Source organism: Euryhalocaulis caribicus (genome assembly GCF_000412185.1).
GTDB lineage: Bacteria > Pseudomonadota > Alphaproteobacteria > Caulobacterales > Maricaulaceae > Euryhalocaulis > Euryhalocaulis caribicus.
In genome coordinates, this window is the sequence record NZ_ASJA01000013.1 from 1 (window position 1) to 52495 (window position 52495).

The 52495-nt window shown below is 65.4% G+C and carries 65 protein-coding genes; 39 read left to right on the forward strand and 26 right to left on the reverse strand.

Annotated features, from left to right (window positions below):
* Nucleotides 1-69 precede the first annotated feature (69 nt).
* The 4 genes from L338_RS11010 to L338_RS11025 form a co-directional block, all read right to left on the reverse strand.
* Nucleotides 70-1815: a heparinase II/III family protein gene (locus tag L338_RS11010; protein ID WP_022698439.1), complete on the reverse strand. Its 1746-nt coding sequence runs from the start codon at nucleotides 1813-1815 to the stop codon at nucleotides 70-72.
* A 21-nt stretch (nucleotides 1816-1836) separates the two neighbouring features.
* Entirely contained in the window at nucleotides 1837-2499 is a 663-nt protein-coding gene (gene rpe / locus L338_RS11015; protein ID WP_027068475.1) for a ribulose-phosphate 3-epimerase, read from the reverse strand.
* 107 nt (nucleotides 2500-2606) lie between these two features.
* Nucleotides 2607-3107: a glycine zipper 2TM domain-containing protein gene (locus tag L338_RS16615; RefSeq protein WP_022698441.1), complete on the reverse strand. Its 501-nt coding sequence runs from the start codon at nucleotides 3105-3107 to the stop codon at nucleotides 2607-2609.
* A 74-nt stretch (nucleotides 3108-3181) separates the two neighbouring features.
* Nucleotides 3182-4513 carry an RsmB/NOP family class I SAM-dependent RNA methyltransferase gene (locus L338_RS11025; protein ID WP_022698442.1) on the reverse strand — a complete coding sequence of 444 codons (1332 nt, stop codon included), beginning with the start codon at nucleotides 4511-4513 and terminating at the stop codon, nucleotides 3182-3184.
* A gap of 65 nt (nucleotides 4514-4578) precedes the next feature.
* Here L338_RS11025 and L338_RS11030 point away from each other — a divergent pair, with 65 nt between their 5' ends.
* The 3 genes from L338_RS11030 to L338_RS11035 all read left to right on the forward strand — a co-directional run bounded on the left by L338_RS11030 (nucleotide 4579) and on the right by L338_RS11035 (nucleotide 7050).
* Nucleotides 4579-4770, forward strand: a complete 192-nt coding sequence (locus tag L338_RS11030; RefSeq protein ID WP_022698443.1) for a DUF1674 domain-containing protein — start codon at nucleotides 4579-4581, stop codon at nucleotides 4768-4770.
* 49 nt (nucleotides 4771-4819) lie between these two features.
* Complete coding sequence (locus L338_RS17410; RefSeq protein ID WP_152485879.1) at nucleotides 4820-5839, forward strand: hypothetical protein; 1020 nt, start codon at nucleotides 4820-4822, stop codon at nucleotides 5837-5839.
* A 137-nt stretch (nucleotides 5840-5976) separates the two neighbouring features.
* On the forward strand, nucleotides 5977-7050 hold the full coding sequence (locus tag L338_RS11035) for a hypothetical protein (protein WP_022698445.1): 1074 nt from the start codon (nucleotides 5977-5979) through the stop codon (nucleotides 7048-7050).
* Nucleotides 7051-7052: 2 nt separating this feature from the next.
* Here the strand turns inward: L338_RS11035 and pyrF are convergent, their stop codons facing one another.
* Nucleotides 7053-7745, reverse strand: coding sequence for an orotidine-5'-phosphate decarboxylase (gene pyrF / locus L338_RS11040; RefSeq protein ID WP_022698446.1), 693 nt, complete (start codon nucleotides 7743-7745; stop codon nucleotides 7053-7055).
* On the reverse strand, nucleotides 7742-8536 hold the full coding sequence (locus L338_RS11045; RefSeq protein WP_022698447.1) for an SDR family NAD(P)-dependent oxidoreductase: 795 nt from the start codon (nucleotides 8534-8536) through the stop codon (nucleotides 7742-7744). The genes pyrF and L338_RS11045 overlap by 4 nt, the downstream gene beginning before the upstream one ends.
* Nucleotides 8537-8759: 223 nt before the next feature.
* Between L338_RS11045 and L338_RS11050 the strand changes: the two genes are divergently transcribed.
* Nucleotides 8760-9035 (forward strand): usg protein, encoded by a 276-nt coding sequence (locus L338_RS11050; protein ID WP_022698448.1) that lies wholly within the window; start codon nucleotides 8760-8762, stop codon nucleotides 9033-9035.
* Between the two features lie 6 nt (nucleotides 9036-9041).
* Here L338_RS11050 and L338_RS11055 read toward each other — a convergent pair whose 3' ends face one another.
* Entirely contained in the window at nucleotides 9042-9386 is a 345-nt protein-coding gene (locus L338_RS11055) for a hypothetical protein (RefSeq protein ID WP_022698449.1), read from the reverse strand.
* Nucleotides 9387-9496: 110 nt separating this feature from the next.
* Here L338_RS11055 and L338_RS11060 point away from each other — a divergent pair, with 110 nt between their 5' ends.
* Nucleotides 9497-10015 carry a CC0125/CC1285 family lipoprotein gene (locus L338_RS11060; RefSeq protein WP_022698450.1) on the forward strand — a complete coding sequence of 173 codons (519 nt, stop codon included), beginning with the start codon at nucleotides 9497-9499 and terminating at the stop codon, nucleotides 10013-10015.
* 30 nt (nucleotides 10016-10045) lie between these two features.
* Here the strand turns inward: L338_RS11060 and L338_RS11065 are convergent, their stop codons facing one another.
* Nucleotides 10046-10825: an SDR family NAD(P)-dependent oxidoreductase gene (locus tag L338_RS11065; RefSeq protein WP_022698451.1), complete on the reverse strand. Its 780-nt coding sequence runs from the start codon at nucleotides 10823-10825 to the stop codon at nucleotides 10046-10048.
* A gap of 99 nt (nucleotides 10826-10924) precedes the next feature.
* Between L338_RS11065 and L338_RS11070 the strand changes: the two genes are divergently transcribed.
* The 3 genes from L338_RS11070 to L338_RS11080 are packed head-to-tail and all read left to right on the forward strand — an operon-like array spanning nucleotide 10925 to nucleotide 12001.
* On the forward strand, nucleotides 10925-11323 hold the full coding sequence (locus L338_RS11070; RefSeq protein WP_022698452.1) for a YkvA family protein: 399 nt from the start codon (nucleotides 10925-10927) through the stop codon (nucleotides 11321-11323).
* A 1-nt stretch (nucleotide 11324) separates the two neighbouring features.
* Nucleotides 11325-11696: a hypothetical protein gene (locus tag L338_RS11075; protein WP_022698453.1), complete on the forward strand. Its 372-nt coding sequence runs from the start codon at nucleotides 11325-11327 to the stop codon at nucleotides 11694-11696.
* Between the two features lie 41 nt (nucleotides 11697-11737).
* On the forward strand, nucleotides 11738-12001 hold the full coding sequence (locus tag L338_RS11080) for a hypothetical protein (protein WP_022698454.1): 264 nt from the start codon (nucleotides 11738-11740) through the stop codon (nucleotides 11999-12001).
* Nucleotides 12002-12044: 43 nt separating this feature from the next.
* On the opposite strand, the gene L338_RS11085 is transcribed toward L338_RS11080, so the two are convergent.
* Nucleotides 12045-13043: an NADPH:quinone oxidoreductase family protein gene (locus L338_RS11085; RefSeq protein ID WP_022698455.1), complete on the reverse strand. Its 999-nt coding sequence runs from the start codon at nucleotides 13041-13043 to the stop codon at nucleotides 12045-12047.
* A 70-nt stretch (nucleotides 13044-13113) separates the two neighbouring features.
* Here L338_RS11085 and L338_RS11090 point away from each other — a divergent pair, with 70 nt between their 5' ends.
* Nucleotides 13114-13986 (forward strand): isoaspartyl peptidase/L-asparaginase family protein, encoded by an 873-nt coding sequence (locus L338_RS11090; protein ID WP_022698456.1) that lies wholly within the window; start codon nucleotides 13114-13116, stop codon nucleotides 13984-13986.
* Nucleotides 13987-13995: 9 nt separating this feature from the next.
* Entirely contained in the window at nucleotides 13996-14550 is a 555-nt protein-coding gene (locus L338_RS11095) for an RNA methyltransferase (protein ID WP_022698457.1), read from the forward strand.
* Here the strand turns inward: L338_RS11095 and L338_RS16620 are convergent.
* Together L338_RS16620 and L338_RS11105 are read right to left on the reverse strand one after the other, a co-directional pair.
* Nucleotides 14547-15197 (reverse strand): cupin domain-containing protein, encoded by a 651-nt coding sequence (locus L338_RS16620; RefSeq protein WP_022698458.1) that lies wholly within the window; start codon nucleotides 15195-15197, stop codon nucleotides 14547-14549. The genes L338_RS11095 and L338_RS16620 overlap by 4 nt on opposite strands.
* A 109-nt stretch (nucleotides 15198-15306) precedes the next feature.
* Nucleotides 15307-15879: a sigma-70 family RNA polymerase sigma factor gene (locus L338_RS11105; protein ID WP_022698459.1), complete on the reverse strand. Its 573-nt coding sequence runs from the start codon at nucleotides 15877-15879 to the stop codon at nucleotides 15307-15309.
* Between the two features lie 116 nt (nucleotides 15880-15995).
* On the opposite strand from L338_RS11105, the gene L338_RS11110 reads away from it, so the two are divergent.
* From L338_RS11110 to L338_RS17700, 5 genes are all read left to right on the forward strand, one after another.
* Nucleotides 15996-16487 (forward strand): invasion associated locus B family protein, encoded by a 492-nt coding sequence (locus tag L338_RS11110; protein ID WP_022698460.1) that lies wholly within the window; start codon nucleotides 15996-15998, stop codon nucleotides 16485-16487.
* Between the two features lie 76 nt (nucleotides 16488-16563).
* On the forward strand, nucleotides 16564-17310 hold the full coding sequence (locus L338_RS16625) for a hypothetical protein (RefSeq protein WP_022698461.1): 747 nt from the start codon (nucleotides 16564-16566) through the stop codon (nucleotides 17308-17310).
* Nucleotides 17311-17364: 54 nt separating this feature from the next.
* A complete protein-coding gene (locus tag L338_RS11120) occupies nucleotides 17365-17814 on the forward strand; it encodes a VOC family protein (protein ID WP_022698462.1) in 450 nt (149 codons plus the stop codon).
* Between the two features lie 47 nt (nucleotides 17815-17861).
* Nucleotides 17862-19025 carry a dual-specificity RNA methyltransferase RlmN gene (gene rlmN / locus L338_RS11125; protein ID WP_022698463.1) on the forward strand — a complete coding sequence of 388 codons (1164 nt, stop codon included), beginning with the start codon at nucleotides 17862-17864 and terminating at the stop codon, nucleotides 19023-19025.
* A gap of 68 nt (nucleotides 19026-19093) precedes the next feature.
* Nucleotides 19094-19429: a hypothetical protein gene (locus L338_RS17700; RefSeq protein ID WP_022698464.1), complete on the forward strand. Its 336-nt coding sequence runs from the start codon at nucleotides 19094-19096 to the stop codon at nucleotides 19427-19429.
* On the opposite strand, the gene ligD (L338_RS11135) is transcribed toward L338_RS17700, so the two are convergent.
* From ligD (L338_RS11135) to L338_RS11145, 3 genes are all read right to left on the reverse strand, one after another.
* Entirely contained in the window at nucleotides 19426-20322 is an 897-nt protein-coding gene (gene ligD / locus L338_RS11135) for a non-homologous end-joining DNA ligase (RefSeq protein ID WP_022698465.1), read from the reverse strand. The genes L338_RS17700 and ligD (L338_RS11135) overlap by 4 nt on opposite strands.
* A complete protein-coding gene (ligD, locus tag L338_RS11140) occupies nucleotides 20319-21314 on the reverse strand; it encodes a non-homologous end-joining DNA ligase (protein ID WP_022698466.1) in 996 nt (331 codons plus the stop codon). The genes ligD (L338_RS11135) and ligD (L338_RS11140) overlap by 4 nt, the downstream gene beginning before the upstream one ends.
* Nucleotides 21315-21378: 64 nt before the next feature.
* A complete protein-coding gene (locus L338_RS11145) occupies nucleotides 21379-21987 on the reverse strand; it encodes a DNA polymerase ligase N-terminal domain-containing protein (RefSeq protein ID WP_206740830.1) in 609 nt (202 codons plus the stop codon).
* Here L338_RS11145 and L338_RS11150 point away from each other — a divergent pair.
* Entirely contained in the window at nucleotides 21986-22513 is a 528-nt protein-coding gene (locus tag L338_RS11150) for a GNAT family N-acetyltransferase (RefSeq protein WP_022698467.1), read from the forward strand. The two genes, L338_RS11145 and L338_RS11150, sit on opposite strands and share 2 nt — an antisense overlap.
* Nucleotides 22514-22573: 60 nt before the next feature.
* On the opposite strand, the gene L338_RS16630 is transcribed toward L338_RS11150, so the two are convergent.
* The 3 genes from L338_RS16630 to L338_RS11165 all read right to left on the reverse strand — a co-directional run bounded on the left by L338_RS16630 (nucleotide 22574) and on the right by L338_RS11165 (nucleotide 24156).
* Nucleotides 22574-22882: an EF-hand domain-containing protein gene (locus L338_RS16630; protein WP_022698468.1), complete on the reverse strand. Its 309-nt coding sequence runs from the start codon at nucleotides 22880-22882 to the stop codon at nucleotides 22574-22576.
* A gap of 236 nt (nucleotides 22883-23118) precedes the next feature.
* Nucleotides 23119-23412: a calcium-binding protein gene (locus tag L338_RS11160; RefSeq protein WP_022698469.1), complete on the reverse strand. Its 294-nt coding sequence runs from the start codon at nucleotides 23410-23412 to the stop codon at nucleotides 23119-23121.
* Between the two features lie 144 nt (nucleotides 23413-23556).
* Entirely contained in the window at nucleotides 23557-24156 is a 600-nt protein-coding gene (locus L338_RS11165) for a DNA-3-methyladenine glycosylase I (RefSeq protein WP_022698470.1), read from the reverse strand.
* A 48-nt stretch (nucleotides 24157-24204) separates the two neighbouring features.
* On the opposite strand from L338_RS11165, the gene L338_RS11170 reads away from it, so the two are divergent.
* A complete protein-coding gene (locus L338_RS11170; protein ID WP_022698471.1) occupies nucleotides 24205-24513 on the forward strand; it encodes a putative quinol monooxygenase in 309 nt (102 codons plus the stop codon).
* Complete coding sequence (locus L338_RS11175; protein WP_022698472.1) at nucleotides 24510-24917, forward strand: HIT domain-containing protein; 408 nt, start codon at nucleotides 24510-24512, stop codon at nucleotides 24915-24917. Before L338_RS11170 ends, L338_RS11175 begins: the two co-directional genes overlap by 4 nt.
* Here the strand turns inward: L338_RS11175 and L338_RS11180 are convergent.
* Nucleotides 24914-25294 carry an ArsR/SmtB family transcription factor gene (locus tag L338_RS11180; protein WP_206740831.1) on the reverse strand — a complete coding sequence of 127 codons (381 nt, stop codon included), beginning with the start codon at nucleotides 25292-25294 and terminating at the stop codon, nucleotides 24914-24916. The genes L338_RS11175 and L338_RS11180 overlap by 4 nt on opposite strands.
* 67 nt (nucleotides 25295-25361) lie before the next feature.
* Between L338_RS11180 and L338_RS11185 the strand changes: the two genes are divergently transcribed.
* Nucleotides 25362-26105 (forward strand): 3-oxoacyl-ACP reductase family protein, encoded by a 744-nt coding sequence (locus L338_RS11185; RefSeq protein ID WP_022698474.1) that lies wholly within the window; start codon nucleotides 25362-25364, stop codon nucleotides 26103-26105.
* 110 nt (nucleotides 26106-26215) lie between these two features.
* On the forward strand, nucleotides 26216-27007 hold the full coding sequence (locus L338_RS11190) for an SDR family NAD(P)-dependent oxidoreductase (protein WP_022698475.1): 792 nt from the start codon (nucleotides 26216-26218) through the stop codon (nucleotides 27005-27007).
* Between the two features lie 4 nt (nucleotides 27008-27011).
* Here L338_RS11190 and L338_RS11195 read toward each other — a convergent pair whose 3' ends face one another.
* Nucleotides 27012-28790, reverse strand: a complete 1779-nt coding sequence (locus L338_RS11195) for a DUF885 domain-containing protein (protein ID WP_022698476.1) — start codon at nucleotides 28788-28790, stop codon at nucleotides 27012-27014.
* Between the two features lie 47 nt (nucleotides 28791-28837).
* Nucleotides 28838-29716: an SDR family oxidoreductase gene (locus L338_RS11200; RefSeq protein ID WP_022698477.1), complete on the reverse strand. Its 879-nt coding sequence runs from the start codon at nucleotides 29714-29716 to the stop codon at nucleotides 28838-28840.
* Nucleotides 29717-30016: 300 nt separating this feature from the next.
* Here L338_RS11200 and sdhC point away from each other — a divergent pair, with 300 nt between their 5' ends.
* The 5 genes from sdhC to L338_RS16635 are packed head-to-tail and all read left to right on the forward strand — an operon-like array spanning nucleotide 30017 to nucleotide 34009.
* Nucleotides 30017-30355: a succinate dehydrogenase, cytochrome b556 subunit gene (gene sdhC / locus L338_RS11205; protein WP_241762261.1), complete on the forward strand. Its 339-nt coding sequence runs from the start codon at nucleotides 30017-30019 to the stop codon at nucleotides 30353-30355.
* Between the two features lie 4 nt (nucleotides 30356-30359).
* Complete coding sequence (sdhD, locus tag L338_RS11210; protein ID WP_022698479.1) at nucleotides 30360-30746, forward strand: succinate dehydrogenase, hydrophobic membrane anchor protein; 387 nt, start codon at nucleotides 30360-30362, stop codon at nucleotides 30744-30746.
* A gap of 7 nt (nucleotides 30747-30753) precedes the next feature.
* On the forward strand, nucleotides 30754-32541 hold the full coding sequence (sdhA, locus tag L338_RS11215; RefSeq protein ID WP_022698480.1) for a succinate dehydrogenase flavoprotein subunit: 1788 nt from the start codon (nucleotides 30754-30756) through the stop codon (nucleotides 32539-32541).
* Nucleotides 32541-33323 carry a succinate dehydrogenase iron-sulfur subunit gene (locus L338_RS11220; protein ID WP_022698481.1) on the forward strand — a complete coding sequence of 261 codons (783 nt, stop codon included), beginning with the start codon at nucleotides 32541-32543 and terminating at the stop codon, nucleotides 33321-33323. Before sdhA ends, L338_RS11220 begins: the two co-directional genes overlap by 1 nt.
* A 38-nt stretch (nucleotides 33324-33361) precedes the next feature.
* Entirely contained in the window at nucleotides 33362-34009 is a 648-nt protein-coding gene (locus tag L338_RS16635; protein ID WP_022698482.1) for an RDD family protein, read from the forward strand.
* Here the strand turns inward: L338_RS16635 and L338_RS11230 are convergent.
* Nucleotides 34006-34200 (reverse strand): hypothetical protein, encoded by a 195-nt coding sequence (locus L338_RS11230; RefSeq protein ID WP_022698483.1) that lies wholly within the window; start codon nucleotides 34198-34200, stop codon nucleotides 34006-34008. The genes L338_RS16635 and L338_RS11230 overlap by 4 nt on opposite strands.
* A gap of 93 nt (nucleotides 34201-34293) precedes the next feature.
* Nucleotides 34294-35274, reverse strand: a complete 981-nt coding sequence (locus tag L338_RS11235) for a glycerophosphodiester phosphodiesterase family protein (protein ID WP_081639598.1) — start codon at nucleotides 35272-35274, stop codon at nucleotides 34294-34296.
* Between the two features lie 109 nt (nucleotides 35275-35383).
* Here L338_RS11235 and L338_RS11240 point away from each other — a divergent pair, with 109 nt between their 5' ends.
* The 3 genes from L338_RS11240 to L338_RS11250 all read left to right on the forward strand — a co-directional run bounded on the left by L338_RS11240 (nucleotide 35384) and on the right by L338_RS11250 (nucleotide 38935).
* Nucleotides 35384-35974 (forward strand): hypothetical protein, encoded by a 591-nt coding sequence (locus L338_RS11240; protein WP_152485881.1) that lies wholly within the window; start codon nucleotides 35384-35386, stop codon nucleotides 35972-35974.
* A 73-nt stretch (nucleotides 35975-36047) separates the two neighbouring features.
* On the forward strand, nucleotides 36048-37898 hold the full coding sequence (locus L338_RS11245; protein WP_022698486.1) for a cation:proton antiporter: 1851 nt from the start codon (nucleotides 36048-36050) through the stop codon (nucleotides 37896-37898).
* A 44-nt stretch (nucleotides 37899-37942) separates the two neighbouring features.
* Nucleotides 37943-38935 (forward strand): complex I NDUFA9 subunit family protein, encoded by a 993-nt coding sequence (locus L338_RS11250; RefSeq protein ID WP_022698487.1) that lies wholly within the window; start codon nucleotides 37943-37945, stop codon nucleotides 38933-38935.
* Here L338_RS11250 and L338_RS11255 read toward each other — a convergent pair.
* Nucleotides 38930-39814, reverse strand: coding sequence for a CPBP family intramembrane glutamic endopeptidase (locus L338_RS11255; protein WP_022698488.1), 885 nt, complete (start codon nucleotides 39812-39814; stop codon nucleotides 38930-38932). The two genes, L338_RS11250 and L338_RS11255, sit on opposite strands and share 6 nt — an antisense overlap.
* Nucleotides 39815-39862: 48 nt before the next feature.
* On the reverse strand, nucleotides 39863-40660 hold the full coding sequence (locus L338_RS11260) for an undecaprenyl-diphosphate phosphatase (RefSeq protein WP_022698489.1): 798 nt from the start codon (nucleotides 40658-40660) through the stop codon (nucleotides 39863-39865).
* An 87-nt stretch (nucleotides 40661-40747) separates the two neighbouring features.
* Between L338_RS11260 and L338_RS11265 the strand changes: the two genes are divergently transcribed.
* On the forward strand, nucleotides 40748-41722 hold the full coding sequence (locus L338_RS11265; RefSeq protein WP_022698490.1) for a cation diffusion facilitator family transporter: 975 nt from the start codon (nucleotides 40748-40750) through the stop codon (nucleotides 41720-41722).
* 33 nt (nucleotides 41723-41755) lie between these two features.
* Nucleotides 41756-42424 (forward strand): FtsZ-binding protein FzlA, encoded by a 669-nt coding sequence (gene fzlA, locus L338_RS11270; RefSeq protein ID WP_022698491.1) that lies wholly within the window; start codon nucleotides 41756-41758, stop codon nucleotides 42422-42424.
* Between the two features lie 7 nt (nucleotides 42425-42431).
* Here the strand turns inward: fzlA and L338_RS11275 are convergent, their stop codons facing one another.
* Nucleotides 42432-43796: a cytochrome P450 gene (locus tag L338_RS11275; RefSeq protein ID WP_022698492.1), complete on the reverse strand. Its 1365-nt coding sequence runs from the start codon at nucleotides 43794-43796 to the stop codon at nucleotides 42432-42434.
* A gap of 62 nt (nucleotides 43797-43858) precedes the next feature.
* On the opposite strand from L338_RS11275, the gene queG reads away from it, so the two are divergent.
* The 9 genes from queG to L338_RS11320 all read left to right on the forward strand — a co-directional run bounded on the left by queG (nucleotide 43859) and on the right by L338_RS11320 (nucleotide 51491).
* The gene (gene queG / locus L338_RS11280; protein ID WP_022698493.1) at nucleotides 43859-45001 is read left to right on the forward strand and encodes a tRNA epoxyqueuosine(34) reductase QueG; all 1143 of its coding nucleotides are present in this window, start codon (nucleotides 43859-43861) and stop codon (nucleotides 44999-45001) included.
* On the forward strand, nucleotides 45001-45714 hold the full coding sequence (gene mtgA / locus L338_RS11285; protein WP_022698494.1) for a monofunctional biosynthetic peptidoglycan transglycosylase: 714 nt from the start codon (nucleotides 45001-45003) through the stop codon (nucleotides 45712-45714). The genes queG and mtgA overlap by 1 nt, the downstream gene beginning before the upstream one ends.
* Before the next feature lie 117 nt (nucleotides 45715-45831).
* A complete protein-coding gene (locus L338_RS11290; protein ID WP_022698495.1) occupies nucleotides 45832-46077 on the forward strand; it encodes an aa3-type cytochrome c oxidase subunit IV in 246 nt (81 codons plus the stop codon).
* 42 nt (nucleotides 46078-46119) lie between these two features.
* Nucleotides 46120-47247, forward strand: coding sequence for a Re/Si-specific NAD(P)(+) transhydrogenase subunit alpha (locus L338_RS11295; RefSeq protein WP_022698496.1), 1128 nt, complete (start codon nucleotides 46120-46122; stop codon nucleotides 47245-47247).
* 8 nt (nucleotides 47248-47255) lie between these two features.
* The gene (locus L338_RS11300) at nucleotides 47256-47564 is read left to right on the forward strand and encodes a proton-translocating transhydrogenase family protein (protein ID WP_022698497.1); all 309 of its coding nucleotides are present in this window, start codon (nucleotides 47256-47258) and stop codon (nucleotides 47562-47564) included.
* Between the two features lie 19 nt (nucleotides 47565-47583).
* On the forward strand, nucleotides 47584-48513 hold the full coding sequence (locus tag L338_RS11305) for a sulfotransferase domain-containing protein (protein ID WP_022698498.1): 930 nt from the start codon (nucleotides 47584-47586) through the stop codon (nucleotides 48511-48513).
* Between the two features lie 4 nt (nucleotides 48514-48517).
* Complete coding sequence (locus tag L338_RS11310) at nucleotides 48518-49414, forward strand: sulfotransferase domain-containing protein (RefSeq protein WP_022698499.1); 897 nt, start codon at nucleotides 48518-48520, stop codon at nucleotides 49412-49414.
* Nucleotides 49415-49450: 36 nt separating this feature from the next.
* Nucleotides 49451-50860, forward strand: a complete 1410-nt coding sequence (locus L338_RS11315; RefSeq protein WP_022698500.1) for an NAD(P)(+) transhydrogenase (Re/Si-specific) subunit beta — start codon at nucleotides 49451-49453, stop codon at nucleotides 50858-50860.
* Between the two features lie 10 nt (nucleotides 50861-50870).
* Nucleotides 50871-51491: a class I SAM-dependent methyltransferase gene (locus L338_RS11320; RefSeq protein ID WP_022698501.1), complete on the forward strand. Its 621-nt coding sequence runs from the start codon at nucleotides 50871-50873 to the stop codon at nucleotides 51489-51491.
* A gap of 4 nt (nucleotides 51492-51495) precedes the next feature.
* Here L338_RS11320 and L338_RS11325 read toward each other — a convergent pair whose 3' ends face one another.
* Complete coding sequence (locus tag L338_RS11325) at nucleotides 51496-52470, reverse strand: zinc transporter ZntB (protein WP_027068479.1); 975 nt, start codon at nucleotides 52468-52470, stop codon at nucleotides 51496-51498.
* Nucleotides 52471-52495: the final 25 nt, after the last annotated feature.

The window sequence follows — 52495 nt, forward strand, 5'->3', positions numbered from 1 at the left end:
GTTTGACGTTCGCGCCGCCCCCTCAGTCAGCTTTGCTGACAGCTCCCCCGTAAACAGGGGAGCAATTCCTTACTCCTCCGCCCCCTGTCGTTGCAGCGCCCATCTTACGCAGACCAGCGATTGGCCCTTTTCGGCCTTGCGGGGGATGACGCCGTAGATGACGAGCTGTTCGCTACGCGCGGGCGGGGCGCCGGCGGCGAGGAAGGCGGAGCGTTCGATGCGGATCGGCGGGTGGTCGGTGCGGAAGCGCCAGCCATCGCCCCGCGCGGTGGCGAGGATCGCGCTGGCCCCGTCGCGAGAGATCGAGGCCTTCACGCCCGGCGGCAGGTGGAAACGTATGGCGAAGCTGAGCGTCTCTGTGCGGGTCTTGGTCTGTGAGCCCGGCGCGGGCACATCCAGCGTATCCTCGCCCCGCAAATCATTGCCGTCGGCGCTCAAGTAAAGCCGCCGCCGGTGGATCAGCCCGAAATCCTTGAGATAGCCGTCATGGGCGCCGTCCAGCCACGCCCCGGCCTCTTCCTCCCGCGCCTTGGCGGAGAGGGAATTGGAGCCGATCTTCAGCTTCGGCCCGGCAATGGCCCGGCCCGGTCCCGGCGGGACGAGGCGGGAGGACGAGGTCTCCGCCACGGTTAGCGTCGAGTGCGCGGCGGTGGAGCGCACCGGCTCCCGCCAGGCGGCGGGCTGATCCGGCGACCAGCCGCAATTGACGATCAGGCGCTGGCCCTGCGCCGAAAACTCGAATGACAGCGCCCCGCCATGCGCCTGATCGGAGAAGGCTGCGGGCGGCGAGGCCCCGCCATCCATGATGACGATGGCGTCATGGGCGCGGGCGCGCAGGTACTTGGCGTGCGGGGCGACGGCGAAAATGCGCTTGGGCGGTTCGTCGCGGGCCAGCGCGTCCTCGATGGTCGCGCGGTCGCCCGCCCCGCCGCCATTGAAGGCGGCCAGACCGCCATCGGCGTGGCGGAAGAAATGCAGGGCCGGGCCCAGCCGCGCCAGCGCGCGGGCCACGCCCTCCGGCGGGTCCATGTCGCGCTGGAACAGCGCGTCCTCCAGCAGCGACAGCTCGATCATCGCCTCCAGCGTCGCCTCGGGCGAGCGGGAGGCGTGGACGCCGTCTTCCAGGATCTGGTTGTCCAGCTCCTCGCCCAGCAGGTCGAACAGGCGTGTCTGGCGGCGCTGCGGCCAGTCGAGACAGACCGAGGCCAGAGCGGCGGAGGCGCGGGCGATCAGGCGCGGCAGGCCGTCCGCCGTCTCGCCGCCCGAACGCGCCACGTGACGGGCCTGCGAGGCCAGCGTGTAGAAACGGCGGGAGCGGCGCACGGAGTCCTCGTCCGCGAACAGGTCCCGCGCGGCGACCAGCCAGTTGCGCAGGCGTTCGGCGGACAGGCCCGGCGACCAGGCGAACACATTGAAGCCGCGGCCGAATTCGTCGATCCACAGATCGGTCAGGCGGCGCGCTTCCTTGCGGGCGGCAGGGTCCTGCACCGCCAGAAGGTCGCGCATCCATTCAAAGGCGTGCAGGCGCTCGGCAAAGCGGCGGGACGGGGTGGAAACCGCCCACGGGTCGCCGCCCTCCCCGACATTCAGCTCAAGGCCCGCCAGCTGGAAACGCCCTTCCAGAATCGCTTGCCCGGCTTCCGGGTCGGCGGGGCGCAGATGGCGCGGGCGGGCTTTCAGGGTGTCGGGGACCGTGCCGCGCAGCACCAGACGCTGATAAAGCGGCAGGGCGCGCCATTCCTCCATCACCAGACGCGCCACGCCACGCGAAATGGCGTTGAGATAGGCGCGCGGTCCGGTCAGGCGCGCTGGCATGGGCGGTCCCCCTAAGGCGCTTCAGGAATCACCGCGAAGCGCGGCAATATTCTCAGCGTAACGCGATGAACCGCCCGAAAATACGGCAGTGCCCGCCACAAGCGCAGTGGCCCCGGCGGAAAGGGCGCGCGGCGCGGTTTCCGCGTTTACCCCGCCATCGACTTCCAGCTCGATATCCGCGCCGGCGCGGTCGATCATGCCGCGCAGGGTCTCGATCTTCTTCAGCTGGCTGTCGATGAAGCTCTGGCCGCCAAAGCCCGGATTGACGCTCATCACCAGCACCAGGTCGATATCGCCCAGCACGGTTTCCACCACGCTGGCCGGGGTGGCGGGGTTCAGCACAACCCCGGCCTTCTTGCCCAGCCCGCGAATGGTCTGGAGCGAGCGGTGCAAATGCGGGCCGGATTCGGGATGTACGCTGATGATGTCGGCCCCGGCTTCGGCGAAAGCCTCCAGATAGGGGTCGGCCGGTTCGATCATCAAATGAACGTCGAACGGCTTGTCCGTCACCTTGCGGATCGCCTTCACGACGCCCGGCCCGATCGTGATGTTCGGAACGAAATGCCCGTCCATCACATCGACATGGATCCAGTCGGCGCCGGCGGCGTCGATCGCGGCGACCTCCTCGCCCAGGCGGGCGAAGTCGGCCGAAAGGATGGATGGGGAGATTTTGACTGAGGACATTATGTGAAAGCGCATAGCAATACGCCCGCCCCCTTAGCAAGCGGGAGCGGGCGTGATCGCAGCCCCTCAGCCGCGCGGGCTGGAGGTTATGTCAGCGGGCGATGCGCCTAGTAGCGATAGCCCGCGCCGCCGGTCTGCGGATAGACCCGCGCGTTCGCGCCGGTTTCCACGAAGACCCGCGTGCCGACCGGGATCGGCTGCTGGCCGCCCTGGGCGACGGTGACCAGATCGCGGTTATCCAGTTCGACGGTGTAGGCGAAGCCGGTGCCGGAATAGGCCTGCTTCTGCACTTCGCGGCCGATCAGCGCGCCGGCGACAGCGCCGAGCACGCCGCCCGCGATGCGGCCTTCAGTATCGCCGCCAAGGGCCGCGCCGCCCACGGCGCCGACAGCGGCGCCGGCGGCCGTGCCGCCTTTAAGCTCGCCCTGTTCGAAACGGACCGGGCGATAGCCTACCACGGTGCCGGATTCGGTATAGGCGGCGACGCCCGCTTCAGCCTGGCCGTACGTGGTCGGGCCATAGGTCGTGCCGCAGGCCGTCAGGCCCAGCGTGCTGGCGGTCGCCAGAACCGCGATAGCGGCTTTCGTCCGGGTGTTGAATTTGATCATGTCTGAAGCCTCCTCAAGGCTAAATCTCCGCCACGGTCTGCGGGCGGTTCGGGCGTTTTGATAACAGGACTGACTTAAACGCCGGCTGAACGGGATTTGTTCATTCGGGCCGCGAAAAAACCGTCCATGCCGCCGCGCTCAGCCCAGAAATCTGGCCGCGTGCGCACCCAGCCGTCCAGCGTCACCGCCTCATCCGGCAGGCCCAGCCCGGACGCATCCGCGGCGGCGGTCTGGAATTCCGGGTGTTCGGCCAGGAAGGCGCGGACAATCGCCTCGCCCTCGTCGGGCTGAAGGGAACAGGTGCAATAGACCAGCGACCCGCCGGGCGCGACCAGCGACGCCGCGTGGCGGATCATGGCGGTCTGGGTCCGCGCCAACGCCGCCACGTCCTCCGGCGATTTTGCCCAGGCGACATCGGGCGACCGGCGCAGCGTGCCGGTCGCCGTGCAGGGCGCGTCCAGCAGCACCGCATCGAACAGCGCGCCGTCGGGCGGCGTCCATTTCGCGGCGTCCGCCTTGACCATCGCCGCCGACAGGCCTGTCCGGGCAAGGTTTTCCTCCACCCGCTTCAGCCGGCTTTCGGACCGGTCCAGCGCCGTGACCTCCGCCCCGGCGGCGGCCAGCTGCATGGTCTTGCCGCCCGGCGCGGCGCAGAGGTCCAGCGCGCGCTTGCCCGTCAGATCGCCCAACAGGCGCGCCGGGATGGCCGCGGCGGCGTCCTGCACCCACCAGGCGCCGTCGGCAAAACCCTCAAGCCGCGTCAGGTCGCGCGGCGCGCGGGCAAGGCGCAGCGAGCCGGTGGGCAGGCATTCGGCGTCCAGCGCGGTGGCGCGTTGCGCCGCCTCGGCCGGGTCTTTCAGGGTCAGGTCCAGCGGCGGCTCGCCCATCCAGCTTTCGGCCAGGCCCGGCATCGCCTCTTCGCCATAGGCGTCGGTCCATCCGACCATCAGCCAGACCGGCAGGTTCGTTTCCACCGGCGCCAGATGGCTCAAGGAGTCCGCGTTCTGGCCCACCTTGCGCAGCACCGCATTGGCCAGGCTCTTGTAACGCTCCGTCTCCTTGCGCTCGCCCATCAGGGTCACGGTCGCGCCGACGGCGGCGTGGGGCGGGGTCTCCAGAAAGATCATCTGGGCGGCGGCGGTCTCCAGCAGCGCCATGGCGTGGATGGCGTTGTCGGGCAGCGGGCGCTCCAGAAATTCCGAAAGCGCGGCGCCGATCTGGCCCTTGCGGCGCAGCGCGGTGGCGCCGATCAGCCGGGCGAAGGCGCGGTCGCGCGGGTCCAGCCGCTTGAAGTCGGGCTGGCTGGCCAGAGTCTGGTCCAGCGGACGTCCGCGCTGCAGCGTTTCGGCATAGGCGCGCGCGGCGGCGCGGCGGGCGGGAAGGCCGGTTTCCGGGCTGTCTTGCATGATTTGACGCGCTAGCACGGCGCGCGGCGCTTTGACAGAGGCGTGAGATGCGCCATTTAGGGTGCATGAGTAATGCGCCAGACCGTCAGGCCCGGATCGAGGACGCCGCGAAACGCGCGCTTGCCGAGGCCAAAGCCCGCCGCGCCGAGTATGACCGCCGCGCCAATGAGCGCCCCGCCGAGCTGGGCGGGCCCAAGGGCGAAGAACCCACGCGCTACGGCGACTGGGAAAAGGACGGCGTCGCCAGCGATTTTTAGGGCGGCATTTGAGGTTGTGCAGGTCGTTGACCTCGCGCTCTAATGCCTCATGGCTGACGCTATAAAGCCAGCGCCACGCGAGCAGTCTGTCGAGATGCCGCCTTTGCCCGAGGGCTGGCACGTACAGAGTTATGATGTGCTTTCAGACGGATGCCTCGCCATCCTTGGGGCCGACATCGACATCTGGGCGGAATTTGCGAAATTGCGGGATTCCGGGTTGGGGGGAATCCCTAGCTCAGCTGCAAAAGCCACAGCGAAGATATGGACCTTCGACGGTTCGTCTCTGGCGGCTGGACCAATTTTCCCATTGCACAAGCCTGGCTTAATCGTGGCCCGATTCCCCGACGGTCGTTGGTTGGTTTGCAACTCTACTTGCGTAGAACGCCCCAGCGGTCGAATCCTTTCTTCTGACGGAGATTGGATTGGGTCAATCGAGCTGGGTTACTGCGTCAACAACGTTAAAATCGATAACGCCAGCCGTATCTGGGTGAACTGGATTGATCAGGGCATTTTCGGAAATGATAGCTGGACTGTTTCTAATCTGGAGTGGTCTCCAGCCTCATACGGACTGGTTTGCTTCGATGAATTCGGCGAGGTCGTGAGGCATGCGCGATCCTGCCCCCACGCGGTGGGGATCGCGGATTGTTTTGCCCTCAATGTGATCGGCTGCACGGCCTGGGCCAGCACGGATCCGGACTCGTTCTTGGTAGCCTTGCGCGACAAACAAGAAGAACAATGGTGGGCAACAGGTCTCAAAGCATCGCGCGCGATTGCGGTGGACGAGCCATATATTCTTGCGGCAGGCGGATACGATTTTGCTAGTCGTGCAGAGAAGGAAAGTGCGCCCGCGTCGCGCATTGCTGGACTTGATTTATCAGATAATGGCCGGCGCGTTTCGCTACTTCGCCTTGCCGACGGCCAAGCAGAACTGTACGGCCAATGGGAAATGCCAATACAGGTGGGATTCCCCAACAGCCTTGATCTGATCGATGGCCAAGGCGATACGCTACATATCGTTGATGAAGACGTGTGGCGCCGCTGGCGGGTTCGCGATTTTCTGAATGAATAGCATCCCTCCAATCCGGCTTTCCGCTCTAGTGCCCGGCGAGCAGGAATTCGCGTGATGCGCTAGATCGCTTTTCCGGCATGCTTAATCACTGTTAACCTTTTGCGTCGCCGCCTGTTTTGCAGAAGGTTCAATTTGAGATGCTGCGCGCGCTCCTGATCGCCGGTTCCGCCGGCGCCGCTCTTTTCGCCGTTCCCGCCAACGCCCAACAGGTCTGCCTCAGCGGTGGTCCGGACGGATCGCGGTCCGTGGCGTGCGGGCCGGCTTTCTCCGGGCTGGATGCGCGCGGGCGGACCGAGCTGGATTCCCGGTATGTCCGCAGCACGACCGCCGCCGCGCCGGCCGGGCGCATCACGTCCAGCGCCTATGCGGACGCGCCGCGGCGGAATATCCGTTCCTATTCGGACGGGCCGGACGCGCGCTTTGTCAGCTCGACCTCTTATGGCGGAGGCTATGGCCGCGCGGACGCCGAACTTCTGGGCGGCCCGGCGCGCTATGACGTCGGGGTTTCCTATGGATACCGCGATCAGCGCCAAGGCGGTTATTACGATTATAATGACCGTTATGCCGAGCCGGCGCGCTTCACCGCCGCCTATCGCCATGACGCCGATCCCTATTACGGGCAGGGCTATTATGGCCGCGACTATTATGAACCGGAATTCCGCGCCAGCGGGCGCGCCGGGTATTACGGGTCTGACTACCGGTATGACCAGCGCCGCATCTATGGCGGCGCGTATGTGAATACGAATACGTATTCACAATACAGGACATATGATGATTATCGCCGGGTTTCTCCGGGCCGCTCCTACCAGTACGGACATGAATATCGCGGGGGCGATGTCCGGTATGGCGGCCAAGCGGCGGGCTGCGCCGCCCATCACTACAGCGCCCAATATGTCGATCCCTGCCAGATCGCCCGGGATCACCGGTCGGTCGAGGTGGTCCGCGCGCGGCATTATGAGCCGCGTCGCGGAATCCATCTGGGGTCGCTGGCGCTGACGGGCGGCGTCGGTTACGCCGACGGGGGAAGCTATGGCGGCGGGGGCGGCGGCGTTGTCATTGTCGATAATCGCTCACGCTTCTCCGGCCTGGCGGGCAGCCGCGCCAGCGCCTCGGCCAGCGCCACGGCGCGGGCCAATGCATCCATCAGCGTCCGTCAGAGTTTCCGCGGCGGCTATCGCGGCGGGCACAAGGGCGGCGGCAAGGGCCACTAGGTTCAGGCCGCTTTCATCTCCGCGACGATCGCCTCGGCGGCGGCTTTCGGATCACCGGCGCCGGTAATGGCGCGGCCGATCACCAGGTGCGTGGCGCCGGCTTTCAGCGCGCTTTCCGGGGTGGCGACGCGCTTCTGGTCGTCGGCGGAGGCCCCGGCGGGGCGGATGCCGGGGGTGACGATCAGGAAATCGTCGGGCGTGCGGGCGCGGATTTCCTCCGCCTCGTGCGCGCTGGCGACGATTCCGTCCATTCCGGCCTCCACCGCCTGATCGACGCGGCGCAGAACCAGATCCTTCGCGGTGCGCTGATAGCCGATTTCGGCCAGCGCGGCGTCGTCATAGGAGGTGAGGACGGTGACGCCCAGCAGCTTCAGATCACTGTCGCCGCGCCCCTTCACGGCGGCCTTCATGGCTTCCGGCTCGGCGTGAACGGTCAGGAGGTCGGCGCCGATTCCGGCCAGCGAGCGCGTGGCTTTCTCCACGGTGGCGGCGATATCCAGCAGCTTGAAGTCCAGAAAGACCGATTTGCCCTGCGCTTTCAGCTCTTGGGCCAGCGCCATGCCGCCAATCGGAATGAGCTGGAGGCCGATTTTATGGAAGCTGACGGCGTCGCCGACAGCGTCCGCCATGGCGCGGGCCGCGTCCACGCCGGGCAGGTCGAGGGCAAGGATCAGGCGGGAATCGGCTTGGTTCATGAGGCGTCTCTTATCTTTTCGGACTGTTTGGCCATGATCCCCAGCGCCCAGCTTTCCGGCAGGACGCGGGAGAGCGTGGTGATCACCTTGTTATGGAAGCCGGGCACGCGCATCGGGACGTTGTTCTCCACCGCGTCATAGCCGGATTCGACCACCGCTTCCGCGCTTTGCCACATCCATCGCGAAGTCTTTGAAACCATTTCGCGGGTATTATTGACGTCGTGGAACTCGGAATAAGTGAATCCCGGCGACAGCGCGGTCACGTGGACGCCGTATCGGGCGTTCTCCAGATGCAGGGACTGGCTGGTCTTGATCAGAAACGCCTTCGAGGCGCCGTAAAGCGTGTGGCCGCGCGCGCCGGGAACATAGCCCGCGACCGAGCAGACATTGATGATCCGGCCGAATTTGCGCTCCTGCATGCCCGGCAGGACGAGGCGGATCAGGTGCGCCGGGGCGGTCATCATCAGCTGGATGAAGTCCGCATGAGTGCGCCAGGGGGCGGATGTGAACACGCCGGGCAGGCCGTAACCGGCATTATTGACCAGCGCATCGACATGGCGGCCCTGGTTTTCGATCGCCTCGACGATGTTTTCCGGCGCGCGGCTGTCCGAAAGATCAGCGGAGATGGTCAGGACATCGATGTCGTGCTGGGCCGTCAGCTCTTTCGCCAGCGCCTCAAGGCGGTCCTTCCGGCGGGCGGTCAGGGCCAGATCCCAGCCCGCGTATTTCCGGGCGAAAGCGGCCCCGATTCCGGCCGATGCGCCCGTAATCAGGCAGAGTTTCCGGCTCATTCAACGTCCCCGTCGCTTCGATTTCGTATCGCGAATGACTTGGTAGAGGGCAAACCGGCCCGCCTGCAAGCGCGCAAGGCGCGCCGGCAAGGGCGGGCGTTCACCTTCCTTTCACCCGGAAAGGCGCAGGCTTTAACCCGCGTAGGGACGATCAGGCCCGGCGCCGCAAAAGAAACCCGTCCTGCGCGGCGCCCGGTTTGAGAAAACGGGAAGGAGCCGCGCCATGGATGACACGTTCTGCGAAATGGAGCTGAAGCTGAAGGGCTACCGCCTGACCACGGCGGAAATCCTCTATTACATGCCGGACCATCCGGACCTGCTGCAGAGTTTCCTGTGGCAGACCTATGACCTCGCGCCGAAATTCCCGCGCGTGCACAAATTCCTGATCTTCTGGAAAGACGAGATCGAGGCCGCGATCCATTCGGTGCGCCTGGCCTCTTCAGCCCTGATCAAGCCCAGCGAATTCCGGCCCGTGGACGGGGAATTCCGGCTGCACTAGCGAAGGTCAGCCCTCCGGCGCGGCGGCGTCCTCGCTGCATTTCTTCTCCACCGCCTCGGCGTGTTCATAGGCGATGGCGAAGGCGTCGGCGACCTCGCCCGGCGTATAGCCGAGGGAGTCGGCGTGCTGCAGCGCCTCGGGCAGGGCCTGGGCGTAGTCCTGACGGTCCAGGAAGGGCGTCATTTCAGCGAACAGGATCAGCTCCCGGTCGGAAAGCTTGTCGCGCGCGACCTCCATGCCGCAGACACATTCGGTCTTCGTGCCGCCCTGCTTCTCGCAGGCGTCCAGCAGCATGGTCTGCGCCTCGGCGGCGTCGGCGACGAGAAGGGCGGCGGCCAGTGCTATAAACATAGGTAAAGCCTTTTTGGCGAAAGGATGCGTCGTTTGCGCCTTTAAGGCCACGCAATTGCGGCCCATATTAGGCGTAGAGGGGCATGTACATGCAACGAGGAAACACTGTCATGCTGATACGAGCCGCGATTGCGGGCGCGCTGCTGGCCGGACTGGCCGCCTGCGCCACGCCAACGCCTTACCAGCCGGCCATCGACACGCCTTACGGCTTTGCCGAACAGCGGATCGAGCCGGACCGCTACCGGGTTACATTCTCCGGCAACACGATCACCGACCGGGAAACGGTCGAGAACTATCTGTTGCTGCGCGCCGCCGAGCTGACGCTGCAGCAGGGCCATGAGTATTTCCGCGTGGTGACGCGGGATACCGACGCCGAAACGCGGCAATACGCGACTTCCGCCTATCCGGGCTACGGGTTCAACGCGCATTACCGCTATTACCACCCGCATTATGGCTGGTACGGGCCGTATTCGCCCTTCTTCAACGATGTCGAAGTGCGCGAATCCACACGCTATCAGGCGATTGCGGAGATCAAGTTCGGCCCCGGTCCATATCCGGACGCGGCGAACGTGTTCAATGCGCGCGAAGTGGCGCGGAACCTGTCGCAAGTGCAGCGCCCGGCCTATTAAGGCCGGACGCTTCGAGCCTTGTCGTCCCGCCTAGCGCGGAGGCATGCGGGAGCCGGAGTCGAGACGGATCGACTCGGCGTTGAGATAGGCGTTGCGGACCATTTCCACGACCAGCGAGGCGTATTCGTCCGGACGGCCGAAACGCTGCGGGAAGACGGTCTGGGCTTGCAGCGCCTGTTTCACTTCCGGCGGCAGCTGGTCATAGATCGGGGTTTCGAAGAAGCCGGGCAGGATGGTGTTCACGCGGATGCCTTCGCGGGCAAGATCGCGCGCCATCGGCAGGGTCATCCCGACAATGCCGCCCTTGGAGGCGGAATAGGCGACCTGGCCGATCTGGCCGTCCTCGGCCGCGACGGAGGCGGTGTGAACGATCACGCCGCGCTCGCCATTGTCGTCCGGCTCGTTGTTCAGCATCCCCTCGGCGGAGCGGGAGGCGACGAGGAAGGAGCCGATCAGGTTGATATTGACGACTTTCTTGAAGGCGTCGGCGTTATGCACGCGCAGATCGCCTTCCTTGCCGCGCCCGGCGGTCTTTTCCGCCCAGCCAATGCCGGCGCAGTTGACAGTGACGCGTTCCTGGCCGTGAGCCTCGCGGGCCTTCTTGAGGCCGGCCTCGATGCTGTCGAGGCTGGAAACGTCCACCTTGCAGAAAACGCCGCCGAGTTCGCCGGCCACCTTTTCGCCCTGCTCCTCGTTAAGATCGAAAAGGGCGACTTTCGCGCCATTGGCCGCAAGGGCGCGGGCCGTGGCTTCGCCGAGACCGGAAGCGCCGCCGGTGACAATGGCGGCAAAGGAGCTGTCGAGCTTCATGAAATAAGTCCTCTCATCTGCAATGATTGTGATCGGGGCGCGCAGCGCCCATTTATGTGAGCCAGTTGGACAATGTCTTCGCCAAGCGAAATAGACGATATGCACGTTGAAACAAAGGACCAGACCGCCGATGCGGCGTTTTACCCGCCCGTGAAGGTCGATGAACCGGAACGGAAGCTGGAGCGGTTCTGGCCGAAATTCTGGCGCAATGTCGGGAAGATTCCGTTTTCCGAAGACCTCGCCGCCGCCTGGTATTGCTATCGCGATCCCAAGACCCCGGCGCGGGTGAAGGGCGTGCTGGCCGGGGCGCTGGCCTATTTCGTGATCCCGACCGATGCGCTGCCCGACATGATCGTGGGGCTGGGCTTCACCGATGACGCCACGGTGCTGGCCATGACGGTCGGCATGGTCTCGGCCCATATCAAGGACATCCACCGGGCGGCGGCGCGGGCGCTTTTGAAGAAGCCCGACCCGCGGACCGAGCCGATCGAGCTTTAGAATGAGGCTGGCGCTGTTCCTGTCAGCGCTGATCGGTCTTGTTGTTGCGGCCTATATCGCACTGAACGCGTCCGGCCCGTCGGCTATGTGCGGGCAGGAACAAGTTGCCAGTGAGGCAGGCGTTACGGCTTGGCGGAGAGATTGCGGCGCCACGACAGGGTATTCGTTGGTGCTGGTGGCCGGGACGGAATTCCCTGAGCGTATCGATAGCCCCGCTGTGATTGCCGTCACGGACTTTCCCGAGCGTTTTGAGATTTCTGCTGCCCGCGATGCGGTAGTTCTGAGGCTGCCGGATTCAGCGGACGTCTTCTCCCAGACTCCGCGTTTCTCCTCTGAAGGAAATGAGCGCCGTCTGGTCATCGAGCAATTTTGATACTTTGCGTCGGGCTTAGGCCCGCGCTTTGATAGCGGGCGATGAGTTTCGATTCGGCCCTTCTCGACGAAATTGACGCGGCGCTGCGCGCCGGCACGGCGGACGACCGCTGGAGCGCCTGGTCATGGACGCAGGGCGCGCCCGAGCGCGTGGATATCTGGCGCGGCGGCCGCATCGCCCATTTGTCGCTGATCCGCGACGGCGGGGCGTTCGCCCTGATGGACGCCGAGGGCCGCGAATGGTGGCGCGGCCGGGACATGGCGGGCATGGCTGCGGCGGCGCGAAGGGTGCTGCTGGAGAGTTAGTCCCCTCTCCCCCTCTCGGGGGCGAGGGGACTCAAAACTTTTTTTACGTACAGTCCAGAACCAGCTTTCCGGTGGCGGTGCGGTCGGCCAGCGCCTGTAGGGCCTTGCCGGCGTCTTCCAGCTTGTAGGTCTGGCTGATGCGGGGGCGGATCTTGCCTTCGCCGTAGAGCTGGAAGAGGGCTTTGAGGTTTTCCTTGTGGGCTTCGGGTTCGCGGCCCGTATGGGCGCCCCAGAAGACGCCGACCAGGTCCGCGCCTTTCAGCAGCGGCAGGTTCAGCGGGATTTTCGGAATGCCGGCGGGGAAGCCGATGACGAGATAACGGCCCTTCCAGTTGATCGAGCGGAAGGCCGGTTCGGCGTAATCGCCGCCGACCGGGTCATAGATGACGTCCGGGCCTTCGCCGCGGCAGGCCTCCTTGATGGCGGCTGAAAATGCCTTCTGGGCGTCGCGGTCCAGTTCGCCCTTGGGATAGACCAGCGTCTCGTCGGCGCCGAATTCCTTGGCGATCTTCGCCTTCTCCTCGCTGGAGACGCCGGCGACGACTTTCGCGCCCATCGCCTTGCCAAGCTCGATCGCCGCCGAGCCGACGCCGCCCGTGGCGCCGAGGATGAAGAGGGTCTCGCCTTCCTTCAGGTCGCCGCGCTGGGCGAGGCCGTGGCGGGTGGTGCCGTAGGTCAGCAGGAAGCCCGCCGCTTCGTCGAACGGCATATTGTCCGGAATTTTGATGGCGGTGTTGGCCGGGACAACGGCGCGCGTGGCGTAGCCGCCATTGAGCATCATCGCCAGGACGCGGTCGCCCTCTTTCAGATTGTCCACGCCCTCGCCGACGGATTCGACGACGCCGGAAACCTCGCCGCCCGGGGCGAAGGGGCGCTCGGGCTTGAACTGATACATGTCGGCGATGATCAGCAGGTCCGGGAAATTCACGCCCGCGGCGTGGATGCGGATGGCGACTTCGCCGGCGCCGGGGGACTTGTCCTCCTGCTCGGTCAGGGCGAGGCTGTCAGGGCCTCCGGGCTGGGTGCTTAGCATCGCTTTCATTACGGTTCGCCTTCCTTATGGTGCGCGGCATTCAATTTCTTTCGGACGCTATGGAAAAGGGATTTCGCCGATGGCGCAATCTGTTGCTTCGATCGCACTGCATGGCGGGGCCGGCCCGGACCCGTCGAAAAACTACGACAAACACGAAGCGCATCTGCGCGAACTGGCGCGGGACGCCCACAAACGCCTTCTGGACGGCGAATCCGCGATGGACGCGATTGTCTGGGCGGTGAAGCAGCTGGAGGATTCCGGCCTTTATATCGCCGGGCGCGGATCCAGCCCGAACGCCAATGGCGAATATGAGCTGGACGCTTCGCTGATGGACGGGTTCACGCGCCGCGCCGGCGCGGTGGCCGCGATGCGCGGGTTCCGCTCGCCTGTGGAGGCGGCGCGGGCCGTCATGCGGGAAACCCCGCATGTCATGCTGGTCGGCGCGGGGGCGGAGGAATTTGCCCGCGCGCAGGGGCTGGAGCGCGTGGACGATCCGGCGGATTACTACAAGCCGGCCTCCGACAAGAAGCTGGCCACCGGCGAGCTGGGCCACGGCACGGTGGGCGCGGTGGCGATGGACGCCGAAGGCCATCTGGCGGCGGCGACCTCCACCGGCGGGGTGATCAACAAGATGCCGGGCCGGGTTGGCGATTCCCCAGTGATCGGGGCCGGCACGTGGGCGGACAAGCGCGTTGCGGTCTCCTGCACCGGTCAGGGCGAGTTTTTCATGCGCGCCGCGGCGGCGGCGGACGTGTCCGCGCGCATCCGCTATGGCGGGCAGGACGTGGAAGAGGCGACGCTGGGCGCGCTGCAGGACATGAAACGGCAGGGCGGCGATGGCGGCATGATCGCCATTGACGGCCGGGGCCGCGTGGTCATGCCGTTCTCCTCGTCCGGCCTCAAGCGCGCCTGCGTCCACAAGGACGGGCGCGTCGAATCCGGGGTGTTCTAGGGAAACGGCATGGCGGAATACGGCATCAAGCCGGCGCGCGGATGGTTCGCCGTGGGCGCGGAGGGCATCTCCAAGCCGATGAATTACGGCGCCATCATGCGCACCGCCCACGCCTTCGGGGCCAGCTTCATGTTCACCATCGGCGCCCATCACCGGGTGCGCGAGGTGCAGTTTGCCGATACGTCAAAGACCGATCAGTCCGTGCCGTGCTTTTCCTATGAAACGCTGGGCGATCTGACGCTTCCGCAGGGCACGCAGCTTGTGGGGGTGGAGCTGACGGCGGATTCCATCGACCTGCCGACCTTCCGGCATCCGCGCATGGCGGCCTATGTGCTGGGCCGCGAGAAAGGCTCGCTGTCCGAAGAGATGCAGGCGGCCTGCGATTTCATCGTGAAAATTCCCACGCGCTTCTGCGTCAATGTCGGCTACGCGACCGCGATCACGCTTTATGACCGCACGCTGGTCATGGGCGGGTGGCCGGACCGGCCCGTGAAGCCGGGCGGGCCGGAGCTGGGCGATCCCAATGAGTGGAAACGGCCGGGACGGCCGGACGCCAACGCCTAGCGGAAGCCCAAAATCTTCTGCAGCAGGCCCGCGACGCCGCGATATTTCAGCGGCGCTTCCGTCACGGCATAGACCAGCACGTCCTCCTCGCCGTCTGCGCGGGGGGCGTGAACGGTTTCGCCATCGGCGATAACCATGTCGCCGCGGCCATAGACCTTGCCGTCCTGCAGGAATTCGCCTTGCAGGCAGAGCGTGTATTCGCGGCCCGAGTGGCCGTGAGCGGGCACGCTGACGCCGGATTTCACGTGGATCAGCTCGGCCGTCAGGTCGCCGTCGCGCATCAGCTCAAGGCGGCGCACGCCCTTCATCGGGCTTTTCCAGCCGCGGCCCGAGGCCGCTTCGATTGCGTGATCCAGAATGGGTTCGGGAACGGCGGCCAGTTCCGCCAGACGCTGCCCGGCCTGACGGGCGGCGCGGGCGGCGGGGTCCATCGGGGTTTCGCGGATGCTGGAAAGCGCGGTGTCCAGGGCATTGTCCTTCATAGGCGCGGGGTCTTCGGATTCCAGCCACGCGCCGCCCGCCGCGGCCGCAATCTCGCTGTCGCGCGCGCGCTCGCCGTCGATGGCGTCCTGCGCCTCGACCATCAATCGCAATGCCGGGTGAAGCACGCCGGCCGCGTAATCGGCGGTCATCTGGTCCCTGTTCATCCGTTCTCTCTCACATCCTGCAAGCGGGCGGTTTCCCCAAACCGCGCCGAAAGTCCCTTACGAACCTGATATTGTCCGCTTCTCTTACGATTCAAATAAGCCAACCGGATCACAGCCCCGCTTCATCCAGCGCAGCGCGCAGCTTATCAAAGGCCAGGCGGAAGCGGGATTTCACCGTGCCAAGGGGAATCTGGCGGGTTTCCGCGATCTCCGACTGGCTGAGCCCTTCATAGAAAGCTAGACGCATCGTCTCCTGCTGGTCCTGCGGCAATTCGCCCAGCGCCCGGCGGATAATGGCGTCCCGCTGGCCGCCTTCAAGGGCGCGGTCCGGCGCCATTTCAGCCGGCGGGTGAAAGAACGGATCGTCGGGGTCCAGCTCCGGGCGGTTGCCGCGGCGCAGCTGGTCGATACGGCGGTTCCGGGCGATGCGGAAAATCCAGGTGGAAACGGCGCCGGCTTCGGGCTTGTAGCTGCGGGCCTTGCGCCAGACCGTGGTCATCACTTCTTGGGCGATTTCCTCGGCGGCCTCGTCCGCCGCGCCCTCGCGCATCAGATAGGATTTCAGGCGCGGCGCGAAGAAGGCGAACAGCCGCGCAAAGGCGTCTTCGTCCTGCGCTTCGGCTATGGCGCGCATCCATTCGGCCTGGGCCGCCCGGTCCGCGCCCGGGTCAGGGTCTTGCAAGACTGTTTTATTCACCCGCGCCCGCTCGCCGCCGTGTGGAAAGGTGATATAATCGCCGCCTGGTATTCACGATTCCTTTTTTGCGGCACGGCGCGCGAAAACGAAAGGGATAGGGCATGGTTAGGAACAGTCTCGTTATTGCTGCGGCCGCGCTGGCGGCAACGCCCGCGCTAGGCGCGCCGGTAAAGGAAGCGACGTTCGGCGACTGGAGCGTCTATCGCGCCAGCGAGGCGGGACGCGAAGTCTGCTACGCCGTCACCGCGCCGCTGGACGCCGCGCCCAAGGCGTTCAATCACGGCGATGTGTTCATGATCGTGTCCAGCTGGAAGGGCGAGGGCGCGGTGGAGCCGAGCTTCCACGCCGGCTACCCGCTGAAGCCGTCCCGCGCGCCGGAGATGAAGGTGGCCTATAGCGCCTTCGACAGCTTCGCCGACGAAAACGAGGCCTTCATCGCCGACCGCGGCGAGGAGCGCCAGCTGGTCGAATCCATGAAAGATGGCGCGACCATGCGCGTGGAGGCCACGGCCGAGGATGGCGGGTTCGCGGCCTATGAATTCTCTCTGTCGGGCGTGACGGCGGCGATCAACCGGATCGGCTCCAGCTGCTGAGCGCGCGGCGCTGAAACAATCAGCGCAAATTCGTTAGGTGATCGGGCGGCGCCCCTGTTCCTATAGTGGGCCGGCGATGCGTCTTCCCCCGTCCGTTGCCGGCTATTTCGCCAAGTTGCCGCCCGGGCAGCGCCTGGCCTGGCTGCTGGGCGCGTCCGCCCTGTTGCATTTGCTGGCGTTTCAACTGGCCGGACTGCTGCCCGAGCGCCGGGTGCGCGCGCCGGAGCGGCCAATCCCGGTGACGCTGGTTCCGGCCCCGCCGCGCGAGGCCCCGCCCGCCGCCGTTCCAGACAATGCGGTTCCCGCCGCCCCGCCCGCCATCGAGGCGCCGCAGGAGGAAACGGCGGAGCCGCGGCCCGCCCCGGCGGAGGCGGTTTCGCGGCCTGTCCGGCGGGACGAGGCGGAAGACGACCCCGAAGAGGAGGCCGCCCCGGACGCGGAGGCGGAAACGCCCGGCGTCAGCCTGGTCGCGCCGGACGGCGCCGCGCCGCGCTATGCGCCGCTGAACGAGGGCGAGTCTTCCGGCCGGCTGGCGCCGTTCCGTGACGGCCTGCCGCCGGGCGTGGCGCTGGACCGGGCCGTGCGGTCGCTGGAATGCCGCAAGCTGGACCCGGACGATCCCGAACATGACGAGGTCTGCGCGGGGGTGACTCCGGCCGAGCTGGTCGACCGCGACATGCCGGTGCGCGTGATCCGCGAGGCCGAGTTCGAGGCCATCCTGGAACAGCGCCGCGAAATGCGCCGCCGCAACGCCGAACAGCCCATGGACATGGCCCCGGAAAAGCCGGGCTGCGTCCTCGGCGTTTCGGGCGCCGATTGCTAGGGGGTTCGAGCGCGCTCATAATCGGGCGCGGCAACCGCGAGCAGGAGACGACCCATGTCCAGCGCACCCGCCCTGACCCCGCATCTGGTGATGAAAGATGCCGGAAAGGCGATTGAATTCTACAAGGCCGCCTTCGGCGCCGAAGAGCTGTTCCGCCTGACCGAACCCTCCGGCAAGATCGGCCATGCGGAGATGAAGATCGGCGGGTCCGTATTCATGCTGGCCGATGAATATCCCGATATGAGCGCGGTGGGGCCGCAGACGCTGGGCGGCACGCCGGTCAAGCTGCACCTGGCCGTGGAGAACGCCGATGCGGCTGTCGAGCGCGCCCAGAAGGCGGGGGCCGAGCTGGTCCGCCCGCCGCAGGACGAGTTTTACGGCGAGCGCACGGCGATGATCGCCGACCCGTTCGGCCATCAATGGTTCCTGGCCCAGCATCTGGAAGACGTGCCGCCGGAGGAGATGCAGAAGCGGTTCGAGGCGCTGATCTCGGGGGGCGACTGAGACCCCGCCCTCGCAAAATCCCGCGCAAACCGCTATATGCGCGCGCAATGACCGTAACGCTCGACCTTTCCACCGCGCGGCCCGCCGCGCCTGACGCCCGGCCGTCCCTTGTCGGCCTGACGCGCGAGAAGCTGCGCGCCGCGCTGATCGAAATGGGCGTGGACGAGAAGAAGTCGAAAATGCGGGCCAGCCAGCTCTGGCGCTGGATCTATCATTACGGCATGACCGATTTCTCGGAGATGACCGACATCTCCAAGGATCTGCGGGTGCAGCTGGCGGAGCATTTCACGCTGGAGCGGCCGGAGATCGTGGACCGTCAGGTCAGCGTCGACGGCACGCGGAAATATCTGATCCGTATGTCGCCGGGCGTGGAGGCCGAAGTGGTCTTCATTCCGGATGTGGGCCGGGCCGGGGCGCTGTGCGTTTCCTCCCAGGTCGGCTGCACGCTGAACTGCACCTTCTGCCACACCGGTACGCAGGCGCTGGTGCGCAACCTCACCGCCGAGGAGATCGTGGCGCAGGTCATGGTGGCCCGCGACGATCTGGAGGAATGGCCGACGAGCACCGAGAACCGGCGGCTGACGAACATCGTCTTCATGGGCATGGGCGAGCCGCTCTATAATCTCGACAATGTCTCCGACGCCATCGACGTGATCGCGGACGGCGACGGCATCGCCATTTCGCGCCGCCGCATCACGGTTTCCACCTCCGGCGTGGTGCCCAAGATCGTGGAGCTGGGCGAGCGCACGCGCACCATGCTGGCGATCAGCCTGCACGCCACGAACGACCCGCTGCGCGACGAGCTGGTGCCGCTGAACAAGAAATTCCCGCTTGAGCAGCTGATGGACGCCATCCGCGCCTATCCGGACCTCGGCAATTCCAAGCGGGTGACGTTCGAATATGTCATGCTGAAAGACGTCAATGACTCCCCGGCGGAGGCGCGGGCGCTGGTCAAGCTGCTGGAAGGCGTGCCGGCCAAGATCAATCTGATCCCGTTCAATCCCTGGCCCGGCAGCCCGTATGAGTGCTCCGACTGGGAGACGATCGAGGCGTTCGCCGAAGTCATCAACAAGGCCGGCTACGCCTCCCCCATCCGCACCCCGCGCGGCCGCGACATCTTCGCCGCCTGCGGCCAGCTGCGCAGCGAGTCCAAGAAGGTGCGCGCCAGCGAGCGTAAGAAGCTGGAGCGGGAGCAGGCCGCGGCCTCCTGAATCGGTCCGGAACAGTCGCCGCGCCCGTTCCGTTCATTCTCCAAATGATAAGATGGAGGATGAACCCCATGGCCGGTCAGGCGAAACAGCCGAAAAAAGACCTTCGCTATCAGCAGCCGACGACGCGTGAAGAACAGCTTCACAGCGATATTGATCTGGCGGACCAGCCTCCTGCGGGCCAAGGCGGCCGCGCCGGTGGCGAGATGAACCGCGATATCGGCTCGCGTGACGAGGAGAAGCGTGCATTCGAGCGCCCGGCTGGCGCGACGCGTGTCACCAAGTCCGACGAAAAGCCCAAGGAAGACCGCAATTTCTCCGAGCAGGAGGAATATATGGACGAGGACAAGCTCGATCCGAAGGACAAGGCCGCCGCGCGCTATCACGGGCGCAGCGACGAGGCCTAGCCCGTCAGCTTCAGACGATTGTGAGTTTTTAGAAAATCCGCCCAGGGGTCGGTCTTCTGGCCGAGCCTCTGGCGGATATTTTTTATGGTGTATTGCTGAGGGTGGATGTCGCTGGATGTCAGTTCGTCCCAGTCGAGCGGGCAGGCGATGGGGGCGCCGTCCCTGGCGCGCAGCGAATAGGGGGCGACGCGGGTCTGGCCGTAGGCGTTGCGGTAGGTGTCGATGAAGATCTTGCCGCCGCGCTTGTTCTTGCGGTGCTGAGTGGTGGTGGCGTCCGGGCAGTGTTCTTCCAGTTCCTTGGCGATGCGGCGGGACTCGTCCCGCATCTCCTGGAAATCATGGTCGCGGCGCAACGGCACGCAGATATGGAAGCCGCGCGAGCCGGTGGTCTTCACGAAGGATTTGAGGCCCCGCTCCTCCAGGATCCCTTTCAGCTCCAGCGCCACCTTGCGCACCGTGTCGGAATAATCCTCGGACGGGTCGAGATCGAAGACCATGACGTCCGGGTGGTCGGGCTTGTCGGTGCGGGCGAGCGGGGCGTGGATGACCAGTATGCCGGCATTGTTCGCCATCCAGACAAGGTCGGCCTCGGCATGGGCGGAAAGCTGGGTCATGGACCCGCCCTCCCGCTTGTCGAAATCGACGCGCTTGATCCAGTCCGGCGCGTAGTCGGGGGCGTGTTTCTGGTAGAAGCCCTCGCCTTTCAGCCCGTCGGGATAGCGTTTGAAGGTGAGGGCGCGGTCCTCGAGATAGGGCAGGGCGAGGTCCGCGATATCGGAATAATATTCGATGACATCGCCCTTGGTGACGCCCTCGTCCGGGAACAGCACCTTGTCGAGGCTGGAAATTTCCACCTCGTGATTGCCGACCTTCACCGTCTGACTCTTGCTCATTTCGGGCGCTCCCGGACCACCGATTTTGGATCCTTGTCGTCGCGCAGTCCCAGAAAGCGCGGATGACGTAATTTTCCCGAGCCGGTCCATTCAGTGAAACCCACCTCGCCGACGAATTTGGGCTGCACCCAGTGCACGTTCTTGCCGTCCGGCGGATCGGCGAAGGGCGACGTCTTGCGTTCCGCGCTTTTCAGCTTCGCGCCAAATTCCTCCAGGAACTGATCGTCGAAACCGGTGCCGACGCGGCCGGCATATTTCAGATCGCCGTCTTCGTAATAGCCGAGAAGAAGCGCGCCGAAGCCAATGCGCGAGCCTTCCGGCTCGCTATAGCCGCCGATGACCAGCTCCTGGCCCTTGTCGCACTTGAATTTCAGCCAGTCCTTGGAGCGCTTGAAGCGATAGGGGGCGTTCGCCTTCTTGGCGATCAGGCCTTCCCACCCCTTTCGGCAGGCCTCACGGAGGAAAGTTTCGCCGTCCTCGTTCCTGTGCTCGGTGAAGCGGATCGGGTCTTTGAATTTCAACGCGCCGCGCAGCACGGATTTGCGGGCGCGCAGGGGCAGGCGGGACACATCGGACCCGCCGAAATGCAGTATGTCGAAGGCGTAGAAGAAGACCGGCACGCCGGAAGCTTTCGCCCGTTCGGCGTCATGGATGCCCATGCGGTCCTGCAGCTTCGAGAAGCTGGTGACGTCGCCGTCGAACGTCACGACCTCGCCATCGATGATCAGGTCCGGGCCGCCTTCCAGCGCCTCGGCGATCTCGGGATAGGTATCGTCATTGCGGTTCTTGTTGCGGCTATAGAGCCTCACCTTGCCGTCCTTGCGGAAGGCGAGCAGCCGCACCCCGTCCAGCTTGCGCTCATAAATCCAGTTCTCGTCGGAGAAATACTCGTCGGTCAGCACGGCGAGCTGCGGGTCCACCCAGTCCGGGAAGGCCTGATCGCGGACCTTCTCCCGGTCCTCCCCGGAAAGATCGGCGAGCGGATCGCTCATTCGCCTTCCTCGTCCGCAATCTGTTTCATCGTGCGCCCCGTGAGGGCAGATTTGGTCTCCGTGCTCACCGGGTTGCGGCGGGCGTCAGCCTCGTCATCGCCGATCTTGGCCAGCAGCCAGTTTTTCTCTCCCCGCCCAGCTTGGCGTGGATCAGCGCCCAGCCGCCGGTCAGCTTCTCCCCCTCCAGCCACACCTCGACATGGCCCTTGGCGAGCGACTCCTCCATCGAGAGCGGCTCGTCCTTGTCCGACATCAGGTTTCTATAGGGGCCGCCATCCCAGACCATGACCGTGCCGCCGCCATATTCGTCTTCCGGGATCACGCCCTCGAAATCCTTGTAGTCGAGCGGGTGATCCTCGGTCCGCACGGCCAGGCGCTTGTCGCCGGGGTCCATGGAGGGGCCTTTGGGCACGGCCCAGCTGACCAGAACGCCGTCAATCTCCAGCCGGAAATCGTAATGCAGGCTGGAGGCCGCGTGCTTCTGGATCACGAAGACCGGGCGGTCGGAGGATTTCGCCTTCGAGCCGTCGGGCTCGGGCGTTTTGCGGAAATCGCGTTTTTCGAGATAGGTCTTGAGTTTGTTCTGGCTCATGGCTGGCGCGATTGCGTGTTCCGGGGCTAGTAGAGTGACGCGCCAGAAGAACGGCGCATCGCCCGGAACGGTTCCCGCCATGGCCTCTCTGCCCGCCCTTGCCACAGACCGCCTGACGCTGCGCCCTCTGGCGGGCGAGGACGGCGCCGCCCTGCATGCCGCCTTCTCCGATCCCGGGGTGATGAAATACTGGTCAGGCGGCCCGCATGAAACAGTGGAGCAGACGCTGGCCTATGCGGCCGAGAACGCGGCCGGGGAGCCTTACGCCACCTGGGCAATTACCGAGGATGGAGGCGAGGCGCTGGGCTGGGTAACGCTGGGCAGTGAGCGGCCGGGCGTGGCCGAGATCGGATTTATCCTGCGCCGGGACCGCTGGGGCCGCGGCTATGCGGGCGAAGCCGCGCAGGCCGTTCTGGCGTACGGTTTCGCGGAGATGGGGCTGCACCGGGTCTTCGCCGATATCGATCCGGACAATGCGGCCTCGATCGGCGTGGTCGTGCGGCTGGGGTTTCGGCTGGAAGGGCGGCTGCGGCAGGCGTGGAAGACCCATATCGGACTGCGCGACAGCCTGATCTATGGCCTGTTGAAAGACGAATATCGGACATGAAAAACCCCGGCGCGGCGCGCCGGGGTTTCTCTGCAAGGTCTGTTTACGCGAAAGCGAGGCTTATTCGGCTTCGCTGTCGTCGGACATGTCATGGTCTTCCATGCCATCATCCATCTTTTCCGCGTCATGCGCGGCGTGCCAGGCGTCGACTTCATCCTTGCTGAGGTCGCCGCTGCCATCGGTGTCGGCTTCAGCGAAATCGGCTTCGGTTGCGTCTTCCTTGGCGGCCGCAACTTCTTCCCAGGACAGGGCGCCGTTGCCGTCAGTGTCGGCGGCGGCGAACTTGTCTTCCTTGTCGCCGGGGTTGCCGGCCATGGCGGCGGACGCGGCGAAAAGGGCGGCTGTGGTGATGATCAGGGTCTTCTTCATGTTGGTTGTTTCCTCCCATACGCGAAAAGCGCCGAGCGGGGGCGTCAGGCGCGGCTTGTTATTTAGTCTTGCTCCCCAAGCGGGATGAATAGCGCAAATTGAGGTGTCGCTTTCAAGTCTAAAATTGGGCGAAACCGGGGCGGTCCAAATTTTTCTGACCTATCAACTTGATTGTGCATAGAAAAACCCCCGGCGCGGGCGCGCCGGGGTTTTCCCGATTGGAAAGGCGTGACGCTCTAGTAGGTGTCGTCAGCCTCGGGCTCTTCCATGGAGCCGGAGTCCGACATGTCGTCGGCGCGCTTCTTCTCTTCCTTCCAGGTGTCGAATTCGTCCTCCGACAGGAAGCCGTCGGCATCCGCGTCATAGGCGTCGAAGTCTTCCTGGGTGACTTCCGGCTTCTCGGCCTGCACCTCGTCCAGCGTCAGCTGGTTGTCGCCATTCGTGTCGACGGCGGTGAAGTCGATATTGCCGGCCAGAGCGGCGGAACCCGCAAACAGGGCGGCGGCGGAAATGATCAGAGCGTTCTTCATGGCTATCAAAGCCTCCTTTTTCCATCCTCGTCCCCGCGGCATTCTTGTTGTTCGTGTCTTGCGGAGACGGGTCAGAAAACGAGGCGGGAGAGCAACAGTTCCTGCGCGGCTGGAGGCCATTTCGTGACCTGAATCGGGCAGGAATCAGGCGCCGCCGCCCATCGCTTTTACCGGCGCGTGACGGTGGCAATCGGTGGTGTGGTCATTGACCATGCCGACCGCCTGCATAAAGGCGTAAACAATGACCGGCCCGCAAAACTTGAAGCCGCGTTTCTTGAGGTCCTTGGCGATCTGTTCGCTCAGCGGCGTTTTCGCGGGAACCTGGCCGCTGGACGGAAAATCGGTCTGTAGCGGTTTTCCGCCGGCATAGGTCCAGAGAAACTCCGAAAAGTCCTCGCCCGCCTCGCGCATATCCAGAAAGGCCTGCGCATTGCCGATGGCGGCGGCGGTCTTGGCTTTCGACCGGATGACGCCGGGGTCGGAAAGGATGCGGGCGATGTCCTCCTCGCCATAGCGGGCGATGGCCTCCGGATCGAACTGATCGAAGGCGGCGCGGATGGTTTCGCGCTTTCGCAGGATAGTGATCCAGGCGAGGCCCGCCTGCATGCCGTCCAGGATCAGTTTTTCCCAAAGCGCGCGGGAATCATATTCGGGCACGCCCCATTCGGTATCGTGATAGGCGCAATAGAGGGCGTCGTTTTCCGGGACCCAGGCGCAGCGGGATAGCGTTTGATCGGCGGGCATGGGGACTCCTATGCTGGACATCCCACCCGTTAGCCGAAGAGGCGCCCGATGACCATTGCCGTCTTGTATCGCTGGACCGTCAAACCCGGCATGGAGGAGCAGTTCCGCCAGGGCTGGGTGGAGGGCACGCGGGCCATCCACAAACATTGCGGCTCCTATGGCGCGCGGCTGCACAGGAACGAAGACGGCGTCTATGTCTCCTATGCCCGCTGGCCGGACGAGGAAACGCGGCAGGCCTGCTCGGGCAAGGTGGATCATTCGAAAGACGGTTTCCCGGAGATGCGCGAAGCGACGGAGGAATTTCTGGGAGAGGAGTTGTTGCCCATTACCGACGATCTTCTGGACGAGCCGCAATGAGCGGCTTCACGCTGGATCCGCGGCTTGAGGCCGACTCGGTCTTCGTCGCCGATCTGGCGCTCAGCCAGCTGCGGCTGCAGAACGATGCGCGCTATGTCTGGTGCGTGCTGGTCCCCCGCCTGGAAAAACTGACGGAGCTGGATGACCTGTCAGCAGAGGACCGCGCGGCGCTGATGGAGGAGGCGGTGGCCGTGGGCGCGGCGATCCGCGCCGCCACTCAAGTCGACAAGATCAATACCGGGGCGCTGGGCAATATCGTGCGCCAGCTTCATGTCCATGTGATCGGCCGGCGGGAGGGCGACGCCGCCTGGCCCGGCCCTGTCTGGGGTCATGGCGCCGCGGAGCCGTATGAACCTGCGGTGCTGGAGGCGCGCATAACGGCGCTCCGCAAGGCGGCCGCCTAGTCAGCCTCGCTACCGCAATCCTGCGACAGGACCGCGGCCAGAAGGCCGGGAAATCGTTTGTCCAGTTCGTCGCGTCGCAACGTGTTGCGCATGCTAACGCCGTCGCGTTCGCTCCGCACCAGTCCGGCCTCCCGCAAAATGCGGAAATGATGCGACAGGGTTGAGCGCGGCAGTGAGGGGCAGCCCGCCTCCCCGCATGTGCGCGGGCAGGACTCATCCAGATTCCTCACGATCTGAAGACGCGCAGGATCGCTCAGCGCATGCAGCACGCCCTCCAGCGTGATTGCGCCCGCGGCGGGATGATGGAGGCTTCTCATAACAGGAAGATAGATCGACCTTTCACTCGTAAATTTCAATAGTTCAATATTCTTGAACAATGGGAATAGGCTCCCATATGGGGACGCGTTCGCCGCAATCAGACGGCGTCAGACAAGGAATTTTGAAATGGCTCTCCCCCTCGAAGGAAAATCGGCGCTGGTCACGGGCGGCAGCCGCGGCATCGGGGCCGCAATCGCCCATCGCCTCGCCGAAGACGGCGCGGATGTCGCGATCACTTACGCCAGATCCGACGCCGCGGCCGAGAAGGTCGCCGATGCAATCCGCGCCCTTGGCAGAAAGGCCCTGCCGATCAAGGCCGACTCCAGCGATCCCGACGCCGTGCAGGCGGCCGTCCGGCAGGCCGCGCAAGAACTGGGCGGTCTGGACATCCTGGTGAACAATGCGGGGATTTTCGAGATGGGCGTAATTTCCGATCTCGGCGTGGAAGATTTCGACCGCATGGTTGATGTGAATGTACGGGCGGTTTTCGCCGCCGTTCAGGAGGCCTCCGGCCTGATCAGCGACAAGGGCCGCATCATCACGATCGGCAGCGTAAACGCCGATACGACGCCTTTGGCCGGCATGTCGCTTTATGGAATGAGCAAGGCGGCGGTGCAGGCCCTCACGCGCGGCTGGGCCCGTGACTTCGGCCCCAGAGGCGTGACGGTCAACGTGATCCAGCCCGGGCCGATCGATACGGATATGAACCCGGCCGAAGGCGAGTTCGCCGGACCGATGAAACAGCTGACCGCGCTGGGGCGCTATGGCGAGACGAAGGACATCGCCGATCTGACGGCCTTCGTGGCGGGTCCGGACGCCGGCTACATCACGGGCGCCGCGATTGATATCGACGGGGGCTTCCGCCTCTAGGGCGCCGGCTGGCGCGGCGCCGCCCCTCCCGCGCCGCGTCAGCCGCCCGTCTTGACCCTGTGAAGAAGCGTCCAATCTAACGCGGCAGACTTCCCATGGAGACATCCCGAATGAATATCGATCTATCCGGCAAGACCGCCTTTGTTTCCGGCTCGACCAAGGGCATTGGCCGGGCCATTGCCGCGCAGCTGGCGCGTCAGGGCGCGGCGGTGATGATCAATGGCCGCACCCAGGCCAGCGTCGATACCGCGGTGAACGAACTGCGCGACGCGGACGAGAACGCGGAAGTGTTCGGCGTGGCGGCTGATTGCAGTACGGCGGCGGGCGTGGAAGCAGTGCTGAAAGCGGCGCCGGAAGTCGATATTCTGGTCAATAATGTCGGCTTCTTCGATCCCAAACCGTTCTTCGATCTGGACGATGATGACTGGACCGGCGCGTTCGATGTGAACGTGATGAGCGGCGTGCGCCTGTCACGCGCCTATGCGCCGGGCATGAAGGAAAAGGGCTGGGGCCGGATCGTGTTCATTTCATCCGAATCCGCCCTGAACATCCCGACCGAGATGGTGCAGTACGGCATGACCAAGACCGCCCAGCTGGCCGTGGCGCGCGGCCTGGCCCAGACGCTGCGCGGCACCGGCGTGACGGTGAATTCCGTCCTGCCCGGACCGACCAAGTCGGAAGGCGTGATCGACATGATGGAAGGTCAGAGGAAGGACGGCGAAAGCGTCGATGAGGCGGGCGTGCGCTTTGTGCGCGAAAACCGCCCGACCTCCATCATCGACCGCATGGCCGAGGTTCAGGAAGTCGCCAACATGGTCGGCTATGTCTGCTCCCCGGCCGCCAGCGCCACCACCGGCGCGGGACTGCGCGTCGATGGCGGCGTGGTGGGATATCCGGTCTAGGCGGCTAGCCTTCGTCGTCGCCGGCTTGCTGCGCCGCGATCCAGCGGTCGATCTTTTCGTCCAGAAGGTCCAGCGGCAGGCCGCCTTCGACCAGGACGGCGTCGTGGAATTCGCGGACGTCGAAATCCGCGCCCAGCGCGTCTTCGGCGCGCGCGCGCAGCTCCCACAGTTTCAGCTCGCCGATCTTGTAGGCCAGCGCCTGGCCGGGCCATGAGATATAGCGGTCGACCTCGGTGCGGATATTGTGCTCGGCCAGCGCCGAGTTCTCCAGGAAGCAGGCCTCGGCCTCGTCCCGCGTCCAGCCATACCAGTGGATGCCGGTGTCCACGACCAGGCGGCAGGCGCGCCACATCTCGTAGGACAGACGCCCGAAATGCTCGTAAGGCGTCTCGTAGATGCCCATCTCGACGCCCAGCTTCTCCGAGTAAAGGCCCCAGCCCTCGCCGAACGCGGTGGGGTAGAGCCCTTTGCGGAATTCCGGCAGGCCCTCCAGCTCATTGCTGAGCGCGATCTGAAGGTGATGGCCGGGCACGGCCTCGTGCAGGGTCAGCGCCGGGATGTTGTAGAGCGGTCGCTGCGGCAGGTTATAGGTGTTCACCATATAGCCGCCGGCCACGCCGTTCTCGTAATCCCCGCCCCAGTAGCGTCCCGTCGTATAATTCGGGGCGATGTCCTCGGGCACCGGGCGCACGCCATAGGAATTGCGCGGCAATGTCTTGAAGAAGGCCGGAAGCTGGTCGTCTGCCTTCTTGGCGTAATAGGAGGCGAACTCCAGAAGCTCCTTGGGCGTCTCGGCGTAGAATTGCTCATCGGTGCGCAGATAGTTCAGGAATTCGGCGAACGTGCCCTCGAACCCGGTCTCCGCGATCACCGCGTCCATTTCGCCGCGGATGCGTTCGACCTCGGAAAGGCCGATCTGGTGGATTTCCTCGGGGGTCAGGTCGGTGGTGGTGAAATACTCGACCAGCGCCGGGTAATACTCTTCGCCGCCCGGCATCTCGCGGGCGCCCAGGCTTTCGCGGCTGGCGGGCAGATACTCGTTTTCAAGAAACTCGACCAGCTGGATCGTGGCCGGGCGAACCGATTCATTGATCGCCAGCACAGCCTGCTGTTTCAGGGCTTCCTGACGCTCCGCCGGAATCGTATCCGGCATTTTGGTGAGCGGCAGATAGAAGGCGCTTTCGGCGGCGTCCTCCGCCGGCACTTGCGCCTCGGCGTTTTCCAGAACCCGCTCGGCAATCATGCGCGGCTGAACCCAGCCCGTCTCGATCGCGCGCTCCAGATTGGCGATGTTCTCGTCCATGTAGCGCGGATAGTCGTTCAGACGGGAAATCCACGCCTCGGCCTCTTCGGCGGTGTTCAGCCGGGTCTGGCGGGCCATGCCGCTGAGCATGGTGTGGAAACCCGAATCATTGACGAAGGGAATGCGGTCGGTGTCGTAACCGGCCAGCATGATGCGGCGCTCCAGCATCCACTCCATCAGATCGTAATTCAGGCGCTCGCCCTCGGGCAGGGCGGCGCGGTCGATGGCCTCAAGCTGTTCGAGAAACGCCTCATTGGCGTCCGCGCGGCGCGCTTCGGCTTCAGGCGTGACGGCGGGCATCCGGCCCAGCGCCTCGATATCGCCCTTGCGGCCGGCCTCAAGCGGGTTCTCGGAAACGTCGAAGGCCTCGACTTCGTCAAACAGCGCGTGGAGGTCGTCGACCGGGGCCGCAAGCGCTGTGGGCGCGGTCAGGGCCAGCATTGCAAACGCGGCCAGCGCCGCGCGGAAAAATCGTGTCATGGAACTCCCCATCCCGTTCTTGATGTGAGCGGGCCGGGGACGCGCGATCAGCGCTCCAGATCCTCGGGCCGCAATCCGACTTGTTTGACGGTTATCTTGTCGACCATCCGCTCCGGCAGCAAGCGGGGGATGGTCCAGTTCTGCAAACGCTGCGGCACGAGGGCGTAGCGCAGGCGCGGCTTGTCCGCCGTGATGGCGTGTTTCACTTTCTCGCCGATGACTTCGGGTTTCAGCCCGTTGGGGCCGCGCGTCTTCATCCAGTTCAGGACGTTTTTCATGGCGGGCACATAGTCCGTGTCGCGGTATTTATCGATGTCGATATCGTCCGCCTTGTCCCAGATCGGCGTGGCCACAGCGCCGGGGCCGATGATCACTACCCCGATATCATAGAGCGCCAGCTCCTTGCGGAGCGATTTGGAAAGCCCCTCCAGCGCGTGTTTGGAGGCGGCGTAGGGGCCGACAAAGGGCATGCCCATCTTGCCGCCGACCGAGGACATCATGACGATCCGCCCCGGCGCGCCCGTCAAGGTCTTGTCCGCGCCCAGAAGCGGCGCGAAAGCCTGCGTGGCGCGCAGCACGCCCAGCAGATTGACCTGGAATTGCTGCTCCACTTCCTCCGGATCAATGTGAAGCAGCGGACCGGCCACCGCGATACCCGCATTGTTCACCAGCCCCGCCAGCGTGCGTCCGTCCAGCCAGTTGCGGACCGTCCGGGCGGCGGCGTCCAGCTGGTCCGGCCGGGTGACGTCCATCATCAAGGGCGTGACGGCCCCGCCGAACTCATCGGTCAGCTTTTGCGCATCCTCGTCCTTCCGGACGCCCGCGAAGACGTGAAAGCCGGATTCGGCGAGCACTTTCGCGCAGGCATGTCCGATTCCGGTGGAGGCGCCGGTGATAACCACGGCGCGGGTGTTGCTGGAAGCCATAGTGCCGGTCCTTCTGTCGTTCCCACGGGAAGATAGGGCGCGGCCAAGGCGCTGACGAGGCGGATTTTTATGAGAATTGAAGTTCACATAAATGGCGCTGAAACTTGCGAAACGCTCGCAATGGCAGGGGTGTGGCGGGAAGCGCATTGACACGCTAGGCGCTCAGCCTACCCTTCCGCGCAAAATTAGAACGCACGCTCATATTTTTCTGTCATGAGGGGCTACAACGATATGGCGTCTGACCGGGCCGACTCCCGACCCCTGTCCCCGCACCTTCAGATCTGGCGGTGGCATCCGACGATGGCGACATCGATCCTGCACCGCGCCACCGGCATCGTGAACTATGTCTGGGTCAGCGCGCTGGCGCTGTGGATCACCTATGCGGCGTGGAGCGGCGACGCCGATTTCACCGCCCTTCTGAGCGGCTGGGAAGCGGTCATCGCCTATCTGCTGATCTTCGGCGCGCTGGTTTCCATCGCCTTCCACTTCTTCAACGGCATCCGCTATCTGTTCTGGGATTCCGGGAAGGGGTTCACCCCGTCCCTCGCCAGCAAGATCTCGCTGTTCAACATCATCACCGGATTTGGCGTCGGCATCGCCGCCTTTGTCTGGTTCCTGATCGCGTCGGGGGCGCTGTAGACCGATGGCGAAAGATTTCTCGACACCGCTGGCGCGCGTGCGCCGCGACGGCGCGGCGGGCGAAGGCCCGGGCCATTTCATCGGCCAGCGCGCAAGCGCCGTGGCGCTGGCCATCCTGTCGCCGCTGACATTGATTTTCGTCCTGACGGCGGCCGCGTCCGGACCGGGCGGCGTGACCGATATGCTCTCCACCGGCTGGGGCGCGATCGTCACCATCCTGTTCTTTACCGCGGCGCTGTATCATGGCCGGCTGGGGGCGCAGGACGTCATCGACGACTATATCGCCCGGCAGGGAACGCGGATTGTCCTGCTGCTGGCCAACACGTTCTTCACCGCCGCGCTCTGGGTCGCGGTTACGGTGTCCATCCTGAAGCTTTCTTTCGGAGGTTAAGCGCCAGATGGCTGCTTACGACTGGATCGATCACGAATATGACGTCGTCGTTGTCGGCGCCGGGGGCTCGGGCCTCCGCGCGGCGGTCGGCGCGGCGCAGGCGGGCCTGAAAACGGCGTGCCTGACCAAGGTTTTCCCGACGCGCTCGCACACCGTGGCGGCGCAAGGCGGCATCGCGGCCAGCCTCGGCAATATGGGCGAGGATGACTGGCGCTGGCACATGTACGACACCGTGAAGGGGTCGGACTGGCTGGGCGACCAGGACTCCATCGAATATCTCTGCCGCCATGCGCCGGAAGCGGTGTACGAGCTGGAGCACTGGGGCGTGCCCTTCTCCCGCACCGAGGAAGGCAAGATCTATCAGCGCGCCTTTGGCGGCATGACCAAGAATTACGGCGGCGACTCGGTGCAGCGCACCTGCGCGGCGGCCGACCGCACCGGCCACGCCATGCTGCACACCATGTATGGCCAGTCGCTGAAGCACGATGTCGATTTCTTCATCGAATGCATCGCGCTGGACCTGATCATGGACGAGGACGGAGCCTGCCGCGGCGTCACGATGTGGAATCTGGACGACGGCACGCTGCACCGTTTCCGCGCCCATCAGGTGGTGCTGGCGACGGGCGGCTATGGCCGCTCCTATTTCTCCTGCACCTCGGCGCATATCTGCACGGGCGACGGCAACGGCATGGCGGCGCGCGCCGGCCTGCCGCTGCAGGACATGGAGTTCGTGCAATTCCACCCCACCGGCATCTATGGCGCCGGCGTGCTGATCACCGAGGGCGTGCGCGGCGAAGGCGGTTTCCTGACCAATTCGGAAGGCGAACGCTTCATGGAGCGTTATGCGCCGAACGCGAAAGACCTCGCCTCGCGCGACGTGGTCTCGCGCGCCATGACGATGGAAATCCGCGAGGGCCGGGGCGTCGGCAAGGACGCCGACCATATCCACCTGAACCTGTCGCACCTGGACCCCGACATCATTCACAAGCGCCTGCCCGGCATTTCGGAAAGCGCGCGCGTGTTTGCGGGCGTGGACGTGACCAAGGAGCCGATCCCGGTCCTGCCGACCGTGCACTACAATATGGGCGGCATCCCGACCAATTATCATGGCGAAGTGCTGAAACCGACCGAGGCCGAGCCGGACGCGACCGTGCCCGGCCTGATGGCGGTGGGCGAGGCGGCCTGCGTCTCGGTCCACGGCGCCAATCGGCTGGGCTCCAACTCCCTCATCGACCTGGTCGTGTTCGGCAAGGCGGCGGGCGAGCGTTGCGCAGAAACCGTGGAGCGCGGAGCCACGCACCGCGAACTGCCGAAAGAGATCACCGACAAGCATCTGGAGCGCTTCGACCGCGTGCGGAACGCAAACGGTTCGACCACCACGGCCGAACTGCGCAGCCGCATGCAGAAATCCATGCAGAACCATGTCGCGGTCTATCGCACCGAAGAGGTCATGGCTGAAGGCGCCGAGCAGATTGCGCAGATCTACAAGGACAGCGCCGACATCAAGATCACCGACCGCTCGATGATCTGGAATACCGACCTGGTCGAGGCGCTGGAATACGAAAACCTGATCATCAATGCGGCGGCCACGGCCAATGGCGCGGTGGCCCGCAAGGAAAGCCGCGGCGCGCATGCGCGCGAGGATTATCCGGACCGCGATGACGCGAACTGGATGAACCACACCATCGCCTATGTGCGGGAGGACGGCTCGGTCGATCTCTCCTACCGGCCGGTCCATTCCTTCACGATGACCAACGAAATTTCCTACATCGAGCCCAAGGCGCGGAGCTATTAATGGTTGAGCTCACTCTCCCCCGGAACTCCAAGCTCAAGAAGGGCAAGCGCTACGACGCCTCCAACGGGGCGAAGGATACGCGCACCTTCAAGATCTACCGCTACGATTCGGACGCCGACGATAATCCGCGCTGGGACGAATATGTCGTGCCCACCGACGAGCTGCGCCCGATGATTCTGGACGCCATGCTGTGGATCAAGGACAACGTGGATTCCACGCTTTCCTTCCGCCGCTCCTGCCGGGAAGGGGTGTGCGGGTCCTGCGCCTTCAACATCAATGGCCGCAACACGCTGGCCTGCACCAAGGGCTGGGACGAGGTCGGCGGCGGCGCCATCCAGATTTCCCCGCTGCCCCACCAGCCGGTCATCAAGGACCTGGTGACCGATCTTTCCAATTTCTACGCGCAATACGCGGCTATCGAGCCGTACCTGCAGACGGTCACCGCCGAACCGCAGAAGGAATGGAAGCAGAGCCAGGAAGACCGCGACAAGCTGGACGGCATGTATGAGTGTATTCTCTGCGCCTGCTGCTCCACGGGGTGCCCGTCCTACTGGTGGAATTCGGAGAAATTCTTCGGCCCGGCGGCCCTGCTGCAGGCCTATCGCTGGATCGAGGACTCGCGCGACGAGATGACGGGCGAGCGTCTGGACGCGCTGGAAGATCCGTTCCGGCTGTATCGCTGTCACACCATCATGAACTGCGCGCAGGTCTGTCCGAAGGGCCTCAATCCGGCGGAAGCAATCTCCGGCATCAAGCGCAAGCTGGCGGAACGGGCGGTCTAGCGCCGCCTGTTCAGACCGGCCGGGCCAGAGGGGGGCTGGTGGCCGAACAAGAAAACCAGGGCGATATCGCCACGGCGGACCCGTCCGCCGAACCCGCTGAACAGCCGGCCCCGGCGCCCGATGCGCGGCCCTGGGCGCGCTGGCTGGCGAAGATGACCGATCTGGCGCTGACGTCTTTCGTCTTTTTCGTTCTGGTTAGCGGCGCGTCGTTCGTCTTTTTCTTCGTCCTGTCATCGTTGAATCCGGCCCGGGCGGAGCAATATCTGCTCCAGCTCGCCTCGATTCCGTTCATGATCGCCTCGGTCATCCTTTTCTTCATTCTGTTTCTGCTGGGCGAGGCGACCCTGATCAGCGCGACCGGTTCGACGCCGGGCAAGGCCTTGCTGGGCATTCGCGTCATGGACCGTTCCGGCGGGCGGCTTTCTTTTCCCAAAAGTCTGCTGCGAAGCGCCCGCGCCTGGGCGCAGGGCCTTGGCCTCGGAATCCCGCTGGTTTCCATCATCGCGATGATTTTCGGCTATATGGCGCTGTCGGACCGCGGCGACACCGCCTGGGACCGGGGCGTCAATGCAGACTACCGGACCCATGAAGTCGGCCCGGTTCGCTGGACCATCGGCATTCTTGTCTGGCTGACGAGCGTCGCCATCGACATCGCGAACCGGGTTCTGACGCAGAGCGGATTCTAGCCGCTCTTGTCCCCGGCGCGTTGCGCGGTTTCGGCCGCCGCGCCCAGGATAAGGCCGAAAAGCAGCGCAAATATCAGGCTGTCGAACAACAGCCAGCCCATGACCGCGCCGGCCAGGAAGCCGCCTATGTTCAGGCCCGCGCGCTTCATGCCGCCGCCGGCGGCCCGTTCCGTTTCTTCTTCATCGGCCATGCCCGGCTCCCTGCAATTTCCCGGACGATATAGCGCGGTATTGGGGCGCGCGACATTGAATAAGAAAGAATCCGCGCCCGCTCCTGCCGCCGGTTACCGGTCGCGCGCCGCGGCGCCCGTGGCCGGGAAATCGGTAAAGACGCCATCGACGCCAATCTCCAGCGCGCGGCGGATTTCCGCCTCTCCGGTCAGGCCGTCGGGCGGCGGATCATCATCGCGGAAGGTCCAGGGGTGGACCGCAAGGCCCAGCGCATGGGCTCGCGCGACAAAGCCGGTGTCATTGCCCGCCCGGTCAATCACCAGAAACTTGTTCGGGCCGACCCCGTCCGCATAGGCGGGAATCTGCTCCAGCGCGACGCTGCTCTCGAAAGGCAGGGCCGGGTCCATCTCGCTTTTCGGGAAGACCAGCTGGATCAGCGGCGCTTCTATCATGGCGTCCAGCCGCACAAGCGATTCCGGCTCGAAACTTTGCACGAAAACCGGCGCGTCCGCGCCGTCCAGACCATGGGCCTTCAGAATGCGGGCAAGCTCGGGCGCCGGGTCGAGGCCAAGGGCCGCCAGCGCGGCCGGGTGCTTGGTTTCGGGATAGACGCCAATGATCCGCCCCGCCTCTTCAGAAGCCCTGGCGCGCAGGGCCAGCACTTCCTCGAACGACGGGATTTCGAACTGGCCGTCATAATCCTTGGCGCGTCCCTCGCGCGGCTGAACGGCGCGCAGGGTCTTTATTTCTTCCAGCGTGAAATCCTCCGCCCACCAGTCCTGGCGGCCCTCCTTTTCCACCCGGCGGTCTGCAAACTCCGGATGGGCGGAGACATCCGTGGTGGTGGAAAGATAGCGGTCGTGACGGACGATCAGGACGCCGTCCCTGGTCATGACCAGATCGGGCTCGATGAAGTCCGCGCCCTGCTCGATGGCGAGGCTGTAGGCGGCAAGGGTGTGTTCGGGCCGCTCTCCGCTGGCGCCGCGATGGGCGATAATCACCGGCCGCTCGCCGGTCAGCGTGTTCCATCCGGGAGCGGAGTCTGGGGAAGTCATAAGCGCGCCTGCGAGGATGGCGAATAGTAATCCGGTCATGCCGCCATCCTAGCCTGATCTTTATGTCGGTTTCGATACGCGGCGCAGAGCCCCGCCAGCCGCGATTGGGGGTTTGACGCGCCCTCGCGGCGCGGCGATGGTCGCGGGCATGAGCGCAGATCACACACGCCACCACACGCTGAAGGACACGGCGTCGCGCTATGCGGCGCTGAGCCTTGAAAATTACGCCCATATCCGCGCGCTGGCCGAGCGGATTGCGCGGGAGATGTGCGCCTATCTGCACCCCAATAACCCGCCCTGCGTATTCCTGGTGCCGCCGCAGGGGCCGTTCCAGCCGCGCGATTATGGCGGGCGGGCCTTCACGGTTTCAGGGCGGGGCTTCCTGCCGCTCGGTCCCATCGGTTTCGGGCTGGCCGTGCGGGTGTCGGACCACGCGGATTTCCTGCGCGTGGGCCTGTCCTGCGCCAAGGAGGGCGAGGAGCTGGTGGTGCGGATCAAGGATGGCGGGGCCTATGAATTCCACGCCGGAGAGGCCGACGCCGATCTCAGCGACTTCTTCGAGCATCTCTATCAGCACATCCTGAACTGGTACGAGGAACGCATCCGCCTCTACGAGGAAGGCCATTATGGCGGCGGCGGAATGGGGTTCGAGATGGTGCGCATCGGCGATGAACAGCCTGATGAGGACGCCGACCGGCCCGACCCCGATCACGCCACCGCGCCAGTAAGCGACTACTGAGCCGGAAATCGCGTCCAGCGCCTAACATCGTCTCTTGCCGCCGCGCCGCGCCGCGTTACAACCCTTCAACTATATGGCTATCGAAACCGCCGCCGCCCTGCTGCCCGCCAAGATCGCACTGATCGGCGCGCTTGGCATTGGATCCCAATGGCTTGCATGGCGCACCAACTGGCCCGCGATTGTTCTGATGAGCGTGGCAGGCCTCATTGTAGGCCCGTTCTGGGCGATGGCGGCCGGCGAGCCGCTGATCAACCCGGAAGCTGATTTTGGCGCCCTGTTGCGGCCCACCATCGCTATCGCGGTGGGCATCATCCTGTTCGAGGGCGGACTGAACCTGAACTTTACGGAGCTCAGGGGCGCGGGACAGGCCGTGCGGCGGCTGATTTTTGTCGGCGCGCCTGTGGGCGGCCTGCTGGGGGCGCTGGCCTCCCACTATGTCGCCGGGCTGCCCTGGGACATCGCCTTCCTGTTCGGCGGCCTGATGGTTGTAACCGGGCCGACAGTGATCATTCCCCTGCTGCGCCAGTCCAAGCTGGCCGGGCGCAGCGGCGCGGTGCTGCGCTGGGAAGGGATCGTCAACGATCCCATTGGCGCGCTTCTGGCCGTGCTGGTCTATGAGGTGATCCGCTTCCTCAGCGAAGGGCGGACCTGGGTCGACGCGGCCACCTGGATCGCGCTGTCGGCGGTGGCGGGCGCGGTGCTGGGCATTGCGGCGGGCTGGCTCCTGGCCTGGGCCTTCCGCAAGGGGCATGTGCCGGAATTCCTGAAAGCGCCGGTCGTGCTGGCCGCGGTTCTGGCCGTGTTCGTGACGGCGGACCTGATCGCCCATGAAACCGGGCTGCTGGCGGTGACGGTGTTCGGCGTGATGATCGCCAATAGCCGTATTGCCTCCATCGAGGAAATGCGGCGCTTCAAGGAATCCATCGCGGTCATACTGGTGTCGGGCGTGTTCGTGATCCTGACGGCGTCCCTGACGCCGGAGGTCATCACCTCGGTCGATCTTTCGATCCTGCTGTTCGTCGTCACGATGATGTTCGTGGTGCGTCCGATCACGGTTTTCGTCTCCACCGTCGGAACCAAGCTGACCTGGGCGGAGCGTTCGCTGGTCGCCTGGATTGCCCCGCGCGGCATCGTGGCCGTCGCCGTGGCCGGCTTTTTCGCGTCTGAGCTGACGGCGCTGGGGCGGCCGGAGGGGGCACAGCTCGTGCCGCTGGCTTTCGCCATGGTGTTTGCCACCGTCGTGGCGCACGGCTTTACCATCAAGCCGCTGGCGCAACGCCTGAACCTGGCCACCAAGGGCCCGGAAGGCGTGCTGATCGCCGGGGCCAATCCGTGGAGCCTGGGTCTGGCCAAGGCGATACACGAGCTGGGCGTGCCCGTGGTGATCGCCGATTCCAACTGGCGCCGCCTGCGCGCGGCGAGGCTGGAGGGGCTGAGAGTCTATTTCGGCGAAGTGCTCTCGGAACATGCCGACCACCGGCTGGACCATTCCCAGCTTGGCCATCTGGTCGCCTCGACGCCCAATGACGCCTATAATTCGCTGATCTGCGTGGAATACGCCCCGGAATTCGGCCGCCACCGCGTGTGGCAGCTTTCGGGGCTGGAGAAGGAAGACCGCGACGCCAAGGCGATTTCCTTCACCGCGCGCGGCCGCACCCTGATCGGTCCGGGCCGCGGGTTCGATGCGGTCAGCCAGGACTGGTGGCGCGGCTGGCGTTTCCGCGCCACGCCGCTGACCGCGGAATACAAGCTGGAGGATCTGCGCAAGGACCGCCCGGACGCCGATTTCATCATGGAGCGGCGCCCGGACAATTCCATCGCCTTCATCGGGGCCAATTCGCCTGCGCGCGGCGGTCCCGGCGCTGTAATTGTCACCTATGGTCCGCCGCGCCAGGAGGATAAACCCGAGGAAGCGGCGGACTGAGCCAGACAGGCCGGTCCGGCGCGCATCACGGAGATTGAAGACCCATGACCCTGCGCCCTGAAATCATCACCGTCTTTGGCGGGTCCGGCTTTGTCGGCCGCTATGTCGTTCGCGAGCTTTGCAAGCAAGGCTTCCGCGTGCGCGTGGCCGTGCGCTATCCGCATTCCGCGCAGGACCTGAAAGTCGCCGGCGAACCGGGCCAGATCCAGCTGATCCAGGCCAATGTGCGCAACCGCCCCTCGGTGGAGCGCGCGGTCGAGGGCGCCTGGGGGGTCGTGAACCTTGTCGGGATATTGTTCGAGGAAGGCCGCCAGAAATTCGCTTCAACCCAGTCGCGCGGCGCGCAGATGATTGCGGAGGCCGCAGCAGTCGACGGCGTGCAGCGCTTCGTCCATGTCTCGGCCATCGGCGCGGACGCGGAATCTGAATCCAGCTATGCCCGCACCAAGGCTCAGGGCGAGAAGGCCGTGAGAGACGCATTCCCTCAGGCGGTGATTGTCCGGCCCTCCATCGTGTTCGGCGCGGACGATGATTTCTTCAACAAGTTCGCCGCGATGTCGCGGCTGTCGCCGGCGCTGCCGCTGATCGGCGGCGGCAAGACGAAATTCCAGCCGGTCTATGCCGGCGATGTGGCCACCGCCATCGCCAATGCCCTGACGCGGGATGACGCCGCCGGAAAGCTGTATGAGCTGGGCGGCCCGCGCGTTTACAGCTTCAAGGAGCTGATGCAGACGATGCTGAAAGTCATCGACCGCAAACGCGCCCTGATCCCGGTGCCGTTCTTCGCGGCCGGACCGATGGGCGTGGCCGGCGGAATCGTCGGCGCGCTGCCCTTTATCCAGCCGCCGATCACCGCCGATCAGGTGAAGCTGTTGAAGAGCGACAATGTCGTGACGGATTCAGACGCCGTAGGGACCATTGAGGACCTGGGCGTGACCCGCATGGCGACTGTCGAATCGATCCTGCCGACCTATCTGTTCCAGTACCGGCACGGCGGCCAGTTCCACGAAGTCGCGCCTGACCCGCGCAGCTCATAGAGCCTGACCGGTCTCGGGCGGCGCGTTCGCGGCGCGCTTCCTGATTGCGAACACAATCCCGCAAAGGGCCAGGCCTGTAACGAATCCGCCTACGCCAAGCGTTCCCTTGAAGGGGAATTCCAGCCCCGTGAGCGCCAGCACGCCAAGGCCCGCCCCGGCGTTCAGGGTTCCGTGGAAGAGACCGGCGTGGAACACCGTTCCCCCGGCCTCCCGCACCCAGCCGATCAGCGGTGAAATCACCAGCATCAGCGCGGTCATCGCCACCGGCCCCCAGACGGGCAGTTCCGGATAATTATAGCCCTGCGCGATCAGCGGCGCGTGCCAGAGGCCCCAGAACAGCCCGATCAGCAGATTGCACCGCCAGAAACCGAGGCCGCGCCAGTGGTCCCAGAGCCAGCCGCGCCAGCCCAGTTCCTCCGAGAGCGTCAGGAACATGTTCAGGAACGCGCCCAGCGTCAGGCCGGACGCGACTCCGAACCAGTAGAGCGAGACCGGATCGACCGGGGAACCGGTCAGGTCCTGGCCTTGCGATTCCAGCAGCGCCCGGTAATTCGCGCCCGGATCGAACATGGCGGGCGAAAAGACCAGGTCGATGGCGAGCGCGCCCAGGATCAATGAAACCGGGATCAGCCACGCCCAGACCAGCGCGCGGTTGAACGGCTTGGCGACGCCAAGGCTCTGACGCATCCGGCCCCGGTCGAACCGCGCCGCGCAGACCAGCGCGGCGATGGCAGGGCCGCACATGTAGATAAAGGCCAGGCCGGTAAACAGAAGCTGGCGCTCCATGGCGCCGGTCGCATGGATCACGCCGCCGATGGCGCCGCTGAACGCAAAAGCGATCAGCAGGAAAAGCCACACGCCATTACGAAAGATCGTCATAACCGCTCCCCCGGATCATTTCTTAATTAGGAAATATCCGAAATAAGATCAGACCACAAGGAAAAGCAGGGCCGCCCCCAGAAGCAGGCGATAGATCACGAAGGGCAGGAAGCTCATCCGCTCCAGCAGCTTCATCAGAACCGCAATGGCGGCCAGCGCGGAAATGAAGGACAGGCTCATCACGATCAGGCCGTCCGTCAGGCTGGCTTGCGCGCCTTCCACATAGAGGTCGATTCCGGCCACGACGCCGAACGCGGCGAGGACCGGAATGGACATCAGCATGGAAAAGCGCGCCGATTCGGGCCGCGTCATGCCGAGCGCGCGTCCCGCCGTCATGGTGATGCCGGAGCGCGACGTGCCGGGGATCAGCGCCACGGCCTGCGCCAGACCGATCAGAAACGCGTCCCGGAAAGTCAGCGATTCCGTGTCCCGTTTCTCCGGCATGAAGGAGTCTGCGACCCAAAGGGCCAGCGCGAACACGATGGTCGCCCAGGCGATCAGGCGCGGATCGCGAAGGAATCCCGTGGAATCGGTCAGGAAAAGGATTGCCCCGCCGATCAGAACCGGCGGCGTGGCGGCTCCGACCAGCAGCGCCAGACGTCCGCCCGGCGTCATTTTGCCTTTCAGAAGCGCCAGTTTTCCCGCCGCGACCTGCGCGATATCGCCCCTGAAATAGACCAGAACGGCGAACATCGTGCCCAGATGCGCCATCACGTCGATCAGCGCGCCCTGATCGGCCCAGTCCATCAGGACAGGCAGCAGTATCAGGTGCGCCGAGGAGGAGATCGGCAGAAATTCCGTGATCCCCTGAATGAGCGCCAGAAGGATCAGGTGAAAAAGACTCATGAAAAATCGCCCGGCCGGTGAGGCCCGCACTTAACCGCCCGCTATCGCCAAGTGCAATCGGCGGGTGCGTCTGCTATTCCCGAAATCATGCCGCATGACGCCGCTCAAGCCGGCGGTCCCGGGCGCCTGCCGCCCGCCGAGTCCGCCAGGATCACCCGCACCGTCGCCCGCCTTTCGGTGGCGACCGCGGTGGTTCTGACGATTTTGAAAATCGTCGCCTGGGTGATGTCGGATTCCGTGGCGCTGCTGTCCTCGCTGGCCGATTCGGCGCTGGACCTCACCGCCTCTCTGGTGACGCTGTTCGCGGTCGGTTACGCCGCCACGCCGCCCGATGCGGAACACCGCTTCGGTCACGGCAAGGCGGAAGGGTTCGCTTCCCTGTTCCAGGCCATGCTGGTGCTGATCTCCGCCACGCTGGTGGCGCGGGAGGGCGTGGTGCGCCTGATTGACCCTGAACCGATACAGCGGTCCGGCGTGGCGCTGGGCGTCATGGTCATTTCCATCCTGCTTACCACCGTCCTTGTCCGGGCACAGGCGCGGGCCGTCGCGAAAACCGGCTCCGTCGCGGTGGCCGGCGACCGGGCGCATTATATGAGCGACCTTCTGGCGAACGCGGCGGTGATCGCGGGCGTCGCCGTGGCGGCGTTCACCGGCTTTGAGCGGGCGGACGCTCTGGCCGGCCTCGCCGTGGCGCTCTGGCTCGGCTGGGCGGCGTTCGAGGTGTTCCGGGGCTCCTGGGACCTACTGATGGACCGGGAGCTGCCCGATGCCGACCGCGCGCGCATTCTGGAGCTGGCGGCCGATGACGACCGCCTGCTGGGCGTGCATCAGCTGCGAACCCGCGCCATGGGGCCGGGCGTTCAGATCCAGTTTCATGCCGATCTGGACCCGAACCTGTCGCTGGAGGCCGCGCACGCCATCATCGTCGCCGCGGAACGCCGCATCATGGCGGAATATCCCGCCGCCGACGTGCTGATTCACGCCGACCCCAAGGGCCGGGCCGAACCGCACGGGCCGGAAACGCTGCGCGCTCTGCCGGAAGATGCAGAAGAGGGCGCTTAAAACCGCGGCCAAGCCGGTGTAAGCCTTGAATCCATGCGCACGTTACATCACTGGACGCTCGACCCGCTCTGCCGTCAGGTTCGCCTGGCGCTGGGCGAGAAGAAGCTGGACTTCAAACTGGCCGACGAGACGCCGTGGAATCCGCGGCCGGAATTCCTGGCCGTCGATCCGGGCGGGCTTGGCCCGGTCCTGACGCGAGACGAGGCCACGCCCGTCATCGGCTCCCGCGCCATCCTGGAATATCTGGAGGAAGTCCATCCCGATCCCGCGCTCTACCCGGCCGATCTGGAGGCGCGGGCCGAATCCCGCCGCCTGATCGAGTGGTTCGACCGCAAGTTCGCCACCGAATGCGGCGCGGTGATCCTGCAGGAAAAAATCGTCAAGCGCGCCGCGGGCCTTGGCTCGCCCGACATGGAGGCGCTGCGCGGCGCCCGCGAGCGGGTGCGCTGGCACATGGATTACATGGCCTGGCTGCTGGAACAGCGGGACTGGCTCTCGGGTCCGAAAATGTCCCTGGCCGATCTTTGCGTCGCCGCGCACCTCTCCGTCACGGACTTTCTGGGGGAGGCCCCGTGGGATGATTTCGAGGGTGTGAAGGACTGGTACGTGAAGCTGAAATCGCGCCCGTGCTTCCGTCCGCTCCTGACCGACCGCGTCCCCGGCCTGACCGCCCCGCCGCATTACGCCGATCTGGATTTCTAGAAAGCCTTCAACGCGGGCTGACAAAAAGCGGCATACCGCCTTTCGGGCGCAGCGTGATGCGCAGGACCGGGTGGAAGCGATGGTCCGGCTGTGGCGCGAAGCGGCAATCGCGGACAAGGCGGGCCAGAATCACCGCCGCCTCCATCATCGCGAAGCGCATCCCGATACAGATATGCGGCCCGCCGCCGAACGGAATATAGGCGTAGCGGTCCCGCGCCTCGGTATTTTCGGGCAGAAAACGGTCCGGATCGAACCGGTTCGGGTCGTCCCACCATTTCACATGGCGGTGCAGCGGATAGATCAGGGCATTGACCATGTCGCCCGGGACCAGATGCTTGTCGGCGACCTCGAAGGGTTCGGTCACCATGCGCGCCGCCACCGGGGCGGGCGGAAACAGGCGCATGCTCTCTTGCAGCACGCGATTATGCAGCGCCAGCCTGTCGATATCGTCGGCGGAGACGTCCGCCTCGCCGCATACGCTCCGCGCTTCTTCGGCCAGCCGGTCCTGAAGCTCCGGCAGGCGCGCGAGGATCCCCAGCGTCCATGTCAGGGCCAGCGCCGTGGTCTCGTGCCCGGCGGCCACGAAAGTCAGCAGATTATCCACCAGCTCCGTCTCGGTCAGGCGCTCGCCGGTTTTGGGATCCGTGGCGCGCAAGAGCTGCCCGCTCAGCGTGTCGCTCGGCTCCTCTCGCGCCGCCTGCCGCCGCACATTCTCCCGTACGGCCGCCCGCATCCGTTTTGCCGCGGCGATCCCCTTGCGGTTGGCCAGGCGGGAGGTCCAGAGCGGGGCGTCGAAAATATCCAGAACCCCGACATGGCCCTGCGTGGCGAGATACAGCGTGATGTCGTCCAGCACGTCCTGCGCGTCGAACTCTCCGCCATCCTCGAACAGCGCGGCGACGATGATGTCGAATGTGGCGTGCATCATCTCCGGCATCACGTCCTGCGCGCGATCCGCCGGGCCGGCCAGAAGACGGCCCGAAACGTCCCGCGCCGAATGCGCCATGGCGGGAACCAGCGATTCCAGCGACTGATGCCGGAAAGCGGGGGAGGCGGCGCGCCGCTGCGCCCGCCATTTCGGCCCGTCCGCCATGATCAGGCCTTCGCCCAGCGCGGGCTCCAGCGTGCGGCGTTGCAAATCGTGCTTGATGACCTTGTCGGCCTGATCTTTCAGGATGATCCCGATCAGCGCCGGGTCGACGAGATTCATCACCGCCTTGCCGCGGAATTTCACGTAAGTGTAGCGCCCCTCATAAAGATGGCGCGGCCAGGTCTGGACCGGATTGTCCGCCAGCGCCGGAATGCCCCTGATCCAGCCCAGCGGCCGGTCGGGCGGGGTTATGGTTTCCGGATAATGCGGGTCTATGCCCATGGGGTGATCCTGACTGCGGTCCTGACGGTTCTATTAAACGCGGCATCGATTATCTTGCCCATATGACCAATGCGCCCCACGACAATGCGGTTTCGCCGGACGATCTGCGGCGCATGGCCGGCGAGGCCGGGTTCGACGCCGTGCGTTTCTGCCGCGCGGACGAGGACTGGGCGGCGGAGGCGCGGCTGAACGAATTCATCACGCTGCAGCGCCATGGCGAGATGGGCTGGATGGAAACCACCGCCGCGCGGCGCGCGCGCCCCACCGCCATGTGGCCGGACGCCAGAAGCGCCATCGTTCTGGGCATGAATTACGGGCCGGACAGCGACCCGATGGAAAGCCTGAAACAGCGCCGCCGCGCCACGATCAGCGTCTATGCCCGGAACGAGGATTATCACGACCTGGTCAAGAAGCGCCTGAAACAGGTGGCGCGCCAGTTTGCCGACAAGAGCGGCGAAGAAGTGAAGGTCTTTGTCGATACGGCGCCGCTGATGGAAAAGCCGCTGGCGGCGAAATCCGGCCTCGGCTGGCAGGGCAAGCACACCAATCTGGTCAGCCGGGACTATGGCTCCTGGCTGTTTCTGGGCGTGATCCTGACCACGGCGGACCTTCCCGCCGACGAAGCGGGCGAGGATATTTGCGGCTCCTGCCGTCGCTGTCTGGATGTCTGCCCGACCGACGCGTTCCCCGCGCCTTACCAGCTGGATGCGCGGCGCTGCATATCCTATCTGACGATCGAACATGCCGGCCCGATCCCGCGCGAATTTCGCGAAGCCATGGGCAACCGGATTTATGGCTGCGATGACTGCCTCGCCGTGTGCCCGTGGAACAAATATGCCCGCACGGCCCGGCAGAGCGCCTTCCACTCCCGCCCGGAGCTGACCGGCCCGCTGCTCAGCGAGCTGGCGGCGCTGGACGACGCCGCGTTCCGCGAGGTGTTTTCCAAGTCGCCCATCAAGCGGATCGGACGCGACCGTTTCGTGCGCAATGTGATGATCGCCGCCGGGAACTCCGGCGACCCGGACCTGATCGAGTCTGCACGGGCGCTTCTGGACGATGAAGCCCCGGTGGTGCGCGGCGCGGCGGTCTGGGCGCTGTCGCGGCTTCTGCCGGCGAACCGCTTCGCGGACCTTGCCGCGGCGCGCCTTCCCCGCGAAGGTGACGCCCAGGTTCGGGACGAATGGCGGGGCGGGGACGCGGCTTGATGCAATCGACAGGGTTTTGGGCGGGCGCCGGGCGCTGGGCCGGACGCGCGGGGGTGGCGTTGCTCAGCCTGATCGCGCTGGGCATCGGCGTGTCTTTCCTGATGGTGGCGGTCTATCGCTTCGTTCCGCCGCCCGCCACGGCGCTGATGGCGTGGCGCGGGATACAGGGCGAAACAATCCGCTATCACTACGCGCCTCTGGAAGAGATTTCCCCTTATCTGGCGCGCAGCGTCATCGGCGCGGAGGATTCCCGCTTCTGCCAGCATAACGGCTTCGATGTGGAGGCAATCCGCAAGGCGATCCGGGAGGCGGAGCAGGGCGCGCGTCTGCGCGGCGCCTCCACCCTGTCGCAGCAGACCGCGAAAAACGCCTTCCTGTGGCCCGGCCGCGACTGGGTCCGCAAGGGGGCGGAGGCGTGGTTCACCCTGTTGATCGAGACGGCCTGGCCCAAGCGCCGGATCATGGAAGTCTATCTGAATATCGCCGAATGGGGCGATGGCAATTTCGGCGCGGAAGCGGCCGCCCGCGCATGGTTCGGCAAGACCGCGGCGGACCTTTCCCCGCGTGAGGCGGCGATGCTGGCCGCGGTTCTGCCCAATCCGAACGAATGGCGGCTGGACCCGCCGGGACCGTATGTATCGGGCCGGGCGGGAACGCTGCAAAGCCGGGCCGGAACGGTGCGCGCGCAATCGCTGGACGCCTGCCTGTTCTAGCGGCGCGCCAAGGGGTGCGGCGCCGTTGCGCGGCCTCAGGCGCTTGCCGGATTCGCGCGGGCCGTGCTAACCGCTCCCTGACCTCAGAAATTATCCTTTCGACGGAGCAACAGGACGATGGCGGCGGAAGATCACTACGTGCATGGCGAAATGGACGTCTCCCAGCACAACATGACCTATCGGGGCTTCATGGCCGCCTGTAAGTGGCTGTCCCTGATCATCGGCGCGCATATCGTGTTCTTCACTGTCTGGTTCGGCGTGGGCGCGGGTTTCATCGCCGCCGCCGCTTCGACGGTGATCATGGTGGTCGCGGGTTACTTCTTCATCAGATTTTTCTTTCCCCCGCCCTCTGACTCACACTAGGGTCTGACGCCTGACACGGGAGCAAGGGGTCCTGACAGGCGAATGAAGATTGCGGTTTTCAAGGAAACACGGAACGCGGAGACTCGCGTCGCCGTCACCCCGGACACCATAAAAAAGCTGGCCGGCGCAGGCCATGAAATACGGGTCGAAGCCGGGGCGGGCCTCGCCGCGGACTTCCCGGACGAGGCGTTCCGCGAAGCCGGCGCCTCCATCGCCGAAACCGCGCAACAGGCCGCCGCGGGCGTGGACGCCGTCTTCTGCGTGCGCCTGCCTGAAGGCGGGTCGCTTGCCGCCATTCCCGACAATGCCGCCCTGATCGGCCTCGTCGCCCCGCACGACAATGGCGAGGAAATTCGGCAACTCGCCGCGCGCGGGGTGGAAGTCTTCGCCTGTGAATTCACGCCCCGCATCACGCGCGCGCAGTCCATGGACGCGCTGTCCTCACAGGCCAATCTCGCCGGCTACCGCGCGGTGCTCGAGGCCGCGCACGCCTATGGCCGCGCCTTTCCCATGATGATGACCGCGGCGGGCACCATTGCCCCGGCCCGGGTCTTCGTGATGGGGGCGGGCGTCGCCGGGCTTCAGGCCATCGCCACGGCCAAGCGCCTGGGCGCGCAGGTCAGCGCCACCGACGTGCGCCCGGCGGCGAAGGAACAGGTCGCCTCGCTGGGCGGCAAGTTCGTCGCGGTTGAGGACGAGGAATTCAAGGAAGCCGAGACAGCCGGCGGCTACGCCAAGGAAATGAGCGACGAATACAAGGCCAAGCAGGCCAAGCTCGTCGCCGAGCACATCACCAAACAGGACGTGGTGATCACCACGGCGCTGATCCCCGGCCGCCCCGCGCCGCGCCTGATCGATGCGGAGATGGTCGCCAGCATGAAGCCCGGATCGGTCCTTGTGGATCTGGCGGTTGAGCGCGGCGGCAATATCGAGGGGGCGGAACTGGACCGCATCGCGCAGAAGGACGGCAAGTCGATCATCGGCTACGCCAATCTGCCCGGCCGCCTGCCCGCCGACGCCTCCTCGCTCTACGCCAAGAACCTCCTCGCCTTCCTGCCGCTGGTTACCGCCGAAGACGGGGCCTACGCCCCGGACTGGGATGATGAAATCGTCGCCGGCATGGTCCTGACCAAAGGCGGCGAGGCCGTGCATGACGCCGTAAAAGGATAGGGTTTCCCATGGAACACGCCGCGATTGATCCGTTTATTTTCCGGCTGGCGATTTTCGTGCTGGCCGTGTTCGTCGGCTATTACGTGGTCTGGTCCGTCACCCCGGCGCTGCACACGCCGCTGATGGCCGTCACCAACGCCATTTCCAGCGTCATCATCGTCGGCGCCCTTCTGGCCGCCGCGGCTGGCGGGGCGAGCGGTGAGGCCGGCGTCTCCACCTGGCTGGGCGCGGTCGCCGTGCTGCTGGCCAGCGTGAACATCTTTGGCGGCTTCCTTGTCACCCAGCGCATGCTGGCGATGTACAAGAAGAAGTCGTGACGCCGGCGCGACACCCTTCGTGACCCAGGCTGCATCCACGCTCGAAACAGACGCGCCGCAGGCGGAAACGCAGATCGCGCTGCCGCCCTCGCCGCGCGGTCCGGAAGGCTTCCGCGCCGTGGCGCGGCGCACGGGCGTGACGATTTCCGGCGACTGCGCGGTCGTCGCCTCCTATCCCCGCAGCGGCAACAAGATGACCCGCACCTTCCTGCATTTCTATGCGGGCAATCCCGACCCGGCGGCGCTGGAGCGCCTGCGCGCGGAGGAGGGGCGGTTTCTGGATTATCTGGGCCGGTTCAAGTCCGCGCTGGTCACGCCCAAGGGCCGCGTGCTCTGCCATCGCATCGCGCCGGAGGATTTGAAGGACATCGAGCTGATGGGCCGGCCCGGCGTACTGGCCAAGACGCATGCCCCGGACTGGCCGGAACGCTGCGTGCTGAAGCCCTTCGTCCATATCTATCTGGTCCGGCACCCGCTGGACGTTCTGGCTTCCTCGCTCAACTTTCTGTTCAGCCGTAAGCTGGCGGAGGGTTTCACCCACAGCGCGCCCAAACCGCTGGATGCGTTGATTGAGAGTGGAGAGATCGCCGCCTATATCGACGACTTCATCGCGAAACAGGGCGTCGCGCATTTCACGTCCAGCTTCGGCTCATGGCTGGATCACGCGATGACTTGGCCGGATCGTGAAAGTGGCGCGCCGGTGGCCTGCCTGAAATATGAGGATGTCGTCGCCGACCCGGCGGGCCAGTACGCGCGGGCGTTCGCGGCGGCGGGCGCGCCTTTTGACGCTGCGCGCGCGGGCCGGGCGCTGGCGCTGGCCGACCAGTCGCGCGGGATCGAGCTGAAGCGCGGCGGCGGCTATCTGGGCGATGTCCTGACACCGGCGCAGAAAGCGGCTGCGAAAGACGTCTTCGGGCCTGCGCTGGACCGGTTCGGCTATGAGATCTGAGACGATGACCGCGCCCCGCCCGACCAAGGCCGCAAGCGACCGCGAGACGGCCGTGCTGTTTCCGGCCGCCAGCGCCGGCCCGGCGGGCTTCGAGGCCGCGCGTCGCGCGGCGGGCGCGGATATCTGCGGACGGGCCATCGCCGTCGCCTCCTATCCGCGCAGCGGCAACAAGATGACGCGCACTTTCCTGCGCGCCTACGCCCTGCACGTGCAGCCCGAATTCGACGTTGAAAATCACGACGACCCGGCGCGGCAGGCCTTCCTGAACGCCTATTTCGAGGCGGCGGTGAACCCGCGCGGAGAAGTGGTCTCCAGCGTGACCTCGGCGCGGGAACTGACCGATGTTTCCCTGTTCGGCCGCCGCCTTGTGATCGCCAAGACCCACGCCGCGCGCTGGCCGGGCAAGTGCGTGCTGGACCCGGTTTTCCGCCTCTATGTCGTCCGCCACCCGCTGGACGTGCTGGCCTCGTCCCTGAATTTCCTGATGCGGCGCAAGCGCGGCGGCGGCGCGCTGGACGCCCTGATCGCCAGCGGCGAGATCGCCGGCCATATCGACGACTTCATCGCGCGCCGGGGCGTGGCGCATTATCAGCGCCCGTTCGGCTCCTGGCTGGATCATGTCACGGGCTGGACCGATGCGGACGGCGAGGCGGCCTTCTGGCTGCGTTACGAGGACATCGTACGCGACCCCGTCGCCGAATATGGCCGCGTCTTCGCCGCCATGGACGCGCCGTTCGACCGGGCGGCGGCGCAAGCCGCGCTCGGCCCGGCGAATGCTGTTACCGAAATCGAGCTGGGGCGCGGCCGGGATTATCTCGGCGCTGTCCTTACCGAAGATCAGAAACAACGCGCGCGGGACGCCTTCGCCCCGGCGCTGGAGCGGTTCGGCTATGAGATCTGAAACCGCGCATTTCCCGCCGCAGGAAAAGGGCCTGTCATGAACGCCAATCTCGTCGCGCTGCTCTATCTCGTCTCGGGCGTCCTGTTCATTCTCGCCCTGCGGGGCCTGTCGAACCCGGAAACCGCCCGGCGCGGCAACCAGTACGGCATGATTGGCATGGCCATCGCCATCGGCGTGACGCTGACGCTGCTGAGCTTCAATCCCATGATCATCGGCCTGATCGCGGGCGGCGCGCTGATCGGCGGGGGCGCGGGCGTGGTTATCGCCCGGCGCATTCCAATGACGGCGATGCCCCAGCTGGTCGCCGCCTTCCACAGCCTGGTGGGCCTGGCCGCCGTGCTGGTCGCCGCCGCGGCCTTCCTCTCGCCCGAGGCGTTCGGAATCGCCGACGCGGCGGGGCAGATCAAGGCGATCAGCCGGGTGGAAATGGCGCTGGGCGCGGCCATCGGCGCGATCACCTTCTCCGGCTCGGTCATCGCGTTCGCCAAGCTGAACGGCAACATGTCCGGCGCGCCGATCCTGCTGCCCTTCCGCCATGTCATCAATATCGCCATTGCGCTGGCCATGACGGGCCTAACGGTGGCCTTCGTGCTCAGCGACGGCGCGGCCTCGGGCGGCGGTCACCTGCTCTGGTACATCACCGCGCTGGCCTTCCTGATCGGCTTCCTGCTGATCATTCCGATCGGCGGGGCGGACATGCCGGTCGTGGTCTCCATGCTGAACTCCTATTCAGGCTGGGCGGCGGCCGCGCTTGGCTTCACGCTGGAAAACACCGCTCTCCTGATCACCGGGGCGCTGGTCGGCTCTTCCGGCGCGATCCTCTCCTACATCATGTGCAAGGGCATGAACCGCTCCTTCATCTCGGTGATTCTGGGCGGGTTCGGCGGCGATACGGCCGCGGCCAGCGGCGAGACCGAGACGCGCCCCGTCAAACAGGGCAGCGCGGACGACGCCGCCTTCATCATGAAGAACGCCGGCCGGGTCATCATCGTGCCGGGCTACGGCATGGCCGTGGCGCAGGCCCAGCACGCGCTGAAGGAACTGGCCGACGTGCTGAAAGAGGAAGGCGTGGACGTCGCCTACGCCATCCACCCGGTGGCGGGGCGCATGCCCGGCCACATGAATGTGCTGCTGGCCGAAGCGAACGTCCCCTATGACGAGGTGTTCGAGCTGGAGGACATCAATTCCGAATTCTCCAACGCCGACGTCGCCTTCGTGATCGGCGCCAATGACGTCACCAACCCGGCGGCGGAGGACGATCCATCCTCTCCCATCTACGGCATGCCGGTGCTGAAGGTCTGGAACGCCAAGACCGTGTTCTTCATCAAGCGCTCGCTCGGTTCGGGCTATGCCGGGGTGGAGAACCCGCTCTTCTTCCGCGACAACACCATGATGCTGCTCGGCGACGCCAAGAAGATGGCCGAGGAGATCGTGAAGGCGCTCTAGGACGCGCGACATGTCCTTCTACGAAAACCGCATCCTTCCGCACCTGATCGGCCTGTCCTGTTCGCAGAAGCCAATCATGATGGAGCGGGCGAAGATCCTGCCCCATGCGGAAGGTCGCGTGCTGGAGGTCGGGCTGGGCGCGGGGCCGAACCTGCCGCTCTATAATCCGGCGAAGGTGACGCAGCTGATCGGGCTGGAGCCGAGCGCCGGGATGCGCCGCAAGGCCGCGCCGGCGATTGCGGCCTCCCCCGTGCCGGTGGAGTTGATCGGCCTGCCGGGCGAGGAGATCCCGCTGGACGATGACAGCGTCGACACCGTGGTCCTGACCTACACGCTCTGCACCATCCCGGGTTTCAACGCCGCCCTGGCCCAGATGCGCCGCGTCCTGAAGCCCGGCGGAAGACTGCTGTTTTCCGAACATGGCGCGGCCCCGGACCCGGGCGTCGCAAAGTGGCAGCGGCGGATTGAGCCGGTGTGGAAGCGGATCGCCGGCGGCTGCCATCTGACGCGGCCAATCCCGAAGCTGATTGAGGAATCAGGCTTCGCTATCGGCGACATGGAGGCGTGGTATTTGCCGGGCGCGCCGAAGATCGCGGGTTTCAACTATCGCGGCTTCGCGTCGATCCGCTGAGCGGTCAGATCCATTTCGCCCATTTGAAAAAGGCCAGCTCGATCACGCAGATCAGCGTCAGCAGGCCGGAAACGATCCAGAACCCGTTCGGGTGATCGGACAGCGGCACGCCGGCGACATTCATCCCCAGCATCCCGGCGATCAGCGTCACGGGCAGGAAGATTCCGGCGGCCAGCGACAGCACCATCGTGTGCCGGTTCATCCGGTCGGCCTGCTGGCTGACCAGCAGGTCATGCAGCACCATCGCCCGTTCCCTCAGGGAATCTAGGTCCTCGGTCAGGCGCGCCATCGCCTCGGCCGCCTCATGGAAGATCCGGTGATCCTCCTCCCGTATCCATCCGGCCTCGGTGGCGGCCAGCGCCCGCAGCGCCTCGCGCTGCGGGGCGATATAGCGGCGGATCTGCGCCGCTTCGGAACGCGGCTCGGTCACCGCGATCCGCTCGATGCTCTTGCCGTCGTCAAAGACGTCGTCTTCCAGCTCGTCAAAGATATCCACCATCTCCGCGATCACCGGTTCGATCCGCAAGGAAAGCCGCAGCGCCAGACGGGCGATCAAATCGCCGGGCGTGACCGGCGCATCGCCCTTTTCAATGTCGTCGCGCAGGTCGCGGACAGCCATCAGCTTGAACCGGCGGGAGGTGATAACCCGCGTCGGCGTCACCCACATGCGGACAGAGACCATGTCTTCCGGCTCAGCGCCCGGATTGTGGTTCACGCCCCGCAGATTGACCAGCGCGCCCTGCTCGGCCGGTTCAAAGCGCGGCCGGGTTTCCTCCGCCGTCAGGGCGGTCACGGCGAAATCGGGCGCGCCGGACTTTTTCGCCAGCCAGTCGCAGGCGCGCGGATCGTTCGCGTCCAGATGTATCCAGTCAAAGCCGGGGGCGTTTGCGGGATGATCGTCCAGCGCCAGCTTTACCGCTCCGCCCGCGCCGTCCATGCGCCAGGCGCAGATCAGCGCGTCGCCAAGGGAATCGTTCATGGTCATGGGGTGCGAGAATAAGGCG

Bases quoted from the DNA above. Each gene is read 5' to 3' on its own strand.
- L338_RS11170 (WP_022698471.1), top strand. From the start codon at position 24,205: ATGACCATTGCCGTCTTGTATCGCTGGACCGTCAAACCCGGCATGGAG.
- rpe (WP_027068475.1), bottom strand. From the start codon at position 2,499: ATGTCCTCAGTCAAAATCTCCCCATCCATCCTTTCGGCCGACTTCGCC.
- L338_RS11145 (WP_206740830.1), bottom strand. From the start codon at position 21,987: ATGGCGGGAACCGTTCCGGGCGATGCGCCGTTCTTCTGGCGCGTCACT.
- L338_RS11260 (WP_022698489.1), bottom strand. From the start codon at position 40,660: ATGAGTCTTTTTCACCTGATCCTTCTGGCGCTCATTCAGGGGATCACG.
- L338_RS11095 (WP_022698457.1), top strand. From the start codon at position 13,996: ATGGCGGAATACGGCATCAAGCCGGCGCGCGGATGGTTCGCCGTGGGC.
- L338_RS11120 (WP_022698462.1), top strand. From the start codon at position 17,365: ATGTCCAGCGCACCCGCCCTGACCCCGCATCTGGTGATGAAAGATGCC.
- L338_RS16620 (WP_022698458.1), bottom strand. From the start codon at position 15,197: ATGAACAGGGACCAGATGACCGCCGATTACGCGGCCGGCGTGCTTCAC.
- L338_RS11080 (WP_022698454.1), top strand. From the start codon at position 11,738: ATGAGTTTCGATTCGGCCCTTCTCGACGAAATTGACGCGGCGCTGCGC.
- L338_RS16630 (WP_022698468.1), bottom strand. From the start codon at position 22,882: ATGAAGAAGACCCTGATCATCACCACAGCCGCCCTTTTCGCCGCGTCC.
- L338_RS11200 (WP_022698477.1), bottom strand. From the start codon at position 29,716: ATGGCTTCCAGCAACACCCGCGCCGTGGTTATCACCGGCGCCTCCACC.
- sdhD (WP_022698479.1), top strand. From the start codon at position 30,360: ATGGCGAAAGATTTCTCGACACCGCTGGCGCGCGTGCGCCGCGACGGC.
- L338_RS11165 (WP_022698470.1), bottom strand. From the start codon at position 24,156: ATGCCCGCCGATCAAACGCTATCCCGCTGCGCCTGGGTCCCGGAAAAC.
- L338_RS11010 (WP_022698439.1), bottom strand. From the start codon at position 1,815: ATGCCAGCGCGCCTGACCGGACCGCGCGCCTATCTCAACGCCATTTCG.
- pyrF (WP_022698446.1), bottom strand. From the start codon at position 7,745: ATGAACCAAGCCGATTCCCGCCTGATCCTTGCCCTCGACCTGCCCGGC.
- L338_RS11320 (WP_022698501.1), top strand. From the start codon at position 50,871: ATGTCCTTCTACGAAAACCGCATCCTTCCGCACCTGATCGGCCTGTCC.
- L338_RS11325 (WP_027068479.1), bottom strand. From the start codon at position 52,470: ATGAACGATTCCCTTGGCGACGCGCTGATCTGCGCCTGGCGCATGGAC.
- mtgA (WP_022698494.1), top strand. From the start codon at position 45,001: ATGCAATCGACAGGGTTTTGGGCGGGCGCCGGGCGCTGGGCCGGACGC.
- ligD (WP_022698466.1), bottom strand. From the start codon at position 21,314: ATGAGCGATCCGCTCGCCGATCTTTCCGGGGAGGACCGGGAGAAGGTC.
- L338_RS11075 (WP_022698453.1), top strand. From the start codon at position 11,325: ATGAGGCTGGCGCTGTTCCTGTCAGCGCTGATCGGTCTTGTTGTTGCG.
- L338_RS11070 (WP_022698452.1), top strand. From the start codon at position 10,925: ATGCACGTTGAAACAAAGGACCAGACCGCCGATGCGGCGTTTTACCCG.
- L338_RS17700 (WP_022698464.1), top strand. From the start codon at position 19,094: ATGGCCGGTCAGGCGAAACAGCCGAAAAAAGACCTTCGCTATCAGCAG.
- L338_RS11030 (WP_022698443.1), top strand. From the start codon at position 4,579: ATGAGTAATGCGCCAGACCGTCAGGCCCGGATCGAGGACGCCGCGAAA.
- L338_RS11160 (WP_022698469.1), bottom strand. From the start codon at position 23,412: ATGAAGAACGCTCTGATCATTTCCGCCGCCGCCCTGTTTGCGGGTTCC.
- L338_RS11185 (WP_022698474.1), top strand. From the start codon at position 25,362: ATGGCTCTCCCCCTCGAAGGAAAATCGGCGCTGGTCACGGGCGGCAGC.
- L338_RS11245 (WP_022698486.1), top strand. From the start codon at position 36,048: ATGGCTATCGAAACCGCCGCCGCCCTGCTGCCCGCCAAGATCGCACTG.
- rlmN (WP_022698463.1), top strand. From the start codon at position 17,862: ATGACCGTAACGCTCGACCTTTCCACCGCGCGGCCCGCCGCGCCTGAC.
- L338_RS11240 (WP_152485881.1), top strand. From the start codon at position 35,384: ATGAGCGCAGATCACACACGCCACCACACGCTGAAGGACACGGCGTCG.
- L338_RS11235 (WP_081639598.1), bottom strand. From the start codon at position 35,274: ATGACCGGATTACTATTCGCCATCCTCGCAGGCGCGCTTATGACTTCC.
- L338_RS11090 (WP_022698456.1), top strand. From the start codon at position 13,114: ATGGCGCAATCTGTTGCTTCGATCGCACTGCATGGCGGGGCCGGCCCG.
- ligD (WP_022698465.1), bottom strand. From the start codon at position 20,322: ATGAGCAAGAGTCAGACGGTGAAGGTCGGCAATCACGAGGTGGAAATT.
- L338_RS11255 (WP_022698488.1), bottom strand. From the start codon at position 39,814: ATGACGATCTTTCGTAATGGCGTGTGGCTTTTCCTGCTGATCGCTTTT.
- L338_RS11220 (WP_022698481.1), top strand. From the start codon at position 32,541: ATGGTTGAGCTCACTCTCCCCCGGAACTCCAAGCTCAAGAAGGGCAAG.
- L338_RS11055 (WP_022698449.1), bottom strand. From the start codon at position 9,386: ATGTTTATAGCACTGGCCGCCGCCCTTCTCGTCGCCGACGCCGCCGAG.
- L338_RS11290 (WP_022698495.1), top strand. From the start codon at position 45,832: ATGGCGGCGGAAGATCACTACGTGCATGGCGAAATGGACGTCTCCCAG.
- L338_RS11230 (WP_022698483.1), bottom strand. From the start codon at position 34,200: ATGGCCGATGAAGAAGAAACGGAACGGGCCGCCGGCGGCGGCATGAAG.
- L338_RS11190 (WP_022698475.1), top strand. From the start codon at position 26,216: ATGAATATCGATCTATCCGGCAAGACCGCCTTTGTTTCCGGCTCGACC.
- L338_RS11150 (WP_022698467.1), top strand. From the start codon at position 21,986: ATGGCCTCTCTGCCCGCCCTTGCCACAGACCGCCTGACGCTGCGCCCT.
- L338_RS11025 (WP_022698442.1), bottom strand. From the start codon at position 4,513: ATGCAAGACAGCCCGGAAACCGGCCTTCCCGCCCGCCGCGCCGCCGCG.
- L338_RS11045 (WP_022698447.1), bottom strand. From the start codon at position 8,536: ATGAGCCGGAAACTCTGCCTGATTACGGGCGCATCGGCCGGAATCGGG.
- L338_RS11195 (WP_022698476.1), bottom strand. From the start codon at position 28,790: ATGACACGATTTTTCCGCGCGGCGCTGGCCGCGTTTGCAATGCTGGCC.
- L338_RS11050 (WP_022698448.1), top strand. From the start codon at position 8,760: ATGGATGACACGTTCTGCGAAATGGAGCTGAAGCTGAAGGGCTACCGC.
- L338_RS11275 (WP_022698492.1), bottom strand. From the start codon at position 43,796: ATGGGCATAGACCCGCATTATCCGGAAACCATAACCCCGCCCGACCGG.
- L338_RS11085 (WP_022698455.1), bottom strand. From the start codon at position 13,043: ATGAAAGCGATGCTAAGCACCCAGCCCGGAGGCCCTGACAGCCTCGCC.
- L338_RS11060 (WP_022698450.1), top strand. From the start codon at position 9,497: ATGCTGATACGAGCCGCGATTGCGGGCGCGCTGCTGGCCGGACTGGCC.
- L338_RS11265 (WP_022698490.1), top strand. From the start codon at position 40,748: ATGCCGCATGACGCCGCTCAAGCCGGCGGTCCCGGGCGCCTGCCGCCC.
- L338_RS17410 (WP_152485879.1), top strand. From the start codon at position 4,820: ATGGCTGACGCTATAAAGCCAGCGCCACGCGAGCAGTCTGTCGAGATG.
- L338_RS16615 (WP_022698441.1), bottom strand. From the start codon at position 3,107: ATGATCAAATTCAACACCCGGACGAAAGCCGCTATCGCGGTTCTGGCG.
- sdhA (WP_022698480.1), top strand. From the start codon at position 30,754: ATGGCTGCTTACGACTGGATCGATCACGAATATGACGTCGTCGTTGTC.
- L338_RS11065 (WP_022698451.1), bottom strand. From the start codon at position 10,825: ATGAAGCTCGACAGCTCCTTTGCCGCCATTGTCACCGGCGGCGCTTCC.
- fzlA (WP_022698491.1), top strand. From the start codon at position 41,756: ATGCGCACGTTACATCACTGGACGCTCGACCCGCTCTGCCGTCAGGTT.
- L338_RS11110 (WP_022698460.1), top strand. From the start codon at position 15,996: ATGGTTAGGAACAGTCTCGTTATTGCTGCGGCCGCGCTGGCGGCAACG.
- sdhC (WP_241762261.1), top strand. From the start codon at position 30,017: ATGGCGACATCGATCCTGCACCGCGCCACCGGCATCGTGAACTATGTC.
- L338_RS11295 (WP_022698496.1), top strand. From the start codon at position 46,120: ATGAAGATTGCGGTTTTCAAGGAAACACGGAACGCGGAGACTCGCGTC.
- L338_RS11035 (WP_022698445.1), top strand. From the start codon at position 5,977: ATGCTGCGCGCGCTCCTGATCGCCGGTTCCGCCGGCGCCGCTCTTTTC.
- L338_RS11250 (WP_022698487.1), top strand. From the start codon at position 37,943: ATGACCCTGCGCCCTGAAATCATCACCGTCTTTGGCGGGTCCGGCTTT.
- L338_RS11175 (WP_022698472.1), top strand. From the start codon at position 24,510: ATGAGCGGCTTCACGCTGGATCCGCGGCTTGAGGCCGACTCGGTCTTC.
- L338_RS11315 (WP_022698500.1), top strand. From the start codon at position 49,451: ATGAACGCCAATCTCGTCGCGCTGCTCTATCTCGTCTCGGGCGTCCTG.
- L338_RS16625 (WP_022698461.1), top strand. From the start codon at position 16,564: ATGCGTCTTCCCCCGTCCGTTGCCGGCTATTTCGCCAAGTTGCCGCCC.
- L338_RS11300 (WP_022698497.1), top strand. From the start codon at position 47,256: ATGGAACACGCCGCGATTGATCCGTTTATTTTCCGGCTGGCGATTTTC.
- queG (WP_022698493.1), top strand. From the start codon at position 43,859: ATGACCAATGCGCCCCACGACAATGCGGTTTCGCCGGACGATCTGCGG.
- L338_RS11310 (WP_022698499.1), top strand. From the start codon at position 48,518: ATGACCGCGCCCCGCCCGACCAAGGCCGCAAGCGACCGCGAGACGGCC.